This window comes from uncultured Microbacterium sp., from assembly GCF_964244775.1.
Taxonomy (GTDB): domain Bacteria; phylum Actinomycetota; class Actinomycetes; order Actinomycetales; family Microbacteriaceae; genus Microbacterium.
Map to the genome: position 1 here is coordinate 274,762 of NZ_CAXTJR010000003.1, position 54,429 is coordinate 329,190.

57 protein-coding genes and 1 riboswitch (2 of these 58 cut by a window edge) are annotated in these 54,429 nt (G+C 68.9%); of the genes, 26 read left to right on the top strand and 31 right to left on the bottom strand.

The features are described 5' to 3' along the window. A protein-coding gene (locus ACFE6Z_RS08325; RefSeq protein WP_375385255.1) for an ABC transporter substrate-binding protein crosses the window boundary here: on the bottom strand, positions 1 to 347 show its 5' portion. It extends 865 nt beyond the left edge of the window; only the first 347 of its 1,212 coding nucleotides appear in the window; it begins with the start codon at positions 345 to 347; its stop codon lies beyond the left edge, outside the window. A 273-nt stretch (positions 348 to 620) separates the two neighbouring features. Here ACFE6Z_RS08325 and ACFE6Z_RS08330 point away from each other — a divergent pair, with 273 nt between their 5' ends. From ACFE6Z_RS08330 to ACFE6Z_RS08340, 3 genes are all read left to right on the top strand, one after another. Further along, entirely contained in the window at positions 621 to 1,547 is a 927-nt protein-coding gene (locus ACFE6Z_RS08330; protein ID WP_375385256.1) for an alpha/beta hydrolase, read from the top strand. Continuing rightward, positions 1,544 to 3,181 (top strand): flavin-containing monooxygenase, encoded by a 1,638-nt coding sequence (locus ACFE6Z_RS08335; protein WP_375385257.1) that lies wholly within the window; start codon positions 1,544 to 1,546, stop codon positions 3,179 to 3,181. The genes ACFE6Z_RS08330 and ACFE6Z_RS08335 overlap by 4 nt, the downstream gene beginning before the upstream one ends. A 96-nt stretch (positions 3,182 to 3,277) precedes the next feature. Beyond that, on the top strand, positions 3,278 to 4,021 hold the full coding sequence (locus ACFE6Z_RS08340) for an SDR family NAD(P)-dependent oxidoreductase (protein WP_375385258.1): 744 nt from the start codon (positions 3,278 to 3,280) through the stop codon (positions 4,019 to 4,021). A gap of 16 nt (positions 4,022 to 4,037) precedes the next feature. Here ACFE6Z_RS08340 and ACFE6Z_RS08345 read toward each other — a convergent pair whose 3' ends face one another. After that, positions 4,038 to 4,736: a gamma carbonic anhydrase family protein gene (locus tag ACFE6Z_RS08345; RefSeq protein WP_375385259.1), complete on the bottom strand. Its 699-nt coding sequence runs from the start codon at positions 4,734 to 4,736 to the stop codon at positions 4,038 to 4,040. 71 nt (positions 4,737 to 4,807) lie between these two features. Between ACFE6Z_RS08345 and ACFE6Z_RS08350 the strand changes: the two genes are divergently transcribed. Further along, positions 4,808 to 5,680 (top strand): CoA transferase subunit A, encoded by an 873-nt coding sequence (locus ACFE6Z_RS08350; protein ID WP_375385260.1) that lies wholly within the window; start codon positions 4,808 to 4,810, stop codon positions 5,678 to 5,680. Further along, the gene (locus ACFE6Z_RS08355) at positions 5,670 to 6,419 is read left to right on the top strand and encodes a CoA-transferase subunit beta (RefSeq protein ID WP_375385261.1); all 750 of its coding nucleotides are present in this window, start codon (positions 5,670 to 5,672) and stop codon (positions 6,417 to 6,419) included. Before ACFE6Z_RS08350 ends, ACFE6Z_RS08355 begins: the two co-directional genes overlap by 11 nt. A gap of 5 nt (positions 6,420 to 6,424) precedes the next feature. Here ACFE6Z_RS08355 and ACFE6Z_RS08360 read toward each other — a convergent pair whose 3' ends face one another. Continuing rightward, positions 6,425 to 7,036 carry a TetR/AcrR family transcriptional regulator gene (locus ACFE6Z_RS08360; protein WP_375385262.1) on the bottom strand — a complete coding sequence of 204 codons (612 nt, stop codon included), beginning with the start codon at positions 7,034 to 7,036 and terminating at the stop codon, positions 6,425 to 6,427. A gap of 119 nt (positions 7,037 to 7,155) precedes the next feature. Here ACFE6Z_RS08360 and ACFE6Z_RS08365 point away from each other — a divergent pair, with 119 nt between their 5' ends. Continuing rightward, entirely contained in the window at positions 7,156 to 8,775 is a 1,620-nt protein-coding gene (locus ACFE6Z_RS08365; RefSeq protein ID WP_375385263.1) for an AMP-binding protein, read from the top strand. An 8-nt stretch (positions 8,776 to 8,783) separates the two neighbouring features. On the opposite strand, the gene ACFE6Z_RS08370 is transcribed toward ACFE6Z_RS08365, so the two are convergent. Further along, positions 8,784 to 9,758, bottom strand: coding sequence for an NADPH:quinone oxidoreductase family protein (locus tag ACFE6Z_RS08370; RefSeq protein ID WP_375385264.1), 975 nt, complete (start codon positions 9,756 to 9,758; stop codon positions 8,784 to 8,786). A 164-nt stretch (positions 9,759 to 9,922) separates the two neighbouring features. On the opposite strand from ACFE6Z_RS08370, the gene ACFE6Z_RS08375 reads away from it, so the two are divergent. The 5 genes from ACFE6Z_RS08375 to ACFE6Z_RS08395 are packed head-to-tail and all read left to right on the top strand — an operon-like array spanning position 9,923 to position 14,758. Then, on the top strand, positions 9,923 to 10,984 hold the full coding sequence (locus ACFE6Z_RS08375; RefSeq protein ID WP_375385265.1) for a phosphotransferase family protein: 1,062 nt from the start codon (positions 9,923 to 9,925) through the stop codon (positions 10,982 to 10,984). Positions 10,985 to 11,018: 34 nt separating this feature from the next. Continuing rightward, complete coding sequence (locus ACFE6Z_RS08380) at positions 11,019 to 11,519, top strand: MaoC family dehydratase (RefSeq protein ID WP_375385266.1); 501 nt, start codon at positions 11,019 to 11,021, stop codon at positions 11,517 to 11,519. A gap of 1 nt (position 11,520) precedes the next feature. Next, entirely contained in the window at positions 11,521 to 12,810 is a 1,290-nt protein-coding gene (locus ACFE6Z_RS08385; RefSeq protein ID WP_375385267.1) for an acyl-CoA dehydrogenase family protein, read from the top strand. Positions 12,811 to 12,812: 2 nt separating this feature from the next. Continuing rightward, the gene (locus ACFE6Z_RS08390; RefSeq protein ID WP_375385268.1) at positions 12,813 to 13,727 is read left to right on the top strand and encodes an SDR family oxidoreductase; all 915 of its coding nucleotides are present in this window, start codon (positions 12,813 to 12,815) and stop codon (positions 13,725 to 13,727) included. An 11-nt stretch (positions 13,728 to 13,738) separates the two neighbouring features. Continuing rightward, positions 13,739 to 14,758 (top strand): MBL fold metallo-hydrolase, encoded by a 1,020-nt coding sequence (locus tag ACFE6Z_RS08395; RefSeq protein WP_375385269.1) that lies wholly within the window; start codon positions 13,739 to 13,741, stop codon positions 14,756 to 14,758. An 11-nt stretch (positions 14,759 to 14,769) separates the two neighbouring features. Here ACFE6Z_RS08395 and ACFE6Z_RS08400 read toward each other — a convergent pair whose 3' ends face one another. Beyond that, positions 14,770 to 15,546: an SDR family NAD(P)-dependent oxidoreductase gene (locus tag ACFE6Z_RS08400; protein ID WP_375385270.1), complete on the bottom strand. Its 777-nt coding sequence runs from the start codon at positions 15,544 to 15,546 to the stop codon at positions 14,770 to 14,772. 157 nt (positions 15,547 to 15,703) lie between these two features. On the opposite strand from ACFE6Z_RS08400, the gene ACFE6Z_RS08405 reads away from it, so the two are divergent. After that, positions 15,704 to 16,759 carry an NAD(P)H-dependent flavin oxidoreductase gene (locus ACFE6Z_RS08405; protein ID WP_375385271.1) on the top strand — a complete coding sequence of 352 codons (1,056 nt, stop codon included), beginning with the start codon at positions 15,704 to 15,706 and terminating at the stop codon, positions 16,757 to 16,759. Here the strand turns inward: ACFE6Z_RS08405 and ACFE6Z_RS08410 are convergent. Then, a complete protein-coding gene (locus ACFE6Z_RS08410) occupies positions 16,756 to 17,193 on the bottom strand; it encodes a nuclear transport factor 2 family protein (RefSeq protein WP_375385272.1) in 438 nt (145 codons plus the stop codon). The genes ACFE6Z_RS08405 and ACFE6Z_RS08410 overlap by 4 nt on opposite strands. Before the next feature lie 106 nt (positions 17,194 to 17,299). Here ACFE6Z_RS08410 and ACFE6Z_RS08415 point away from each other — a divergent pair, with 106 nt between their 5' ends. Continuing rightward, on the top strand, positions 17,300 to 18,484 hold the full coding sequence (locus ACFE6Z_RS08415) for an NADH:flavin oxidoreductase/NADH oxidase (RefSeq protein WP_375385273.1): 1,185 nt from the start codon (positions 17,300 to 17,302) through the stop codon (positions 18,482 to 18,484). Here the strand turns inward: ACFE6Z_RS08415 and ACFE6Z_RS08420 are convergent, their stop codons facing one another. Together ACFE6Z_RS08420 and ACFE6Z_RS08425 are read right to left on the bottom strand one after the other, a co-directional pair. Next, the gene (locus ACFE6Z_RS08420; protein WP_375385274.1) at positions 18,485 to 18,958 is read right to left on the bottom strand and encodes a nuclear transport factor 2 family protein; all 474 of its coding nucleotides are present in this window, start codon (positions 18,956 to 18,958) and stop codon (positions 18,485 to 18,487) included. Further along, entirely contained in the window at positions 18,943 to 19,701 is a 759-nt protein-coding gene (locus ACFE6Z_RS08425) for a hypothetical protein (RefSeq protein ID WP_375385275.1), read from the bottom strand. The genes ACFE6Z_RS08420 and ACFE6Z_RS08425 overlap by 16 nt, the downstream gene beginning before the upstream one ends. A gap of 98 nt (positions 19,702 to 19,799) precedes the next feature. Between ACFE6Z_RS08425 and ACFE6Z_RS08430 the strand changes: the two genes are divergently transcribed. Continuing rightward, positions 19,800 to 20,612 carry a TIM barrel protein gene (locus ACFE6Z_RS08430; protein WP_375385276.1) on the top strand — a complete coding sequence of 271 codons (813 nt, stop codon included), beginning with the start codon at positions 19,800 to 19,802 and terminating at the stop codon, positions 20,610 to 20,612. Positions 20,613 to 20,628: 16 nt separating this feature from the next. Here the strand turns inward: ACFE6Z_RS08430 and ACFE6Z_RS08435 are convergent, their stop codons facing one another. The 3 genes from ACFE6Z_RS08435 to ACFE6Z_RS08445 form a co-directional block, all read right to left on the bottom strand. Then, positions 20,629 to 21,717 (bottom strand): cytochrome b/b6 domain-containing protein, encoded by a 1,089-nt coding sequence (locus ACFE6Z_RS08435; RefSeq protein WP_375385277.1) that lies wholly within the window; start codon positions 21,715 to 21,717, stop codon positions 20,629 to 20,631. Between the two features lie 446 nt (positions 21,718 to 22,163). Then, positions 22,164 to 23,129 (bottom strand): electron transfer flavoprotein subunit alpha/FixB family protein, encoded by a 966-nt coding sequence (locus ACFE6Z_RS08440; protein WP_375385278.1) that lies wholly within the window; start codon positions 23,127 to 23,129, stop codon positions 22,164 to 22,166. A gap of 10 nt (positions 23,130 to 23,139) precedes the next feature. Beyond that, positions 23,140 to 23,916: an electron transfer flavoprotein subunit beta/FixA family protein gene (locus ACFE6Z_RS08445; protein WP_375385279.1), complete on the bottom strand. Its 777-nt coding sequence runs from the start codon at positions 23,914 to 23,916 to the stop codon at positions 23,140 to 23,142. A gap of 181 nt (positions 23,917 to 24,097) precedes the next feature. Here ACFE6Z_RS08445 and ACFE6Z_RS08450 point away from each other — a divergent pair, with 181 nt between their 5' ends. Continuing rightward, positions 24,098 to 24,634: a MarR family winged helix-turn-helix transcriptional regulator gene (locus ACFE6Z_RS08450; protein WP_375385280.1), complete on the top strand. Its 537-nt coding sequence runs from the start codon at positions 24,098 to 24,100 to the stop codon at positions 24,632 to 24,634. A gap of 5 nt (positions 24,635 to 24,639) precedes the next feature. Here ACFE6Z_RS08450 and ACFE6Z_RS08455 read toward each other — a convergent pair whose 3' ends face one another. Genes ACFE6Z_RS08455 through ACFE6Z_RS08465 form a run of 3 tightly spaced genes read right to left on the bottom strand, consistent with a single transcriptional unit; the run spans position 24,640 to position 27,516 of the window. Next, positions 24,640 to 25,416, bottom strand: coding sequence for an enoyl-CoA hydratase (locus tag ACFE6Z_RS08455; RefSeq protein WP_375385281.1), 777 nt, complete (start codon positions 25,414 to 25,416; stop codon positions 24,640 to 24,642). A 34-nt stretch (positions 25,417 to 25,450) separates the two neighbouring features. After that, a complete protein-coding gene (gene mmsB / locus ACFE6Z_RS08460) occupies positions 25,451 to 26,350 on the bottom strand; it encodes a 3-hydroxyisobutyrate dehydrogenase (RefSeq protein ID WP_375385282.1) in 900 nt (299 codons plus the stop codon). After that, positions 26,347 to 27,516, bottom strand: coding sequence for an acyl-CoA dehydrogenase family protein (locus ACFE6Z_RS08465; RefSeq protein ID WP_375385283.1), 1,170 nt, complete (start codon positions 27,514 to 27,516; stop codon positions 26,347 to 26,349). The genes mmsB and ACFE6Z_RS08465 overlap by 4 nt, the downstream gene beginning before the upstream one ends. Before the next feature lie 199 nt (positions 27,517 to 27,715). On the opposite strand from ACFE6Z_RS08465, the gene ACFE6Z_RS08470 reads away from it, so the two are divergent. From ACFE6Z_RS08470 to ACFE6Z_RS08485, 4 genes are all read left to right on the top strand, one after another. Next, positions 27,716 to 28,789, top strand: a complete 1,074-nt coding sequence (locus ACFE6Z_RS08470; RefSeq protein WP_375385284.1) for a FecCD family ABC transporter permease — start codon at positions 27,716 to 27,718, stop codon at positions 28,787 to 28,789. 87 nt (positions 28,790 to 28,876) lie between these two features. After that, positions 28,877 to 29,887 (top strand): ABC transporter substrate-binding protein, encoded by a 1,011-nt coding sequence (locus ACFE6Z_RS08475; RefSeq protein ID WP_375385285.1) that lies wholly within the window; start codon positions 28,877 to 28,879, stop codon positions 29,885 to 29,887. Continuing rightward, a complete protein-coding gene (locus ACFE6Z_RS08480) occupies positions 29,884 to 30,660 on the top strand; it encodes an ABC transporter ATP-binding protein (protein WP_375385286.1) in 777 nt (258 codons plus the stop codon). The genes ACFE6Z_RS08475 and ACFE6Z_RS08480 overlap by 4 nt, the downstream gene beginning before the upstream one ends. Further along, a complete protein-coding gene (locus ACFE6Z_RS08485; RefSeq protein ID WP_375385287.1) occupies positions 30,657 to 31,490 on the top strand; it encodes a class I SAM-dependent methyltransferase in 834 nt (277 codons plus the stop codon). The genes ACFE6Z_RS08480 and ACFE6Z_RS08485 overlap by 4 nt, the downstream gene beginning before the upstream one ends. On the opposite strand, the gene ACFE6Z_RS08490 is transcribed toward ACFE6Z_RS08485, so the two are convergent. Continuing rightward, entirely contained in the window at positions 31,483 to 31,815 is a 333-nt protein-coding gene (locus ACFE6Z_RS08490; protein WP_375385288.1) for a YciI family protein, read from the bottom strand. The genes ACFE6Z_RS08485 and ACFE6Z_RS08490 overlap by 8 nt on opposite strands. 164 nt (positions 31,816 to 31,979) lie before the next feature. On the opposite strand from ACFE6Z_RS08490, the gene ACFE6Z_RS08495 reads away from it, so the two are divergent. After that, positions 31,980 to 32,231 carry an antitoxin gene (locus ACFE6Z_RS08495; protein ID WP_375385289.1) on the top strand — a complete coding sequence of 84 codons (252 nt, stop codon included), beginning with the start codon at positions 31,980 to 31,982 and terminating at the stop codon, positions 32,229 to 32,231. After that, on the top strand, positions 32,228 to 32,653 hold the full coding sequence (locus ACFE6Z_RS08500; RefSeq protein ID WP_375385290.1) for a TA system VapC family ribonuclease toxin: 426 nt from the start codon (positions 32,228 to 32,230) through the stop codon (positions 32,651 to 32,653). The genes ACFE6Z_RS08495 and ACFE6Z_RS08500 overlap by 4 nt, the downstream gene beginning before the upstream one ends. Before the next feature lie 39 nt (positions 32,654 to 32,692). On the opposite strand, the gene ACFE6Z_RS08505 is transcribed toward ACFE6Z_RS08500, so the two are convergent. Genes ACFE6Z_RS08505 through ACFE6Z_RS08520 form a run of 4 tightly spaced genes read right to left on the bottom strand, consistent with a single transcriptional unit; the run spans position 32,693 to position 37,065 of the window. Then, positions 32,693 to 33,880 (bottom strand): bifunctional 2-methylcitrate synthase/citrate synthase, encoded by a 1,188-nt coding sequence (locus tag ACFE6Z_RS08505; protein WP_375385291.1) that lies wholly within the window; start codon positions 33,878 to 33,880, stop codon positions 32,693 to 32,695. 10 nt (positions 33,881 to 33,890) lie between these two features. Next, entirely contained in the window at positions 33,891 to 34,790 is a 900-nt protein-coding gene (gene prpB / locus ACFE6Z_RS08510; protein ID WP_375385292.1) for a methylisocitrate lyase, read from the bottom strand. Further along, complete coding sequence (locus ACFE6Z_RS08515) at positions 34,790 to 36,331, bottom strand: MmgE/PrpD family protein (protein ID WP_375385293.1); 1,542 nt, start codon at positions 36,329 to 36,331, stop codon at positions 34,790 to 34,792. Before ACFE6Z_RS08515 ends, prpB begins: the two co-directional genes overlap by 1 nt. Beyond that, a complete protein-coding gene (locus tag ACFE6Z_RS08520) occupies positions 36,328 to 37,065 on the bottom strand; it encodes a GntR family transcriptional regulator (RefSeq protein ID WP_375385294.1) in 738 nt (245 codons plus the stop codon). Before ACFE6Z_RS08520 ends, ACFE6Z_RS08515 begins: the two co-directional genes overlap by 4 nt. A 284-nt stretch (positions 37,066 to 37,349) precedes the next feature. Between ACFE6Z_RS08520 and ACFE6Z_RS08525 the strand changes: the two genes are divergently transcribed. Genes ACFE6Z_RS08525 through ACFE6Z_RS08535 form a run of 3 tightly spaced genes read left to right on the top strand, consistent with a single transcriptional unit; the run spans position 37,350 to position 40,353 of the window. Beyond that, positions 37,350 to 38,255 carry an ATP-binding cassette domain-containing protein gene (locus ACFE6Z_RS08525; protein ID WP_375385295.1) on the top strand — a complete coding sequence of 302 codons (906 nt, stop codon included), beginning with the start codon at positions 37,350 to 37,352 and terminating at the stop codon, positions 38,253 to 38,255. Then, complete coding sequence (locus tag ACFE6Z_RS08530; protein WP_375385296.1) at positions 38,252 to 39,871, top strand: ABC transporter permease; 1,620 nt, start codon at positions 38,252 to 38,254, stop codon at positions 39,869 to 39,871. Before ACFE6Z_RS08525 ends, ACFE6Z_RS08530 begins: the two co-directional genes overlap by 4 nt. 5 nt (positions 39,872 to 39,876) lie before the next feature. Then, positions 39,877 to 40,353: a GbsR/MarR family transcriptional regulator gene (locus ACFE6Z_RS08535; RefSeq protein WP_375385297.1), complete on the top strand. Its 477-nt coding sequence runs from the start codon at positions 39,877 to 39,879 to the stop codon at positions 40,351 to 40,353. Positions 40,354 to 40,386: 33 nt separating this feature from the next. Here the strand turns inward: ACFE6Z_RS08535 and ACFE6Z_RS08540 are convergent, their stop codons facing one another. The 6 genes from ACFE6Z_RS08540 to ACFE6Z_RS08565 form a co-directional block, all read right to left on the bottom strand. Beyond that, a complete protein-coding gene (locus tag ACFE6Z_RS08540) occupies positions 40,387 to 41,742 on the bottom strand; it encodes a DUF222 domain-containing protein (RefSeq protein WP_375385298.1) in 1,356 nt (451 codons plus the stop codon). Positions 41,743 to 41,894: 152 nt separating this feature from the next. Beyond that, the gene (locus ACFE6Z_RS08545; RefSeq protein ID WP_375385299.1) at positions 41,895 to 42,371 is read right to left on the bottom strand and encodes an NUDIX domain-containing protein; all 477 of its coding nucleotides are present in this window, start codon (positions 42,369 to 42,371) and stop codon (positions 41,895 to 41,897) included. Positions 42,372 to 42,377: 6 nt separating this feature from the next. Beyond that, positions 42,378 to 43,391, bottom strand: a complete 1,014-nt coding sequence (locus tag ACFE6Z_RS08550) for an aldo/keto reductase family protein (protein WP_375385300.1) — start codon at positions 43,389 to 43,391, stop codon at positions 42,378 to 42,380. Between the two features lie 47 nt (positions 43,392 to 43,438). Then, positions 43,439 to 44,371 carry an aldo/keto reductase family oxidoreductase gene (locus tag ACFE6Z_RS08555; RefSeq protein WP_375385301.1) on the bottom strand — a complete coding sequence of 311 codons (933 nt, stop codon included), beginning with the start codon at positions 44,369 to 44,371 and terminating at the stop codon, positions 43,439 to 43,441. A gap of 30 nt (positions 44,372 to 44,401) precedes the next feature. After that, positions 44,402 to 45,658 (bottom strand): 23S rRNA (adenine(2503)-C(2))-methyltransferase RlmN, encoded by a 1,257-nt coding sequence (gene rlmN / locus ACFE6Z_RS08560; protein WP_375385302.1) that lies wholly within the window; start codon positions 45,656 to 45,658, stop codon positions 44,402 to 44,404. Positions 45,659 to 45,732: 74 nt separating this feature from the next. Beyond that, positions 45,733 to 47,172 (bottom strand): DUF4407 domain-containing protein, encoded by a 1,440-nt coding sequence (locus ACFE6Z_RS08565; protein WP_375385303.1) that lies wholly within the window; start codon positions 47,170 to 47,172, stop codon positions 45,733 to 45,735. 92 nt (positions 47,173 to 47,264) lie between these two features. On the opposite strand from ACFE6Z_RS08565, the gene ACFE6Z_RS08570 reads away from it, so the two are divergent. Both ACFE6Z_RS08570 and ACFE6Z_RS08575 read left to right on the top strand, forming a co-directional pair. Beyond that, positions 47,265 to 48,110, top strand: coding sequence for a hypothetical protein (locus ACFE6Z_RS08570; protein WP_375385304.1), 846 nt, complete (start codon positions 47,265 to 47,267; stop codon positions 48,108 to 48,110). A 76-nt stretch (positions 48,111 to 48,186) separates the two neighbouring features. Next, positions 48,187 to 48,984, top strand: a complete 798-nt coding sequence (locus ACFE6Z_RS08575; protein WP_375385305.1) for a hypothetical protein — start codon at positions 48,187 to 48,189, stop codon at positions 48,982 to 48,984. An 11-nt stretch (positions 48,985 to 48,995) separates the two neighbouring features. Here ACFE6Z_RS08575 and ACFE6Z_RS08580 read toward each other — a convergent pair whose 3' ends face one another. From ACFE6Z_RS08580 to ACFE6Z_RS08605, 6 genes are all read right to left on the bottom strand, one after another. Beyond that, the gene (locus tag ACFE6Z_RS08580; RefSeq protein WP_375385306.1) at positions 48,996 to 49,832 is read right to left on the bottom strand and encodes an SDR family oxidoreductase; all 837 of its coding nucleotides are present in this window, start codon (positions 49,830 to 49,832) and stop codon (positions 48,996 to 48,998) included. Beyond that, the gene (locus ACFE6Z_RS08585) at positions 49,829 to 50,608 is read right to left on the bottom strand and encodes an enoyl-CoA hydratase/isomerase family protein (RefSeq protein WP_375385307.1); all 780 of its coding nucleotides are present in this window, start codon (positions 50,606 to 50,608) and stop codon (positions 49,829 to 49,831) included. Before ACFE6Z_RS08585 ends, ACFE6Z_RS08580 begins: the two co-directional genes overlap by 4 nt. A 9-nt stretch (positions 50,609 to 50,617) precedes the next feature. Next, positions 50,618 to 51,382, bottom strand: coding sequence for an SDR family NAD(P)-dependent oxidoreductase (locus ACFE6Z_RS08590; RefSeq protein ID WP_375385308.1), 765 nt, complete (start codon positions 51,380 to 51,382; stop codon positions 50,618 to 50,620). Between the two features lie 51 nt (positions 51,383 to 51,433). Beyond that, a complete protein-coding gene (locus tag ACFE6Z_RS08595; protein WP_375385309.1) occupies positions 51,434 to 52,222 on the bottom strand; it encodes an energy-coupling factor transporter transmembrane component T family protein in 789 nt (262 codons plus the stop codon). Then, complete coding sequence (locus ACFE6Z_RS08600; protein WP_375385310.1) at positions 52,219 to 53,745, bottom strand: ABC transporter ATP-binding protein; 1,527 nt, start codon at positions 53,743 to 53,745, stop codon at positions 52,219 to 52,221. Before ACFE6Z_RS08600 ends, ACFE6Z_RS08595 begins: the two co-directional genes overlap by 4 nt. Positions 53,746 to 53,747: 2 nt before the next feature. Further along, the gene (locus tag ACFE6Z_RS08605; protein WP_375385311.1) at positions 53,748 to 54,395 is read right to left on the bottom strand and encodes an ECF transporter S component; all 648 of its coding nucleotides are present in this window, start codon (positions 54,393 to 54,395) and stop codon (positions 53,748 to 53,750) included. Further along, positions 54,388 to 54,429, bottom strand: a riboswitch (TPP riboswitch); it runs 68 nt beyond the window's last position. Its footprint overlaps the gene before it by 8 nt.

Below are 54,429 nucleotides of genomic sequence, written 5' to 3' on the forward strand. Positions count from 1 at the left end.
TTCATGACCACCGAAGGCGCGTTGTCTCCGGCGAGAAGCTCTTGGAGCTTGGTGACGGCGACGGTGGGATCGCCCGTGTCGTCGATGACGTCGATCTCGACCTGGCGCCCCAGGATGCCGCCGGCAGCGTTGACCGCTGCGACCGATGCCTTGGCCGAGGTCACCGAGGTGGTGGAGTTGTTCGCCAGGATGCCTTCGGCGCCGATGCCGCCGAACACGGCGACCTTGATGGGATCGCCACCTCCCGATGCGCTGCCTTCGGGGGTGGCGCCGCCGGCGCACCCTGCAAGGGCTAAGCCTGATATCGCGAAAAGCGCGATGGCTGCTGTGACCGTGGTGCGACGCATGATGCGTACCTTCCTCGTCATTGAGTGGAACTGCGGGTCCGAAGCGTGCCCCGCTGGTGGGGGTATCAAACGCTTGGTTTCATCAGCATAAGACGAATCTGCGAATCCACCAAGCGCTCGTTTGCTTGGTGGATTCGGAAAGGGGTTCTCCGCATCGAAATCCTGTGGCCGAACCGCGGGAAATCGCCTGCGCGCAGCCGCTCATGTCATATTGCTCTCAGGCGTGTGCCGATTGGACACGCTGGTGTGTAGACGGGTTGATCAAGGAAGATCATGAACGAAAGCCAGCGGATGCTCGCGCTCCTCAACGAGCAGTTTCCCGACATCGCGAGCCTGCCGCCGGCCCGAGCGCGGGCAGTCGTCGACGCCAGGGTCACGCCGCCGCGGAACCTGGACGATGTCGCACGCACCGAGGATCACTCCGTGCGCAGCGGCGCGCGAACCGTGACGGTCCGCGTGTATTTCCCGCACGCCCCTCGCACCTCCGTCCCCGCGACGGTGTACGCGCACGGCGGGGGATTCCTGCACGGATCGATCGCGAGCCACGACGGGTTCTGCCGACGCTGGAGCCGGGCGACGGCGTCGGTCGTGGTCTCGGTCGAGTACGCCCTCGCACCCGAGCATTCGGCTCCCGACCCCACCGACGACATGATCGCGGCCGTCGGTTGGACGCGCGCACATGACTGGGGGCGCCGCATCGTCGTGGCGGGAGACAGCGCCGGCGGCAATGTCGCGGCATCCGCCGCTGTCGCCCTCGCGGAACGCGGTGACTCTCCGCTCGTCGGACAGGTGCTGATCTATCCGATGCTCGACCCCGGCATGTCGTCGGCGAGCTACCGTACCCGCGGCGAGGGGTACTTCATCACCGCTCGCACGATGGAGTTCTACTGGAGGACGTATCTGGGTGGGGCGCCCGCCGACCGAGCCGCAGACCCGCTCGTCGATCCGACGGCAGCAGCAGCGGCGGCGGCCGTCTCGCTCCCGCCGGCAATAGTGGTGACCGGCGGGCTCGATCCCCTCCACGACGAGGGGCGGGACCACGCGGGCCTCCTGCGGGATCGCGCCGTGCCCTGCATCTACCGGACCTACCCCGATCAGTTCCACGGGTTCCTCACGATCCCCGAGTACGGGCCGGGGATCGCGGCATCGGCACTCCTCTGGGCCGACTTCGCGCACATGTTCACCGAGGAGGACGCATGACCCATCCGATCCCCCACGCCGATGTGATCGTCGTGGGTGCGGGCTTCGCCGGGCTGTACACGGTCATCCACGCCGCGCGCCGCGGACTCACTGTCATCGGAATCGAAGCGGGTGCGGATGTCGGGGGCACCTGGTATTGGAACCGGTACCCTGGCGCGCGCTGCGATGTCGAGAGCATCGACTACTCGTACTCGTTCGACGACGAGCTGCAGCAGGAGTGGCGGTGGAGCGAGCGCTACGCGACGCAACCCGAGATCCTGCGCTACCTCTCCCACGTCGCCGACCGATTCGACGCCCGGCGCCGGTTCCGGTTCGCCACGCGCGTGGTCGCAGCCGAATGGGACGACGGCGACGCCCAGCGCTGGACCGTCGCCACCGACGCCGGTGACCGGATCTCGGCGAGCTGGCTGGTGATGGCGACCGGAAGCCTCTCGACCCCGTTGCTCCCGGACATCCCCGGTCGCGAGTCGTTCGGCGGTGAGGTGCTGATGACCGCGGCGTGGCCGCACGAACCCGTCGATCTGCACGGCAAGAGGGTGGGCGTGATAGGGACAGGGTCATCGGGCATCCAGTCGATACCCCTCATCGCCGACCAGGCAGCGGAGCTGGTGGTGTACCAGCGGACGGCGAATTTCAGCGTGCCGGCGCTGAACCGAGAGCTCGACGACGATGAGTGGACGCACGCGCTCGAGGAGTACCCGCACCGTCGGCAAGTGTCGTGGGACTCCCTCGCCGGCTCGCCGTGGACGGCTCACGACGTTCCCTACGAGGAGGCCGACGAGCAGGAGCGAGCGCGTGTGTTCGAGGACCGCTGGACGCGGGGCGGCGTACTGTTCGGCAAGGCCTTCCCGCGCCAGACGGTCGACATCGAGGTGAACGATGCCGCCCGGCGGTTCTTCGAGGGAAAGCTGGCCGAGATCGTCCGCGACCCGCAGACCCTCGACGATCTCACTCCGCGCGATCATGCGATCGGGACGAAGCGGATCTGCACCGACTCCGGGTACTTCGACACGTTCAACCGCCCGCACGTGACCCTGGTCAACCTGCGGCGCGATCCGATCATCGAGATCACGGCGGAGGGCGTCCGCACCGAATCCGGCTTCCGGCCGCTGGAGGTCATCGTCTTCGCCACCGGGTTCGATGCGCTCACCGGCGCGCTGACCTCGATCGACATCCGTGGGCGCTCCGGACGGCTGCTCCGCGACGAATGGAAGGGGGGCGTCGTCACGAATCTCGGGATGGCCGTGCCCGGCTTCCCCAACCTGATCATGCTCAACGGGCCCGGAAGCCCCACCGTCCTCACGAACATGGCGATCGGTTCCGAGCAGCAGGGAGATTTCGCACTGAGACTCGTAGACCACACGATCGCGCACGGCTACACGTCCGTCGAGACGCGCGAGGACGCGGCCCGCGCATGGACCGACGACATCGCCGTCCGTGCCTCACGCACGCTGTTCGCCGGCGCGCGCTCGTGGTACACGGGAGCCAACGTCCCGGGTAAAGCCGCCGGATTCCTGCCGTTCATCGGTGGATTCCGCCCGTACATCCATGCCTGCGACAGGGTCGCGGATGCCGGCTACGAGGGGTTCGTCTTCAGCGTCGTGGCGACCGAACCCGCCCCGGCCTCCGCCTGACCCGCAGCCGGACCGCGAACGTGACTATCATCGAAGTACCAATCAAGCGATTGGTGGGTGGAGAGTGAGCCACCTGACCCGTCACGAAGGAGTGTCATGGGAAGCATCGACTTCGGCTTCGCCCGCGGCGAATCGATCCTAATCACCGGAGCCGGGAGCGGCATCGGCAGAGCGACCGCTCTTCACGCCGCCGCCATGGGCCTGTCCGTCAGCGCATGGGACCTCAACCCCGTCGGCCTGGACGAGACCATCACGCTGCTCGAACCATCGGGCATACAGGTGCACCGGTGGGTCGCCGATGTCAGCGACGACGATGCCGTCGAGGCCGGCATCGCGGACGCCGGTGCCGCACTCGGGCCGATCCGGCTGCTGCACAATAACGCCGGCCCCGCCTCCAGCGCCGACCTGCCGTTCGATCGCGCGGTCGAGATCTGCGTCGGGAGCGTGCGGCGCGTGACGGATGCCTGGGCTCGGACCACTCCCGGAGACGGAGCCGCGATGGTGGCCACGACCTCGGTGGCGGGAAACCTCATCGGCACGGGGAGCGCGTGGTACTCGGCATCCAAGGCGGCCATCATGGGGTACGTCCGTCATCTGGCGGCCTACCGTGCCGGCGAATTCCGCAGCAACGGTGTCGCACCTGGAATGACCGACACCCCGCGGCTCGCGGGGTTCCGCGAGAGCGACACGGGTCAGCAGGTGCTCGCCCGCATCCCCCTCCAGCGCATGGCGTCTGCCGACGACATCGCCTACGCGACGCTCTTCCTCCTCTCGCCGGCAGCGAGCTACATCAACGGCGTCTTCCTCCCGGTCGACGGCGGCTGGATGGTCACGCAGTGAGATGACGCCGCCGCGATCACCGTGCCTGGCCGCCCTCTGCGCGTTGCTCGTGCAGCGGCCGCGCGGTCTCGGATCCGGCGCTCACGCGCCTGCGGTCCGGTTCGACCGTCGTCAGCGGCTGCACGGGTCGCAGGGTCTCGCGGCTCCGCTCGGCGAGCTGCCGATACACCGCGACACCGTTGCGCTTCCATTCGACGGCGACGGCATCGAGCTCCTTCACGATGCGCGCAGGGCTCCCCAGCGCAAGACTCGCGGGCGGAACGATCATGCCCGCGGTCACGAGCGCTCCCGCACCGACGAGGGAGTCCGCCCCGACCTCGGCGCCGTCCAGGACGATCGCGCCGATCCCGACCATGGCGTACGAGTGGACCGTGCAGCCATGGAGCACGGCGCCGTGACCGATGTGAGTGTGCGGATCCAGCACAGCGTCTGCGCCGGGGTAGGCGTGGATCGTGCAGGAGTCCTGCACGTTCGATCCTTCGCCCACGACGATTCGGCCGAAGTCACCGCGCAGGCTCGCGTGCGGGCCGATGTAGCACCCCGGACCGATGATGACGTCTCCGATCACGCTCGCGCTCTCGTGCACGAATGCGGTCGGATCCACCACCGGCGTGATGCCGTCGATCTCGTAGCAGGTCATGCCGAACCACCGTCCCTCTCGCGCGCCGAGCATCCGATGCGATCCGTGGTCGTGCGGCTCGACGCCGTGTGCCATCATGCTAACGTAGGAACCCAAACAAGCGCTAGGTTCAGCCGCGGCGGCGCTGCCCGGTCGAAGGAGCAAGGATGCCCGATAAGTTGACCACCATCGGCGACGCCGTCGCCTCGATCGAGAGCGGGATGACGATCGGCATCGGCGGGTGGGGATCGCGTCGCAAGCCGATGGCGCTCGTCCGCGCGCTGCTCCGCTCGGACGTCACCGACCTCACCGTCGTGGCATTCGGCGGCCCTGACGTCGGCCTGCTCGCCGACGCGGGCAAGATCAAGAAGCTCGTCTACGGCTTCGTGTCGCTCGACAGCATCCCGCTGGATCCGCTCTTCACCGCAGCGCGGGGACGCGGCGAATTCGAGACCGAGGAGTTCGACGAGGGCATGTTCGTCGCCGGGCTCCGCGCAGCGGCGCAGAGACTGGATTTCCTCCCCCTGCGGGCAGGACTCGGCTCGGACGTGCCGGTCGCGAACCCGCGACTGCAGACGGTGGCGTCGCCGTACAGCGACGACGTGTACATGGCGGTGCCTGCGCTCCCGCTGGACGTCGCGCTCGTGCATGTGAACCGCGCGGACGCACGCGGGAACGCCCAGTACCTCGGCCCCGACCCGTATTTCGACGACCTGTTCGCGATGGCGGCCCAGCGCACGATCGTCTCGACCGAGAAGGTCATCGCCACGGAGGACCTGCTCACGGAGGGGACCTTCCACACCCTGCTGTTCAGCCGGATGTATGCGCACGCCGTGGTCGAGACTCCTCACGGAGCCCATTTCACGACGTGCGAGCCCGACTACGACCGCGATGAGGTGTTCCAACGTCACTACGTCGCAAGCGCCAAGGATCCCGCGGCGTGGCGAGACTTCCACGCGCGATTCCTCGCATCGGATGAAGCCGCCTACCAGGACGCGATCGCCGCCTTCCACGCCGAAAGGGAGAGTCATGACAACTGAAGTCACTCGCGCCGAGGTGTGCATCGCCGCCTGCGCCGACACCTACCGGGATTCGGGCGAGCTGCTGGCCCACGCCGTGGGCGTGGTGCCGACGTTCGGAGCGCGCCTGGCAAAGCTGTCGTTCGCCCCCGACCTGATGCTCAGCAGCGATGCCTTCCTGGTGAAGGCCCCCCCGACGGCCGACTCCGCGGCAGCGCCCGTCATCGAGGCCTGGATGCCGTTCCGCCGCGTCTTCGACGTCGTCGCCTCAGGCCGCAGGCAGAGCATCATGGGCGCGAGCCAGATCGATCGCTACGGCAATCAGAACATCGCGCTGATCGGCGACTGGCAGCGCCCGACCCGACAGCTCATCGGCGTGCGCGGGGCTCCGGGGAACACCGTCAACCACCGCGTCGACTACTGGATCGCGCGCCACTCGGCCCGCGTGTTCGTGGAAGCGGTCGACCTCGTCTCCGGCGTGGGCAACGACCGCGCCCGCGCGGGCGCGCCCGCGCACCGCTTCCACCACCTCGGGGTCATCGTGACGAACCTCGCGGTGCTCGGCTACGACGCCGATGGCCGCGTCGCCGTGAAGTCCATCCACCCCGGCGTCGATCCCGCCACCGTCCGGGAGAACACCGGCTTCGCGCTCGATGTCGACGCTGCGCCCCTGACGCGCATCCCCGATGACGAGGAGCTTCGTCTCATCCGCGAGGTGCTCGACCCGCGCGACACCCGGTCGAAGGAAGTCCCGGACTGAGCGAGTCAGTCGACGAGGAGTCCGTTGTGCAGGAAGTCCAGGAAATGCAGGCTGACGCTGGCCGCCGTGTGGTGCCCACCGGGGCGGAACCAGCGGATGGTCGACCACAGCGCGTCGCGGACGAAACGGTAGACGATGGCGGGATCCATCGAACTGCGGAACACCCCGCTGGCCTGGCCGGCCGTGATCTGCTCGACCCAGATCTCCTCGACGCGGTGGCCCCGCTCGGCGACGAACTCGAAGCCCGGCTGCGTGGACAGGAAGGCCGCCTCGTTCTGGTACAGACCGACCGCGTCGGGTTGCCGCTCGATCGCGGAGAATGCATGCTCGATGAGGCGGTCCAACACGACCCGTGGTCCGCCGCCGGTGGCGGCGATCTCCTCGAAGCGACTGACCAGCTCATCCAGGAACTCGCGCAAGACCTCCTGCAGGATCGCTTCCTTCGAGGAGAAGTGATGATAGAGACTTCCGGACAGGATGCCGGCCTCATCCGCGATGTCGCGCACCGTCGTCGCGGAATAGCCTCGCGAAGCGATGAGTTTCGCCGCGATCGCGAGGATCTGCGTGCGTCGCTCGGACACCTGGTCTGGACGGGTCACCCTCGGGGTCACTGCCATGGGGGTTCCTCCAGCCGATTGGGACAAGCGCTTGCTCTATCCTGCCCCATCCGCCCGCCGAGCGGGAGTGGACACGGACACCACGCACCGACGACCGGCGCCGAACCGAGGGGATGACGGTGAACAGACCTTCCGATGCACAGACGGTACCCGCGCTGCTGGCGGATATGAGGCGACTCGGCGGACATCCCGCGATCGTCGACGCCGGCGACATCGTGACGTACGGAGAGCTGGAGGAGCGGGTGCACGAGGTGTCGCGCGCCTACCTCGCCAACGGAGTGCGCCGCGGCGATCGGGTCGGGCTGTGGGCGCCGAACACGATCGGCTATATCCTCGCGATGTTGGGAGCCCAGTCCATCGGCGCGGCGATCGTTCCCATCAACACGCGATTCACCGGGCCCGAGGGGGCTGCCGTCCTGGGCCGGTCGCGCGCCGGCGTCCTCGTGGTGAGCGACGGATTCCTGGGGAAGAGCTTCTCGGCGATCCTGACGCGCGCGGTGGAGGAATCGCTCGTGGCCGATCCGGTGTCGGGCGGGCTGCCGGACCTGACGCGGATCGTCGGACTCGGTTCCCGACCCCACGGCCCGCTCGGGATGGACTGGAGCGAGTTCCTGGACAGCGGACGGGCCATCGATGACGCGACGCTGCAACGGGCGCTCGCGGAGGTGGAGCCCGACGATGTGATGGACATCCTGTTCACCTCGGGAACGACCGGGCTGCCCAAGGGCGCCATGACGGCGCATCGTCAGACGATCGGCGTGGCGCGTGCGTGGGCGAACGGTGCCGACCTCGTTCCAGAGGACCGGTACGCGGTCGTCAACCCGTTCTTCCACGGCTTCGGCTACAAGGCGGGCATCGTGGCGAGCCTGGTGACCGGCGCGACGATCTATCCGGTGGCCACCTTCGATCCCGACGCACTGCTCGAGCTCGTGCAGTCGGAGCGGATCTCCGTCCTGCCCGGAGTCCCGACGATCTTCACGACCCTGATCGATCACCCTCGGCGCAGCGAATACGACCTGTCGTCGCTGCGGTTCGCGATCGCGGGGGCGACCGCAGCCCCCGAGACGCTCTTCCGTGACATGGTCGAGATCCTGGGCTTCCAGCGCGTTGCGCAGGCGTACGGACTCACCGAGTGCATCGTCGCGACGATCTCGCGCCCGGGCGACTCGCTGGAGCACATCCGTCAGACGACTGGGCCCGCAGTGGAGGGAACCGAGATCCGCATCGTGGACGAACGCGGCGACGACCTCCCGGTCGGCGCCGACGGTGAGATCCTGCTGCGCGGCGACAACGTGATGCTCGGCTACTTCGAGGACGACGCGGCGACGCGGGCGGCCATCGACGACGACCGATGGTTCCACACCGGAGACGTGGGGCGCCTCGACGAGCACGGCTGCCTGAAGATCACCGATCGGCTGAAGGACATGTTCATCGTCGGCGGGTTCAACGTGTACCCCGCCGAGGTCGAGAACGTGCTCCGACAGCATCCCGCGGTCAACGAGTCCGCGGTCATCGGAGTCGACGACGAGCGGCTGGGCGCGGTCGGGCGCGCATTCGTCCTCCTCCGCCAGGATGCGCTCGAGCGCCCCGATGCGGCCGCTCTGACCGCGTTCTGCCGTGACCGCCTTGCGAACTTCAAGGTTCCGCGCGAGTTCGTGTTCGTCGAAGACTTTCCGCGCAACGCCACCGGCAAGATCATGAAGGCCCAGCTGCCGAAGGGCGCAGAAGGACGCGCCTGACGCGGCGGTCACCGCACGTCCAGGACGACCTTCCCGAGGGCGAGACGGCCCATCACGACCTCGAGCGCGGCCACAGCATCCTCCAGCGGGAAGGTGGCACTCGTGTGCGGGCGCAGCGCACCCTGCTCGTACCATTCGAACAGCCTCGCGAAGTTGCGGGCGTTCGCCGCGGGGTTCTTCCGCGCCCAGGCCCCCCAGAGAACGCCGTGGAGCGTGGCGCTCACGATGAGGAATCGATTCATTCCGACCTCGGGAATGTCGCCCGACGCGTATCCGACGCTGAGATAGCGGCCCCCCCACGCCAGGCTGCGGGCGGCGGTCAGAGCCGCGGCGCCCCCCACCGGGTCGTAGACGACATCGATGCCGCCGGGAGCAACCCGCTTGAGCGTGTCGCGCAGATCGCCTTGCGAGTAGTCGATCGCGAGCGAGGCGCCGTGCGCCAGGCACAGCTCCCGCTTTTCGGGAGTGGATGCTGCCGCGATCACGTTCGCGCCGAGCGCGGCGCCGATCTCGACCGCCGCGAGGCCTACTCCGCCGGACGCACCGAGGACCAGCAGCGTCTCGCCGTTGGCTAGCTGGGCCCGATCTACGAGCGCGTGGCATGACGTGCCGTACGTCACGACGAACCCGGCGGCATCCGAGAACGGCATCGACGCTGCTATCGGGAAGACCATGTTGGCCGCGACGACCGCGTGGGTCGCGTAGCCGCCGAGCGTCGAGAACGCCGCCACCCGGTCGCCGGGGGCCACATTCGACACGCCGTCGCCGACTGCTTCGACCACGCCGGCCACCTCCGAGCCGGGGATGAAGGGGAGGGCGGGCTTGGTCTGATACGTGCCCGCCAGTACGAGGCCGTCAGGGAAATTCACTCCGGCGGCGTGCGACTGGATGAGGACTTCGCGTGCGCCGGGGCGAAGGTCGTCGATCTCCTCGAAGTGCAACACCGGCGGATCGCTCAACTCACGGCAGATCTGCGCTTTCATGGAGAGCTCCTTCGGTAACCAAGCATGTGCTTGGTTACCGTACCACGCTCCTTCCCGAGTGCGTCGACGTTCCCGCAGGCGCGGCCCGCCGGGTATACCCAGCCACCAAGCAAGTGATAGGTTGTTCCCATTGCCCCGACGGCGGCGGCGAGAGGAGCGCGATGATGACCCGCGAGTCGATCCCGTCATCGCACGCGCTCCTGCCTCCGGCTGCCACGCTCGCGTCGTTCGAGCAGTGGCTTCCGGATGCGCTCGACGGGTGGACGGCTCCGACCGCGTTCACTCTCATCGCCGGCGGGCGGTCGAATGTGACACTGCTCGCGACCGATGCGCGCGAGCAGCGCGTCGTGCTGCGGATGCCCCCGCCGGGGACGCTGCTGGCCACCGCACACGATGTCGTGCGCGAGGCGCGCATCATCGATTCGCTCCGCGACGCCGTGCCGGTACCGCGCGTGCTCGCCACGGATGCGGACGGTGGGGTGGCCGGGGCGCCGTTCGCCGCTTTCGAATTCGTCGAGGGCGCGGTGCTGCGCGGCTCCGCCGCGGCAGGCGAGGCGACGCCCGCTGCGCGCGCGGCCGCCGGATACTCACTCGTGGATGCCCTGGCCGCACTGCACGCGCTGTCGCCGCAGGAACTCGGGCTGAGTGATCTCGTCCGCGAAGGCGACTACGTCGGCCGACAGCTGCGCCGGTGGACGCGGCAGATGACCTCGGGCGGCGGCCGGCACCGCGACGTCCTCGTCGCGCTCGGCGAGCGCGTCGGCCGGGCGGTTCCGCCGCAGCACCACGTCGCACTCGTGCACGGCGATCCGAAACTCGACAACTGCATCTTGAGCCAGGACGGCACTCTCCGCGCGATCGTGGACTGGGAGCTGTCTGCGGTGGGAGACCCGCTGGCCGACGTCGCGCTGATGATCGCGTACTGGGCCGAACCCGGCGACCGGCATACCGCCCTCCAGGACCCGCCGACGCGCGTGCCGGGCTTCGCGACCCGGCAGGAGCTCCTCGACAGGTACGCCGCGGCGTCTGGCCGGGATCTCGCCGCGATCGGGTCGTACCTCGCCTTCTCCTACTGGAAGCTCGCCTGCATCGTCGCCGGTGTGGTCGACAGGTCGGAGCGGGACGGCTCGATGGACTCCGTGGCATCCGAGCGGTTCCACCGCCAAGTGCAGCGGCTGGCGGACCTGACCGAACAGGCACTCGATTCGGCCGCGGGGCTCCCGTAACGCTCACCCCACGAACACAGAAGGCAGGAATGAGATGACCACTCCGTACATCGACGGCGCCCCCGAGACGGCAGCGACCGGGCCTCTGATCGTCAGCGGGCTGGACGGGCTGCGGCGGGCCGTGGGCGCGCAGCTCGGCCCCACCGAATGGCTGCAGATCGACCAGGCGCGGATCGACGGCTTCGCCGCCGTGACCGGCGATCACCAGTGGATCCACGTCGACCCCGTGCGGGCAGCATCCTCGCCGTTCGGGTCCACGATCGCGCACGGCTACCTCACGCTGTCGCTGTGCAACTACTTCCTCCCCCAGCTGATCACCGTCGAAGAGATCAGCATGGGGATCAACTACGGGTCCGACCGGGTGCGCTTTCCGGCGCCGGTGACCGTGGGGTCGCGCGTCCGCGGGCGCGGCGAGATCCTGGAATGCACCGATGTCCCGGGCGGCGTGCAGGCCAAGATCCGGATCACCGCCGAGATCGAGGGCTCCGCCAAACCCGGATGCGTCGTGGAGACGCTCAACAGATGGATGGCGTGAGATGAGCTGGGATTTCCAGACCGATCCCGAGTTCGCGGGCAAGCTGGCCTGGGCGACCGAATTCGTCAAGGCGAGGATCGAGCCCCTCGAGACGCTGGATCTCGAACACGACGACCTTCTGCGGATCATCGCGCCGCTCCAGGACGAAGTGAAGGCGAACGGGCTCTGGGCCGCGCACCTGACTCCCGAGCTCGGAGGCCAGGGGATGGGGCAGGTCGCGCTGGCCCTCCTGCACGAGGTCTTGGGCCGCACGCTCTATGCGCCCCTCGTCTTCGGCAACAACGCGCCGGATTCCGGCAATGCAGAGCTGATCGCGCTCGGCGGCGACCAACACCAGAAGGAGCGCTGGCTGTACCCGCTGCTGGCGGGCACGATCCGCTCCGGATTCTCGATGACCGAGCCGGATTCCGCCGGTTCCGACCCGACACTGCTGACCACCCGCGCGGTGCGCGACGGAGGCGATTGGGTGATCACCGGCCGCAAGTGGTTCACCTCGAACGGCTCGATCGCCGACATCCTCATCGTGATGGCGGTCACAGATCCCGACGCGGCTCCGCATCGACGCGCCTCCATGTTCGTGGTGCCGCGGGAAACGCCCGGAGTGAAGGTCGTGCGAGACGTGCCGACGATGGATCACCCGCACGCCGCGTTCGGGCGATACGGCAACCACGCCGAGATCCTCTACGAGGAAGTGCGCGTTCCGCACGGCAATCTCCTCGGGCAGGTCGGCGACGGCTTCCTCCTCGCCCAGAAACGACTCGGCCCCGGCCGCATCCATCACGCGATGCGCTGGATCGGCCAGGCCACGCGCGCCTTCGACATGATGTGCGAGCGCGCCGTCTCGCGCTTCTCGCACGGGTCGACGCTCGCCGACAAGCAGATGGTGCAGACCTGGATCGCCGACTCATACGCCGACCTGACGCAGATCCGCCTCCTCACCCTGTACGCCGCCTGGCGCATGGACCAGGTCGGTGCCGAAGAGGCCCGCACCGAGATAGCCATGGTGAAGTACTCCGGCGCGAAAGTACTGCACGAGATCATCGATCGTGCGATCCAGGTGCACGGCGCCCTCGGCTTCTCGACCGACATGCCGCTGGAGTTCATGTACCGCAAGGCCCGGCAGGCGCGCCTCGTCGACGGCGCCGACGAGGTCCACAAAGTCGCCGTCGCGCGACGCGTGCTGCGGGGTTACACCCCGCGCGACGTGCCGAGCGAGCACATCCCCACCCGCCGCGCGGCCGCCGCCGAGCAGTTCGCCGAAGCGCTCGAAGCGCTCGAATCTGGAGAATGAGAATGAACCTGCTGCAAGATCGAGTCATCGTCATCACCGGTGCGGGCGGAGGCCTCGGACGCGCGCACGCCCTGGCCCTCGCCGGCGAGGGAGCGAAGGTCGTGGTCAACGACCTGGGATGCGCGGTGGACGGCACGGGCGCCGACGCCGCCGTCGCGCAAGCGGTCGCGGACGACATCACTCGCGCGGGCGGAACGGCCATCGCCTCGGCCGCGGATGTGGCGACGATGGACGGGGCCCGATCGGCCATCGACCTCGCGCTCGAGAATTTCGGGCGGCTCGACGGTCTCGTCAACAGCGCCGGCGTCTTGCGCGACCGCATGTTCGTCAACATGACCGAGGACGACTGGGACAACGCGATCCGCAACCACCTGAAGTCCTTCTTCTGCCCCACCCAGATCGCGGCCGCCTACTGGCGCGACGAGAGTAAAGCGGGCAGGCCGGTCAGAGCATCCGTCGTCTCCATGTCGTCGACCTCGGGCCTGATCGGCCAGGTCGGTCAGTCCAACTACGGTGCGGCGAAGTCGGCCATCGCCGGCGCGACGGTGATCCTCGCGCAGGAGCTCGGCCGCTACGGCGTCCGGGTGAACGCGCTCACGCCGGTGGCCCGCACCCGGATGACGCAGAACGCGCCGGGTGTCGCCGAACTCGTGAAGGCGCCGGCGGATCCCGACGAGTTCGACATCTTCGACCCCGCGAACGTCTCGCCGACCGTCGCCTGGCTCCTGTCGGACCGGAGCGAGGTCACCGGTCAGATCTTCTACGTGAAGGGCGGCGAGATCCGGCTGTTCGACGGCTGGTCTTACGCGGGAACCGATGTCGTGGCACAGCGACGGCGCCCGACGGACGCGGGCGAGGCCATCACTGCCCTGATGGGCGCAAGGGCGGAAGTCGTCTCAGGCGGCGTCCACTCGTGACGATCCGCTCGTTGAGCAGCGCCCAGGCGGCGGCCTGGAGCGCGGGGCGACGCCCCACGCCGGAGGAAGTCGCCCCGGATGTCTGGGCCGTGGCTGTTCCGATCCCCGAGGGGACGATCCCGCACACGCTGAGCTACGTCCTGCTTTCGCCCGATGGCGGTGTGCACGTCATCGATCCCGGATGGGATCATCCCGACGTCATCCATGCCCTGACCGACGCTCTGTCCGGACTCGACAGACGCCTCGAAGATGTGCGCACCGTCATCGCGACGCACTTCCACCCCGACCACCTCGGCGCCGCCGGTCGGCTGCGTGAGATCAGCGGCGCGGAGGTCATGCTGTCCGCGACCGAGCGAGAGGTCCTGGCGCAGGAGACCGCGCCCGCTCGGCTCGATCTCGACGCATACGCGTCGGTCCTGGACGCGTGGGAGGTCCCCGGTGAACGGCGCGAAGAACTGTCCGCGTCGTTCGGGCGGCCGTCGCTGGTCGACGACCTCGAGCCGAGCAGGATGCTGGGCGACGGCGACACGGTGGTCCTCGCCGGTCATGTGCTCGGCGTCGTGCAGACCCCCGGCCACACGAGCGGGCACATCTGCCTGATCGATGACGGCCGACGCGTCCTGTACTCGGGCGATCACGTCCTGCCGGGGATCTACTCGGGGATCGGCATCGGCACCCTGCCGGGGAGCGACCCGCTCGGCGACTACCTCGACTCACTGGATCGGCTCGCACCGTTCGACGAGTTCACCGTGCTGCCGGGCCACGAGTTCCGCTTCTCCGGCCTCGGGGAACGACGCCGCCAGATCGCGGAGCATCACCTCACCCGAACCCGAGAGGTCGCCGCTCTGGTCGACGAACTGGGCGACGCCTCGGTGTGGGACTACGCCCGCCGCGTCACGTGGACGTCGGGATGGAACGGTCTGACCGGCTTCTGGCTGCACTCCGCGCTCCGCCAGACGGAATTGCACCGCGACTTCGTGCGCAGCGGTCGCTCTGGCAGGCGACTTACGGGCGACGCGACCGACGACTGATTGCAGCGCTCCTAGACGCCGAAGCCGCCGTCAACATCGAGCTTCTGCCCGGAAATGAAGCCGGCGCGGGGCGACGCGAGGAAGGCCACCGCCTCGGCGATGTCGACCGCCGAGCCGAACCGGCGCAGCGGGATGTTCGACATCGCGACGGCGAGGGCCCGCTCGTCGAGGTCGCCCGACGAGATCAGCCGCTCGGCCATGCCGTCCGTCAGCATGCCGGGTCCGACGCAGTTGACCCGCACGCCGTAACGGCCCTCCTCTGCCGCGAGCGCCATCGCGAGCGACTCGATCGCGCCTTTCGGTGTCGACGACAGGCCGTCACGGACGGGGTAGCGCCGGGTCGCGGCCGTCGTGACGACCACGATCGACCCGCCGGACGCCCGCAACGCCGGGAGCGCCGCGTGCACGACGGTGAAGAAGCCGACGACGTCGTCCGCCAGGTGTCGCGCGAAGTGCGCCGGATCGACCGTGGACAGGTGCATCATCGGCACATGGGGGCCTGCGGCGTGCACGAGGGTGTGCACCGAGCCGTGACGCTCGGTGACGTCCTTCAGGAGTTCTTCGGCGGCCGGGAAAACACCGAGGTCGAGCCGGAGAGCCTCGACGGCGTCGCCCAGTTCGGCCAGGAGTGCGGTCGGCTCGCTGCTGCGGTAGGTGAGTACGACGTGTGAACCGTCGCGAACCAGGGCACGCACGACCGCCTGGCCGATGCCACCGGCGCCCCCCGTGACCAGCGCGGTGCCCTCGCGTGCGGAGAAGGACCCGGGGATATCAGCGTCGACAGCCATAGACTCACGATATCAGGAAACTACCTAGCATTTGGTTGGTAAGGTGGTCGCACAGCTACGACAACAAGGAAGTGATCATGGTGCGAGCACTACCCCGTTCCTCCGCGCGGCAGGCGTCGTCTCACGCCGCCGAGCCCCGCACGGTCGGAGCCGTCTCATGACCGCCCTGCAGACGCGGCTGACGGAGCTCACCGGCGTGCGGTACCCGATCGTCCAGACCGGAATGGGCTGGGTGTCGGGGCCCGAGCTGACCTCGGCCACCGCGAATGCCGGCGGTCTCGGCATCCTCGCCAGCGGCACGCTCTCGCACGAGCAGATGCGGGCCGGCATCGCGGCGATCAAGGATCGGACGGAACTGCCTTTCGGCGTGAACCTGGTGGGCTCCGCCCCCGATGTCGAGGAGCGCGCGAAGACGCTCATAGCCGAGCGCGTCGCGGTCGCATCGTTCGCGCTCGCGCCGCAGGAGCGGGTCTTCCGGCTGCTGAAGGATGCCGGCATCGTCGTCATCCCCTCGATCGGCGCACGTCGACATGCCGAGAAGGTCGCGGCGTGGGGAGCCGACGCCGTCCTCGTCCAGGGTGCGGAAGGCGGCGGCCACACCGGGGCCGTCCCGACCAGCCTCCTCCTGCCGCAGGTGGTCGACGCCGTCGACATCCCCGTTATCGCGGCCGGCGGCTACTTCGACGGTCGAGGTCTCGTCGCAGCGATGGCGTACGGCGCTGAAGGCATCGCGATGGGCACCCGATTCCTGCTGACCTCCGACAGCACCGTGCCCGAGCACGTCAAGCAGCGCTATCTGCAGGCCGGCGTCGACGGGACGGTCGTCACCGACCAGATCGACGGGGTCCCGCAGCGGGTGCTCCGCACGCCCGTCGTGCAGCAGCTCGTCTCTGAGGGGCGCGGCCCGCGCGCGCTCGTGCGCTCACTGCGCAGCGCGGTCGCGTTGCAGCGCGAAGTGGGCTCGAGCTGGCCTTCGGTCATCCGGCAGGGCCTGGAGATGCGCCGTCAGCGCTCGTTGACATGGGGGCAGCTGATGATGGCGGCCAACACTCCGATGATGATCCGGACCGGGATGGTCGAGGGCAACATCGAGCTCGGCAGCCTGGCGAGCGGTCAGGTCACCGGCTTGATCGAAGACCTGCCGTCGTGCCGTGAGCTGATCGAGCGCATCATGGCCGAAGCGGAGCTCACGCTCGGCCGACTCGCGGGCTAGAGCACCCGCGACGCGCGGCGCGCCAGACGCCAGACGCCGTCTTCGCGCCGCACGACGTTCTCGTACTGCCCGATCGAGAGGCACGCCGGGCCGGCGTCGTTCACTCCCCAGAACTGCCAGACCGCGTAGACGCGGGCCGAGTCGTCGTCATCGAGGTCGATCGTGATGTCGGACACGATGTGCACCGTGCGTGTTCCCGGGCCCTGGATGCCGTCGGCTCTGCGCTGCTCCACGCCGGCGCGGATCTCGTCGCGCCCGCGATAGGTCGCGCCCGCCCACCCGATCGCAGCGACGGGCTCGTAGCTGAACACGGCGTCCTCCGTGACCATATCGAGGTACGGTCCGATGTCTTCGGCGATGTCGGTGAGGGCGGCGAATCGCTGGATCAGGAGCTGGATGGCCACGAGATCGTCGGCGCGGACATGACTGGTCATTGCGGTTCCTTTCGAGCCTCCGCGGCGTCACGGAGGTGTGTCGAACGATGCCGCGCCGGCCGTTCTTTGTCAAGCGTTTGCTTGGTTATGCAGGTAGCCTGGACGCGTGCGCGACGATGCCCCGGCCGATCCTCCACTATTCACGCCACTGCGACTCCGCGGTATCACCCTCCCGAATCGCATCGGCGTCTCGCCGCTGTGCATGTACGCCGCGCACGATGGCTTCGCGACCGACTTCCATCTCGCGCATCTCGGCCGCTTCGCCCTGGGCGGCGCGGGCCTGGTGATCATGGAGGCGACGGCGATCACGCCGCATGGGCGAATCTCGCACCACGACACCGGTATCTGGAGCGACGCGCACGTCGAGGGTCTGAGCCGAATCGCCGCGTTCCTGTCCGCACACGGGGCGGTCCCCGGCATCCAACTCGCGCATGCCGGCAGACGCGCGGCCGTGCGCCAGCCGTGGTTCGGCGGCGTGCCACTCACCCCGGCCGACACCTCCGAGGGCCTGCCACCCTGGCCGATCGTTGGACCGTCGGCGATCTCGGCCGGAACAGGATTCGCGGTGCCGCACAAGCTCACCACGGTTGAGATCGCCGCATCCATCGGGCAATGGCGGGATGCTGCGATCCGCGCGGTCGCGGCGGGCTTCCAGGTGATCGATCTGCACGGTGCGCACGGCTACCTGCTGCACTCATTCTTCTCGCCCCTGTCGAATCATCGCGACGACGCCTACGGCGGTTCGCTGGAGGCGCGGATGAGATATCCCCTCGAGGTCGTGACAGCGATCCGCGGAGCCATCCCCGACGACATCGCCCTCGCCTACCGGCTCTCTGCGGTCGACGGCATCGAGGGCGGCCTCACCCTCGACGACACCCTCCGCTTCGCGGCGCGGCTGGGCGAGTCCGGCGTCGATCTCATCGACACGTCGTCGGGAGGAATCTCCACCGACCGCGCGAGCGACACCCGTGTGCGCCGCGGCTTCGCTTTCCACGCCGACTTCTCCCGGTCTCTCCGGCAGGCAACCGATGCCCGCGTGGCGACCGTCGGGCTCGTGATCGACCCTCACCAGGCGAACCTGCTCGTCACTCAAGGTGATGCGGATCTCGTCTTGGTCGGCCGGCAGATGCTCGACGATCCGAACTGGGCGCACCACGCTCGTGTGGCGCTCGGTGACGAAGAGTACCGCGAGTGGAATGTGCGGTTCGGCAGCGCGCTGAGGCCTCGTGCGGCGACGATCGGCCGGCTGCGAGCCGCCGGCGAGACTCCGCTCACCCGATTCGGAATCTGATCAGAACGGATCGGCCGATCCGAGCAGGGCTCGGGCTTCTGCGTCGCCGTCGAGGAGCCGGTTGACCCGATCCCGGATCCGCCAGCCGGCCGGAGTCCGCACGAAGTCCCAGCGGTTCGCGCTCGCCCGCTCGGCGATCCACTGATCGCCGCGATGGATGAGGACGACGGAGTGCGTCACGGCAACCGCGGTGTCACCCTGGATCTCGACGGCTGGTGCCGATATCACGTGCGCACAGCCGGCGGTCAGATACCCGCGATGCGTGTCGTTGTCCACGATCCAGGCCATTTCCGCCTGGGGGATGGTCGTGCCGTCCACGCGGAACGTTCCGCCCTCGACCCACAAGCCCGCCACGGCCACGGCGTCGCCGCGGTCCACGGCCGGTCCGTATGCCGCGATCAGGTCGGCGATCGCCAGTCGATCCTCCACGCGGCGCAGGCGCCGCTCGATGTCGTCCGTCACCAGTCCTGCCACGGGATGATGGTCTTCAGCGGCGTCGACAGGAGGACTTCTGCGCCGGGAGCGGCCGGGCCCTCGCGTTCTTCCACCGCAGCGATCTCGGGCGTCACCGCGAGCGGGTCCTCATCGAGGTAGAGCAGTCGGATCCGCATGCTGCCCTGCGGGGCGTCGGGCGTCTCGTCGAAAGGCAGTGTCGCGTGCCGCTGCGGATGGCTGAAGGCGAAAGTCCACGCACCAGCGACGCCGTGCACCCGCAGGAGAGCCGGGATCAGCTCGCGATCCTCGTGCCCGAACGCCCGGTGGGTGTCCGCGCCGTGCGGACTCTGGTATCGGGTGAGAGTCACGTGCAGGCCACGATTGGGGCGGAAGGGCAGGGCCTCCTGATCCACGAGCACATGCGGCGACGCGTAACCCTTCACGGGTCGGAAGAATGCCAGCAGCGATCGCTCGACATCGGGAATGAGCGGGCCACGGCCCCACTGGAAGGAATCCTCTCCGAGTGCGGTCCACGCGGCGACCGACTCTGCGACAGGGGGGCGGAACCAGTACATCGCCAGGTAATCCGCGAGCGCGTACTGCCCGGTCCCCCGCGAGAGTGCCGCATACGACTCGGGCCGCGCCCATCGGTCGCCCCACGCGATGCCGGGAAGCGCGAGGTTGATGGGGCGATGATCCAGCTGATGCCACTCGTTGTACGCGCGGTGACCGGCTGGATCAGTGATCCTCAGCAGCGAGAAGAATGCGAGGTCGGCGAACATGCGTGACCTTCCCGATCGGAGTCTGCGGCGACGTCGATCAAACGAATGCTAACAAGCGCTTGGTTGTCAAATCTACCCGTCTGCGCCAGGATCGAGCTGTGCACCCCGCCATCTCGATCAACGCGCTCTGCTTCCCCGAGGCTACCGACCTCGCATCCCTGGCCGACGAGTTGCGGGCCGTGAACGCGCATCGCGCGACGGTGCCGGCCGCGATGCTCCCCGACGCCGATCGCGTGCGGGGCTGGCTGACCGAAGCGGGCTGCGAGCTGGAGGCCGTTCTCCACGTCATGTTCGGCTTCGGGGCGATCGTGCGCGACGCCGCAGTGTGGGAATCGGAGCGTACGAAGTTGCGCCGCTCGATCGACATCGCCTACGCGGCGGACTGCCATTCGGTCTACGGCACGACGGGCGGGCGCGGCGCGATGACGTGGGCGGACGCCGCCCGGTGCTACCTGGAGGTGGTCGCGCCCTGCGTCGCGTACGCGGCCGAGCGCAGCATCCGGCTCGTCCTCGAACCCACCCCCGCGGCCTACGCGGATGCCCACCTACTGCATACGCTCCGCGACACGATCGATCTCGCCGAGCGGGCGCACGCGGGCGTGTGCATCGACATCTTCGGCTCGTGGACCGATCCCGACCTGGACGACCAGATCCGCCGCATCGCCGCCGACGGCGCACTCGCGCAGGTGGCCGACTACGTGTACGGCGATCGCAACATTCCCTGCAGGGCCGTCCCCGGAGACGGCGCCATCCCCCTGCGGCACATCATCGACGTGACTCTCTCAGCCGGTTACGCCGGGGTCTTCGACCTCGAGCTGATCGGCCCGCGCATCGACGCGGAGGGTCATCGCGCGGCGGTCATCCGCGCCGCGGACGTGCTCGGCGGGATTCTGCTCGACGCCGGGGTCTGACGCGGACGGCTCGCGTTCAGCGCCCGCTGACCTTGCCCGACAGGCGGGCGATCGGAGCGAGCACGAGCGGTCGCGCCGCGATCCACGCCGCGACGATCAGCACCATGGAGCCTGCGAAGATCCAGAATCCGACCCAGTTGATCGCGTCCTGCCCGCCGTACATGTGGTTGAGGTTCCGGAGGGCGCCCGTCGCGAAGACGAGGGTGACGTGCACGATGATGAAGATCACGAAGTAGAGCATCACCGGGAAGTGGATCGCGCGGGCCCATTCGATCGGGTACGCCTTGTTCAGGCGCTCGGCGTTCTTGGGCCAGAGTCCCGACATCCGCACCCCGGTGATCACGGCGAGCGGCGCGGCGATGAAGATCGTGACGAAGTAGGCGAGCACCTGCAGGCTGTTGTAGTTGACCCACCCGTTCTCGGTCGGCCAGTCCAACGACACGTACTGCAGTGCAGCCGAGATCGCGTTCGGAATGACATCCCAGGATGTCGGGACCACCCGCATCCACTGCCCCGTCGCGAACAGCAGCACGATGAAGATCAGGCCGTTGAGGAGCCAGAGCACGTCGAGCGACTGGTGGAACCACAGCGACAGGCTGATCTTGCCCCGGCCGTTCTTCGACCAGCGCGGCGTCCAGAACGCACCCGGCCGCTTGTCGCGCCGTACCTGAAGGCCGGTGCGAATGATCAGCACCAGGAAGAACGTATTGAAGAAGTGCTGCCAGGCCAGCCAGCCCGGGATGCCGACGGGAGCCCCTTCGGGAAGCTTCGACTCACCCGGATAGGTGATCATGAAGTCGCGCATGAAGTCCAGGCTCAGAAACCACCGCACGAACAGCACGGCCGACGCGGCGAGGATCAGCAGCGCGAGGGCGGCGAAGATCCCCGAGACTGCAAGCGGCCAGGGGGGAGGCTTCACCAGGGAGCGGATGCCGGTGGCCTCGGGTTCTGCGAGAGTCTCGGGCCGCGAACGCGCCGCCGACCCCGGCCACACGGTCTGCGGAAAGGGGAGGGGCGGGCGGGGGCCGCGGGGGCGGACATGCTCGACCGCGGTAGGCGCCGCAGGCGACGGCTCGACGACCGGAGCGATCGAAGCGCTCTCCACGATTGGAGTGATCTCGGCAACGACGGCTTTGGGCGCGAACCCGGCTGGCGGCCAAGGGTCGCCGCCTTCGACTCGAGGGAGGCCCCGGCGCACAGACCGCATCTCGGTCTCTGAGCTTGCCGAAGGGTCGACCGTCTGGGTCGTGACGGTCGGGGACGACGCTTCGACAGGCTCAGCGACAGCGGCCGCTGCAGGTGCGATCGCGGATGCCGGCGGCCAAGGCTCGCCGCCGGGGGTACGCGGGAGGCCCCGGCGCACAGACCGCATCTCGGTCCCTGAGCTTCTCGAAGGGTCGGCCGTCTGAGTCGTGACAGCCGGCGACGACGCTTCGACAAGCTCAGCGACCGGGATCAACTCCACGACTGACGCTTCGCCGGCCAGAGGCCAGGGCTCGCCGCCAGGCCGCCGCGGCAGCCCGCGTCGCACCGTCGTCCCGAACGTCGCCACTACGCCTTCTTCGCCTCGAGGGCTGCGATCAGCTGCGGCACCACGGTGAACACATCGCCGACGACACCGAAGTCGGCGATATCGAAGATCGGAGCATCCGCGTCCTTGTTGATCGCGATGATCGTCTTCGCGGTCTGCATGCCGGCCTTGTGCTGGATCGCGCCCGATATGCCGAGAGCGACATACAGCTGCGGCGACACCGAGACACCGGTCTGCCCGACCTGCGCAGAGTACGGCACGTAGCCGGCATCGACGGCTGCGCGCGATGCGCCGACCGCGGCGCCGAGGGCGTCGGCGAGCTGCTCGACGAGTACGAACTGTTCCTTCGAGCCCAGTCCACGCCCGCCCGAGACGACCTTGCCCGACCCGCGCAACTCGGGACGCGACGACGCCACGACCGCTTCCTCGACCGCGTCGATCGACGCCGCCTTCTTGCCTGATGGCGTGACTTCGAGCGTCTCGACCACCGGGGTGACCGCCTCGGCGCGCGCATCGATCGCACCCTGCCGCACGGTGATGACGGGCGCCCCGAACGTCGAGCCGGCGGTCACGTTGTACGAGCCGCCGTACACGGAATGCTGGGCGAGAATGCCCTGGTCATCCCTCGCGATGCCCACCGCGTCCACGCACAGCGCCGAGCGGGTGCGTGCCGCGAAGCGGCCGGCGACATCGCGGCCCTCGATCGAGTTGGAGATCAGCACCGCATCGGGCCGCACCAGCGCGGCTGCCGCGACCAGCGCGTCCACCACGGGCACCGTCAGCCCCTCGCCGGGCTGGGCGACCAGCACGGTCACCGCGCCGAGTGCCCCGGCATCCGCTCCGAGCTTGTCGTCGCCCACGACCAGCGCGACCGGCGTGCCCACCAGCGACGCCGCGCCCAGCAGCCCGGCTGCAGACTTCGCGAGTGCCCCCGACGGGGTCACCTCGACGAGGACGAGGATCGAGTCTTCTGCGAAATCAGTCATCGGATGCCTCTCACACCAGCCTGTTCGCGATGAGGAACTCGGCGACCTTGTCGCCGGCATCCCCCTCGTCGGTGATCTTCACTCCACCCGCACGCGGCGGCTTCTCAGTGATCGCCGTCATGATCGACCGGGCCGCGGCCGGATCGTCGGCCTCGATGCCGAGATCGGCGAGCGACACGATCTCGAACGGCTTCTTCTTCGCCGCCATGATGCCTTTGAAGTTGGGGAACCGCGCATCCGGCAGCGCCTCGGTCACCGAGATCACCGCGGGGAGCGGGGCAGACACGGTCAGGGTCGCCGCATCCGCGATCCGCGTTCCCGAGACGGCATCGGAGGAGATCTCCACCGACGACAGCGCGGTGAGCTGAGGCACATCCAGCAGCTCCGCGATCATCGCGGGCATCACCCCGCCAGAACCGTCCGTCGACAGGTTGCCCGTGATCACCAGGTCGAACCCGGTGCGCTTCACCGCGGCTGCCAGCACCTCGGCCGTGAGACCCAGATCGGCGCCGTGCAAGGCGTCGTCCACAACCTGCACCGCAGAGCCGGCGCCCATCGCCAGGCCCTTGCGCACCGTCGCGGCGGCAGACTCCGGCGTCATCGAGAGGACCACCACCTCGGTGCCGGCATTCTTGTCGGCGTAGCTCAGCGCGACTTCGAGCGACCGCTCGCCGATCTCGTCGAGCACCGTGTCGCCGGCGCCCCGATCCGCGAGCCCTGTCTCGAGGTTCAGCTTGCGATCCCCGTACGTATCGGGGACCTCCTTGACCAGCACGATGATCTTCATCGACATCTCCTCACGCCTCCGGCGAGTCTACCCAACCGTGTCGCAATGTACCCATTCGAGCACCGCGTTGGTGCCTTCCGCCCGCACGGAGCGGTTTTGTGTATACATTCCCGAGTTTCGGGGGGTCGTCCGGCCGTCGGGATCACCGCTCGGTAGCGTGGGGGCAAAGAGGGGTGGAGCAATGGCACGTCGTGAACCGCTCCCCGTCGACCCGATCGCGGAGGCGAAGCGCCAGTGGCTGGCGCACGGGTGGACGGATGCCGCCACCGGCATGACCGCGGTGACCTCGATCATCCGCGCGCAGCAGCTGCTTCTCGGTCGCATCGATGCGACCCTGAAGCCCTTCTCGCTCTCGTTCGCACGGTACGAGATGCTGCGGCTGCTCGCCTTCACCCGCGAGGGACGGATGCCGATGGCCAGCGCCATCGCGCGCCTCCAGGTGCACCCGACGAGCGTCACGAACACCGTCGACCGACTCGTGCGCGACGGCCTGATCGCGCGCGAACCGCACCCGGACGACGGGCGGGCCGCGATGCTCGTGCTCACCGATGCCGGCCGGGAGCTGGTGGAGCGGGCGACCGACTCGCTCAACGCCGAGGTGTTCGTCGAGCCGGGCCTGGATCCCACCGATACCGACGAGCTCGTACGCATCATCGCGCGCCTGCGCAAGGCGGCCGGCGACTTCGCGGATCCGAAGCCGCTGCCCGAGCCCCTCTGAGGGGGTCAGCTGTTCGTGAAGTCGGGGCTGCGCTTCTCACGGAACGCCGCCATCCCTTCCTTCTGGTCATGCGTGGAGAACAGCTCGGCGAACGCCCCCCGCTCGAACCGAAGGCCCTCGGCGAGCGTCGTCTCCATGGCGGCGTCCAGCGCCGCCTTGGCGGCGAACACCGACGGCAGCGACTTCGAGGCGATCGTGTCGGCGATCTTCGCCGTCTCGTCCAGGAGCTCGCCGGCCGGCACGACGCGTGAGACCAGGCCGGAACGCTCGGCCTCGTCGGCTCCCATCATCCGTCCCGTCAGCACCATATCGGCGGCTTTGTAGTAGCCGACGGCGCGGGTCAGGCGCTGCGTGCCACCGAGGCCGGGGATCACGCCGAGGTTGATCTCGGGCTGCCCGAATTTCGCCGACTCGGCCGCGATGATGATGTCACACATCATCGCCAGCTCGCAGCCCCCGCCCAGCGCGTAGCCGGCCACGGCCGCGATCACCGGCGTGCGGATCGCGGCGAACTGCGACCACCCGCCGAAGTGATCCTCCTCCACCATCTCGGGCCCGGACTTGGACTCCATCTCCTTGATGTCGGCGCCGGCGGCGAACGCGCGCTCTGATCCGGTGAGCACGATCGCACCGATCGCCGGGTCGGTATCGAACGCCGTCGCGGCCGCGACCACATCGTGCATGAGCTGCGTGTTGAGGGCGTTGAGCGCCTCAGGCCGGTTGAGAGTGATCCACCCCACGCGTCCACGCGTCTCGACCAGAATCGTCTCGTACTCGGTCATTTCTCTCCTCGGCGGTTCGTCTGCATTCGCTCGCTCAACGACCGGATGCGCGGACGGTGTGGATGATCCCGGAGAAATCCTGCCCTGCGCCGGGCCCCTCCGCGAACTCCTGGTAGATCTCGCGTGCAAGCCGACCCATCCGAGCGTCGACGCCTGTGGCATCCAGCGCATGCGCGGCGAGCCCCAGGTCTTTGTTCATGAGTGCGCCCGCGAAGCCGGGCTGGTAGTCGCGATTGGCCGGACTCGTGGGAACGGGCCCGGGAACGGGGCAATTCGTCGTGAGCGCCCAGCACTGCCCCGACGCGTGGGACGCGACGTCGAAGAGCGCCTGATGGGTGAGCCCCAGTCGCTCGCCCAGCACGAACGCCTCGGCGACCGCGATCTGCGAAACCGCGAGGATCATGTTGTTGCACACCTTCGCCGCTTGCCCGAGGCCCGCGCCGCCGCAGTGCACGATACGGGCGCCGATCGCCTCGAGGATCGGGCGCGCGATCTCGAAGTCGGCATCGGAGCCCCCGGCCATGAACGCGAGCGTCGCGTTCTCGGCGCCGACGACCCCGCCCGAGACAGGGGCGTCGAGGCTGCGGAACCCCGCGCCCTGCGCCAGCTCGTGGGCGGTTCGCGCGTCGTCGACCGAGATGGTCGAGCAGTCGATGAAGAGTGCATCGGATGCGGCGACCTCGAGCAGGCCCGCAACCTGATCGCTCCCCCGATAGGCGTCGAGCACCTGGACGCCGGTCTGGAACATCGTGATGACGACATCAGCGCCGGTCGCAGCATCCGTCCCGCTCGGTGCGACGTCGAGGCCGGCCGCACGGGCCGCGTCGATCGCAGCGGGGAAGACGTCGAAGCCGACCACGTCGAAGCCCGCTCCGGCGAGGTTGCGGGCCATCGGCAGTCCCATGTGGCCGAGGCCGAGGAAAGCGATTCTCATCGCACGCCCCCCATCAGCTCGCGCCCGATGATGACGCGCATGATCTCGTTCGTGCCCTCGAGGATCTGGTGCACCCGCAGGTCGCGCACGACCTTCTCGATGCCGTAGTCGTGCAGATAGCCGTAGCCGCCGTGCAGCTGCAACGCGTCGTTCGCGACCCGGAACCCCGTGTCGGTGGCGAAGCGCTTTGCCATCGCGCACTGCATCGCAACGTCTTCGTGAAGTTCGTCGATCGCGATCGCGGCGTCGCGCACCAGTGCACGCGCCGCCTGCAGCTCGGTCGCCATGTCGGCGAGGGTGAACACGACGGACTGCTTCTCGGCGAGCGGCTCGCCGAACGTGAAGCGCTCGTGCACGTACTGGACGGCGCAATCGAGCGCCCACTGCGCTCCACCGAGCGAGCAGGCCGCGATGTTGACACGACCGCCGTTGAGGGCCGACATCGCGATCTTGAAGCCTTGCCCGAGGTTTCCGAGCATGGCGGATGCCGGCACCCGCACCTCGTCGAGGATCACCTGCCGGGTGGGCTGCGCGTTCCAGCCCATCTTCTTCTCGTTCGTTCCGAACGACAGGCCCGGTGTGCCGGCCGGCACGAGGAACGCGGTGATCCCGCGCGCCGCCGATCCCGGGCTCGGGTCTGTGCGCGCCATCACGATGTAGATCGCTGACGCCCCCGCACCAGAAATGAACTGCTTGACTCCGGTCAGTACGTAATCGCCGCCATCGGCGATCGCCGTCGTGGTGATCGCCGCGGCATCCGATCCCGCCCCCGGCTCGGTCAGACAGTAGCTGCCCAGATCGGTCATCGCCGTGAGCGCGGGCAGGAGGTCGTGGCGCTGGGAGTCGGTGCCGTAGGTGTCGATCATCCACGCCACCATGTTGTGGATCGTGACGTAGGCGGCGATCGACGGATCGCCCTTCGCGAGCTCTTCGACGATCGCGACCGCGTCACGTCGGGCGAGACCGCAGCCGCCGACATCCTCACGCACGTAGAGTCCGCCCAATCCCAATTCACCCGCTCGAGCGAGGACGTCGAGAGGGAAGTGCTTCTCGGCATCCCACTCGAGCGCATGTGGCGCGAGGTGGGTCGCGGCGAACTCCCGCGCGGCATCGAGCATCGCCGCACGCTCGTCGTCGGAGACCAGATTCGGCAATACCGCGGTCATCGAACTCCCCCTTATTTCTCTTTTTCGCTCTCGGCCCGCTGGTCATGCCGATCACAGTGGCACATTTGCGTCCATCACTGTACGCATCATGGTCAGTTTAGCTTGCATACCGAGTACTTGCTATGACTTCCATGTACATTCCGCCTCCCACCATGCCTTAACGTGTATTGAGAATGATTCTCAATAGGAGGGATGGGGGATGTTCGCGGGCACCGATACCACCGACGACGTCGTCGACGCCATCCGACGACAACGCCGGTCAGGCGCGCTGACCGTCGTGGCGCTCGGAGTGACTCTCCTGCTCGTGGGAGTCATCGCGCTGGCCATCGGACCGGTGCGGATCGATCCGCGCACTGTCGCGGCCGTGCTCGGTGACCGGCTGTTCTCGCTGGGACGCGGCGACTGGTCGGACTCGGTCGACCAGATCGTGTGGAACACCCGCGCTCCGCGGGTGGCGATGGCACTCGTGGCCGGAGCGGTGCTCGCGACGGCCGGCGCCATGCTGCAGGCGCTCGCGCGCAACAGCCTGGCCGACCCGTACCTGCTCGGGTTGAACTCCGGAGCCTCCACCGGGGTCGCCCTCGTGGTGCTGGTGATGGGCGGAGGCAGCGCGCTGCTGTTCACCGGTGCGGCTCTCGCCGGCGCGATCGGCGCGGTGCTGCTGGTCCTGCTGCTGGCGGGTGCGTCGAACCGGCGGGGTCCGCTTCGCCTCATCCTCGCCGGTCTCGCCGTCGGCTACACGCTGAATGCGGCGACGAGCTTTCTGGTGTTCTCGAGCGATTCGCCCGAAGCGGCCCGCTCGGTGCTGTTCTGGCTACTCGGATCGCTCGCCGCGGTGCAGCCGATTTCGCTTCTCGCCGCGGCGCTCACCGGCGTCGCGGGCATCGGCGCCCTGATCGCCTTCGCACCGGTGACGGACGCGCTCTCGTCTGGAGACGACTCCGCCAGATCCGCGGGCATCGACCCCGAGCGCACCCGCGTCGGCGTGATGATCGGGGTCTCCGCCATGGTCGGCGTGACCGTCGCGGCGGTCGGCGGCGTCGGGTTCATCGGTCTGGTCGTGCCCCACCTCGCCCGGCGCCTGGTCGGCGGCCGCCATCGACTCGTGCTTCCGGTGGCGGCGCTCCTCGGCGCCATCCTGCTCATCGTCGCCGACACGATCGCCCGCACGGCGTTCGCTCCCCAGGAGATTCCGGTCGGTGTCATCACCGGCATCGTCGGCGCACCGTTCCTGCTCGTCCTGCTGCGCCGCACCGCTCCTGACGCGGGCTGACCCTCCGCCCACCCGACCAGTCCCCCGCCCCCGCCCCCGCCCCCGCCCCCGAGCCAACACCCGCTCCGACTACTCAGAGAGACATCGATGACCACCCGACGCCCCTTCCGCATCTCGCTGGCGGTGACGGCCGCCGCCGTTACCGTCTTCTACCTGAGCGCCTGCTCAGCCACCCCGACCGCTGCGAGCGCAGGCGCCGCCGGCGCCTCGTCCGCAGCATCCCCGATCACCGTCACGAACTGCGCAACCGAGGTCACGCTCGACAAACCGGCGCAGCGAATCGTGATGGTGAACAACGACGCCCTGGCGAACGTCGAGGTGCTCGGCGCCGTCGACCGCGTGGTCGCCCTGACCGTGACCCCCCAGCCGGGGCTGTACGACGACGCGACCTATGACACCCTCGACTCGCTCGGGCTGCTCTCCACCGAGACCAACTCGACCGGCGGGTCGATCGTGTCGCGGGAGAGCATCCTCGCAGCCGATCCCGACCTTGTGATCGCGCCGGAGAACGCCGTCGACAGGGCGGCGCTGGCGGCGAGCGGGATCGCCGTGTACAGCCCCAGCGCCTACTGCACCGACCCCGGACCGGAGTTGCGCGAGAAAGCCACCTTCGACCGGGTGTGGGACGAAGTGCGCACGCTCGGCGCTCTGCTCGGTGAGAGCCAGCGGGCCGACGACGAGATCGCTTCGGCGACGAACAGCGTCAGCGACCCCGCACCGGATGCCGGCACCGCCGCGGCCCTGTACGTCTCTTCGGGCGGCAGCGTGCTCTCGCCCTACGGTGCCCCGAGCATGGTGACGCCTGTCTTCGCCGCCGCCGGCCTGACGAACGTGTACGCCGACTCGGACGAGCGGGTCTTCGACGCCAACATCGAAGACATCATCTCCCGCGATCCACACACCATCGTGCTGCTGTACGGCAGCGGCGACCCGCAGGACACCATCGACGCCTTCCTCAGCGCACCGGGCGTCTCGGCGCTCAGCGCGGTGAAGGATCATCGTGTCGTTGCGCTCAAGTTCGCGTACACCGACCCGCCCAGCATGCTCTCGATCCAGGGGCCGGCTCAGTTGAGCGCCCTGTTGGCGGCGCTGGCGTGATCCGAGCGGAGGGCGTCACGGTCGTCGCCGGCGGGCGCGTGCTGCTCGACGACGTGTCGATGGTGGCGCCCACCGGCTCGGTCACCGGCATCGTCGGGCCGAACGGCAGCGGCAAGACCACGCTGCTGCGCGCGCTCGTGCGGGCGATTCCGATCGCGTCGGGCCGGATCACGATCGATGATCACGACATCCGCACACGGTCGCGCCGGTGGATCGCCCGGCGAGTCGCCGAAGTCGGCCAGCGCGCGAACCCCGACCCCACTCTGCGGGTCGCTGACGAAGTCGCCTTGGGCGGTCTCGCCGATCTCGGCGTGCTGCGGTCGGGCGGTGCGGCGTTCGATGCCACGGTGGCGGTGTCTCTGGGTGCCGTGGGCTTGACCGCCCGCGCAGGTGATCGGATGGCGACGCTGTCGGGTGGCGAACTGCAGCGCGTCGCCCTCGCCCGCGCGTTGGCGCAGGGCGCTGATCACGTGCTGCTGGACGAACCCACGAACCACCTCGACATCCGGCATCGGCTCGAGGTCATCGGGCTGCTCGGGCTGCTCGCCCCGACGGTCGTCATCGTGCTGCACGACCTCGCCCTCGCCGCGCGCGTCTGCGATCAGGTCGTCGTGCTCGGCGCCGGCAAGGTGGTCGGCGCCGGATCACCCGAGCGGCTGCTGCGCCCCGAACTGCTCGATCCCCTGTACGACGTATCGACCCACGTGCTCTCCGACCCCGATGGTTACGCGCACTTCTCGTTCTCCCTCCCCTCTGAAAGGAATCACCGATGACCGACACCACCACCATCCACACCTCTGCCATCCACGCCTCTACCCACGAGGATGCTCGCTCACTCGCCACCCGGTGGGACGCACAGCAGACCGGCTACATCCGCCACCGTGCCGACCGCTTCGACACGATCGCCCGAGTGGTGACCACGATCGCGGCCGGCACCCCCGAGCCCCGCATCCTCGACCTCGCCGGCGGCACCGGATCGCTTGCCATCGAGGTTCTGTCGCACCTTCCGCACGCCCGGGCGGTGGTGGCCGACAAGGATCCCGCGCTGCTCGCGATCGCCGCTGACCTGGGGTCGGCCGATGCTCGATTGCAGACCGCCGAGGTCGACCTCGCCCACAACGACTGGGCCCGCCATCCGCTGATCGCCGGCGTGCCGTTCGATGCCGTCGTCTCGTCGACGGCGTTGCACTGGCTGCAGCCCGCGACGCTGGTCGATGTGTACCGCGTCCTGCCGGATGTGCTCCGCCCGGGCGGCATCCTGCTCAACGGCGACCACCTCGCCTATAGCGAGCGCCAGGAGAGCGTGTTGGCGCGGATCGCGCGCGAGGACGATGACGCCATGCAGCGAGAGACGTTCGCCGGTGGCGTCGACACGTGGGACGAGTGGTGGCAGGCCGTCGCCGACTCCGGTCGCTACGCGGATGCTCTCGCCCGCCGCGACGCCGTGTGGGGGGCCGACCTGCACCAGGCGCCGCCGAAGGTGACGCTCGGCTTTCACCTCGAAGCGCTGCGCAGTGCCGGGTTCGTCGAAACGGGCACGGTCTGGCAGTACCTCGACGATTACGTCCTGTACGGCATCACCGGCTCGCCGGCGCTCACGTAGCCCAGACCATGAAGGGGCGCAGCTCCAGTTGCCCGTTGCGGGCCATCGGATGCCGCGACGCGATCGCGATCGCCTCGTAGAGGTTCTCGACCTCGAGGATGTCGAAGCCCACGATCACCTCGCTCGTCTCGGCGAACGGCCCGCGGGTGGTGAGCACCTTTCCTCCGCGCACCTTGACGACGGTGGAGGCGGAGGCCGGCTCCAGCGCCTCGCCGATGACGCGCTTGCCGGACGCATCGAGCGGATCGACCCACAGGTCGACATCGGACTCGTCGAGCTCGGCATCCGGCTCGAGCGAGGTGACGACGAACATCATGTACTTCATGGCGTGATCCTTTCAGGTCCGGGCGCGAATCGCTCGGCTCACTGAGGGCGTCGCACGGGCGCGACGCGGATCGACACTTCTCCCGAGAAGTGTCGAAACCGTCGTCGCCCTCGCGCTCCGTCTGCGCATCAACGCATCACAATAGGTGATGCTACGATGCAGGAATGCGTACGACCATCACTCTGGCGCCGGAGGCCGACGCCCTGGTTCGCCGCGTCATGCGCGAGCGGGGGCTGTCGTTCAAAGATGCCGTCAACGCTGCGATCATCAGTGGACTCTCTCCCGAAGTGTCCGCGCCTTTTCAGACTCCCGTCCGCCATCTCGGGCGTGCGCGAGTCCCGCTCGACAAGGCACTCGCAGCGGCAGCCGATCTCGAGGATGAAGCCCTCGTGCACAAACGTGAGCTCGGCAAGTGAGACTCGTCGACGCGAACGTACTGCTGTACGCGGTCGACGCGGACTCACGCCACCATGACGCAGCACGCAGATGGCTCGACAGCGCGCTGTCGGGTGCCGACACCGTACTGGTGCCATGGGTCTGCGCGCTCGCCTTCCTGCGCCTGACGACGAGCGCACGGGTCTACGAGAAGCCGCTCGACGTGAACGATGCGATCGACATCCTCGAAGGCTGGCTCGCTCAGCCCACCGTGGTCGTGCCCGAACCTGCCGCCGGTCATCTGGGAAGACTTCGCGAGATGCTCAGCGACACCGGCTCGGGCGGAAATCTTGTGAACGACGCGCATCTGGCCGCCCTGGCACTGCAACACCGCGCGACAGTGGTCACTTTCGACACCGACTTCGCGCGGTTTCCCGGCGTGGATTGGATACGGCCGGCGTAGCGCGGCGAATTCGCGAGAGCGGCGGTGCCGGTCTTTACCTCAGCCCTCCGACTCCGCGGGCCGCTCGGCTGCGGCCAGGGATGCGGCATCCGGTATGTATCCCTCGATGTGCCGTTCGTCGACGCCGTTGTAGGCCGACAGCGGCCGGATGAGGGCGTTGGATGCTGCCTGCTCGATGATGTGCGCCGTCCAGCCGGTCACGCGCGCGGCCACGAACAGCGGGGTGAACGTCGGGGTGTCGAAGCCCATGAGGTGGTACGCGGGGCCCGATGGATAGTCGAGGTTCGGGTAGATGCCCTTCCGGGCGACGAACTCCGACTCGAGCGCGTCGTACAGCGTCTCCAACTCGCCCGCATCGGGACCGTCGGCGGAGTAGTGCTCGACGAGCGTGTCGAGCGCCGCCTTCATCGTCGGCACGCGCGAGTCGCCCTTCTTGTAGACCCGGTGGCCGAAGCCCATGATCTTCTTCTTGTTCGCCAGCGCGTCATCGAGCCACGGCACGACGTTGTCGGCCGACCCGATCTCGTCGAAGATGTGCATCACGGCCTCGTTCGCACCGCCGTGCAGTGGTCCCTTGAGCGCACCGATCGCGCCGACGACGGCCGAGTACAAGTCGGACATCGTGCTGGTGATGACGCGCGCGGTGAAGGTCGAGGCGTTGAACGAGTGCTCGGCGTACAGGATCATCGACACGTTGAACGCTCGGCGCACGATCTCATCCGGCAGCTGGCCGAAGGTCATGTAGAGGAAGTTCGACGAGTAGTCCAGGTCGTCGCGGGGGTCGACGAGCTCGTGGCCGCGGCGACGGCGCTGGTCGTACGCGACGATCGCGGGGAGCTTCGCGAACAACCGCGCGCTCTTGCGCAGATCAGACTCACGGGAGTCGTCGTACGCCTCGGGGTCGGACGCGCCGATCACCGAGACCGCGGTGCGGACGACATCCATCGGGTGCGCATCCAGCGGCAGCAGGTCGATCGTGATCTTGACGTCTTCATCCAGCGCCCGCTGCGAGCGCTCGGATGCCTCGAATTCGGCCAGCTGCGCAGCATCCGGAAGCTCTCCGTGCCACAGCAGGTACGCGACGGCCTCGAACGGCTGCGTCGCCGCGAGCTCTTGGACGGGGTACCCGCGGTAGAGCAGCGAGTTCGTGTCGGGGTTGACCTTGCTGACGGCGGTGTAGTCCACCGTGACGCCCGCGAGGCCCTTCTTGATCTCTCCGTCGGTCATTGACGTACTCCTATCTCTGAATCTCGAAGTTGAAGACGCTCGTGTCGAAGTGGTTGTAGCCCTCGTAGTCGATGAGCTCGTAGAGGTCGGCGCGGTGCTGCATCTCGCCGAGCTTCGAGGTCAGGTGCCCCTCGTCGTTCAGCGTATCCAGCGCACGGCCCGCCGCTCCCATCGCGATCCGCAGCAGCGAGACCGGCCAGATGACGATGTTGACGCCCGCGTCGCGGAGCTGTGCGGACGAGAAGAGATCGCTCTTGCCGAACTCGGTCATGTTGGCCAGGATCGGCACGTCCAGCGCCGCGCGCATGGCCTCGAACTCGCTCAGATCGCGCATCGCCTCGGGGAAGATCGCGTCGGCTCCGGCATCCACGAGCGCCTTCGCGCGATCGATCGCGGCATCCAGCCCATCGACCGCCCGGATGTCGGTCCGCGCCATGATGAGGAAGTTGGGGTCGCGCCGCGCATCTACGGCGGCGCGGATGCGCTTGATCGCCGTGTTCTGGTCGACCACGGCCTTTCCGTCGAGGTGCCCGCAGCGCTTGGGGTTGATCTGGTCCTCGATGTGGGTGCCGGCCAGCCCCGCATCTTCGAGGGTCTGGATCGTGCGGGCGACGTTCATCGGCTCGCCGAAGCCGGTGTCGGCGTCGATGATCGCCGGCAGCTCGGTCATCCGGGCGATCTGCTGACCGCGGCCGGCGACCTCGGTGAGGGTGGTCAGGCCGATGTCGGGGAGGCCCAGGTCGGCGCTGAGCACGGCACCCGAGATGTAGACGCCGTCGAAGCCCTTCTGCGTGATGAGCCGTGCGCTCAGCGGGTTGAACGCGCCGGGGAAGCGCAGCAGCTCACCCGAGGCGAGCCGTTCGCGCAAGAGGCGCCGCTTGTCGGCCGCCGGGGTCTGGGCGTACAGCATCAGAACAGCCCCTTCGGGGCAGGGGCGGCGGCGAGGATGCCGGGCCCCGCCACGATCGTCAGCTGTGCGACCTCTTCGGCGGTGAGCTCGGGCAGGCGCTGGGCGAGCTCGAGGAATCGCTCGATCTCGTCCGGCGTGAGCACGGGCTCGGCGAGCGTCCGGAATTTGCGGATGTAGTCCTCGCGCGCGAACGGCCGCGCACCGAGCGGGTGCGCGTCGGCGACGACGATCTCGTCGATGATCTCGCTCCCGTCCGTGAACCGGATGACCACTCGGCCGCCGAAGGCCTTCTCGTGGGGGTCTTCGGAGTGGTACCGGCGCGTCCACTCCTCGTCTTCGGCGGTGGTCACCTTCTGCCACAGGGCGACGGTGTCTTCGCGCCCCGCACGCTCGGGCGCATACGAATCCACGTGGTGCCACGTGCCGTCCTGCAGCGCGACGGTGAAGATGTACGGAATCGAGTGGTCGAGCGTCTCGCGGGATGCTGTCGGGTCGTACTTCTGCGGATCCCCCGCGCCCGAGCCGATCACATAGTGCGTGTGGTGGCTCGTGTGCAGGACGATCGACTCGACCTGCTGGGCGTCGGCGCCGAGCCCCTCGCGCAGCTCGGGATTCTCGGAACCGAGTTTGCGGGCCAGGTCGATCCAGGCCTGGGCCTGGTACTCGGCCGAATGCTCTTTCGTGTACGAGTCGAGGATCGCGCGCTTGGCCTCGCCCGGTGCCGGCAGGGGCACGTCGTACGAGGCGTCCTTGCCGTCCAGCATCCAGGCGATCACGCCGTCTTCGCCCTCGTAGATCGGCGAGGGGCTCGTCTCGCCGCGCATCGCGCGGTCGACGGCCTCGACCGCCATCTTGCCCGCGAAGGCCGGGGCGTGCGCCTTCCACGACGAGATCTCGCCCTTGCGCGACTGCCGAGTGGCGGTCGTGGTGTGCAGGGCCTGGCCGACGGCCTGGTAGATCGTGTCGGCGTCGAGGCCCAGGAGCGTGCCGATGCCGGCGGCGGCCGACGGGCCGAGGTGGGCGACGTGGTCGATCTTGTGCGTGTGCAGGCTGATGGCGCGCACCAGATCGATCTGGATCTCGTACCCGGTCGCAAGGCCGCGCACGAGCGCCGCGCCGTCGGCGCCGACGTGCTGGGCGACCGCGACGATCGGCGGGATGTTGTCGCCCGGATGCGAGTACTCGGCCGCGAGGAAGGTGTCGTGGTAGTCGAGTTCACGCACGGCCACGCCGTTCGCCCACGCCGCCCACTCGGGGCTGGTGTGCCGCTCGATCGCGCAGCCGAAGACCGTCGCGCCCTTTCCGCTGATCGACACCGCGTGATCCAGCGCCTGCTGCCGTGCTGCACTCACGGGCGTGCGGGTGAGGGATGCTGCGGCCACCGCCGCATTGTCGATCACCCGGTTGACGATCATCTCCACGACGGCGTGCTCGACTTCGACCGGGTCTGCGGCGACCTGGGCGATCTTGTACGCGAGCTGATCTTCTCGGGCGAGGGGTTCGTCGCTGCGGTAGACGCGGACGTGGTGTGAGACGGTCATGATTCTCCTTCGATGATCGAGCGTGTCGAGATCTCGGTCGCTGAGCCTGTGTGGGTCGCTGAGCCTGTGTCCGTCGCTGAGCCTCTGTCGGTCGCTGAGCCTGTCGAAGCGTCGACGGAAGACAGGATGCTCGCCAGCGCGTTGTGCAGATGCACATGCGTGGCGTGCGCGGCCAGGTCAGCATCGCGCTGAGCGATCGCCCGGGCGATCAGCCCGTGCTCGGCGACGGAGGCCGCCAGCCGGTCGGGGTTGTGGCGCGCGAGCCTGCGCACCCGCACGAGGTGGGTGCGGATGCTGCGGAGCGCCGAGGTGAGGTAGTCGTTGGCGACGGCGGCGTCCAGCTCGGCGTCGAAGCGAGCGATGAGCGCGTAATAGGCGTCGAGTCCGGCTCGGCCATCGAGGCGGGCGTGCGCGAACGCTGTCGCGAGGGCGGCGAAGGTCGCGGCATCCCCTCGCTCTGCGGCGAGCCGTGCGGCCGTCTCTTCGAGCGCTCGGCGCACCTCGAACAGCTCGCGGATGTCGCCCGCGTCGACGTCCGTGACCACGGTGACCCGCGCCGACTGCTGCGCGACCAATCCGTCGGAGGCCAGACGCCCGAGCGCTTCGCGCAACGGCGTGCGGCTCACCCCGAGTCGCGAGGCCTGCTCCACCTCGCCGAGCACGGCTCCTGGGGCGAGGTCACCGGACTGGATCTCGTCGAGGAGGGTCGCGTAGGCACGGTCACTCGCTCGCATGTGGCCTCCTCGCTCCGCTCTAATGTATACACAAAAGCGAATTTGTGCGAGTCGGAGTGCCGATCAGTGCCTGAGCGTATACACGCTCTCGAGTCGGTGAAACCTGCCGCCGGCGCCGGGTGCAGCATCCTCGGCGATCTGCACACCTTCGGAGAAGATCGCGCGCGAGTCGGTCCGACGAACCGCAGATCCCCGAAAAACGAGCCACCCGCGGCGGACCCCCTGCCGTATGAATAGTGTGAGGAGTATTCAGTAATTCGTGAAATCGGCGTAGCGTCGCGCGCATGTCCTCCGTCATCCATACCCGCGGCCTGGTCAAACGCTACGGCCGCACTCGCGCACTCGACGGACTCGACCTCGAGGTCGAGTCCGGGCAGGTGCACGGCTTCCTCGGCCCGAACGGCGCAGGAAAGTCCACCACGATCCGCATCCTCCTGGGGCTTGCGCGGCCGAGCGCCGGCGAGGCATCCGTCTTCGATCTCGATCCATGGCACGACTCGGTCGCCGTGCACCGGCGCATCGCCTCGGTGCCGGGTGATGTCAGCACATGGCCGAACCTCAGCGGGGGCGAGGCGATCGATCTGATCGCGCGGCTTCGGGGGGCTAAGAGCCACGAGAGCGCCTACCGCGCCGAGAAGGAGCGGCTGCTGGAGGCGTTCCAGTTCGACCCCCGCAAGAAGGGCCGCGCGTACTCGAAGGGCAACCGCCAGAAGGTCGCCCTCATCGCCGCCTTCGCCGTGCCCGCCGAGCTCTACGTCCTCGACGAGCCCACGAGCGGGCTCGATCCGCTCATGGAGGTGATGTTCCGTCGCGAGATCGCCCGGGTGCGGGATGCCGGGGCCACCGTCCTGCTGTCCAGCCACATCCTCTCCGAGGTCGAGCAGCTGTGTGATCGGGTGTCGATCATCCGCGCGGGAAAGATCGTCGAGACGGGCACGCTGGCGGAGCTGCGGCACCTCACCCGCACCGAGGTCTCGTTCGTGGCGACGGATGCATCGGCGGCCGCCGGCATCCCCGACGCGCACGACCTCACCGTCGAGGAGGGGCGCGCCAAGTTCACGATCGACAGCGACAACGTGGCTTCCGTGCTCCCCGAGCTTTCCCGCCGGAACGTCGAGGGGCTGCGCATCGAGCCGCCTTCGCTCGAAGAGCTGTTCCTCCGGCACTATGGCGAAGAAGTCTCACGATGAGTGCAGTGCGTACGCTCCTCGGTCAGCGCGTCCGGCGCGACTGGCGGCAGCTGCTGTTGTGGACGATCGGCACGGCCCTGCTCGCCTACCTCGCCTACGTCGGGGTCGCGCAGTCGTACGGCACCGAGCAGGATCGCGCGGCGCTCTTGGCCACGGTCATCGCCAACCCGGTGATCCTGCTCTTCCGGGGCCTGCCCTCGGGCGCAGATCAGGGTGCATTCATGCTGTTCCTGATCTTCCCCTGGCTCGCCTTCCTCGCCGCGCTGATGAGCACTTTCCTCGCGGTGCGCCACACCCGCATGGATGAGGAGCTCGGCCGCACGGAGCTCGTGGCCGCGACACCGGCGGGCCGCATCACCCCCCTCGTCGCGACGATCGTGCACGGGCTCATCGCGAACGCCGTGCTCGCCGGCCTCACCATCCTCGCGCTGCTCGGCACCGGCGCGGGGTCGCAGGGGGCGGTCCTGTCGGGTCTCGCCGTCGGCGCGGTGGGCGTCACGTTCCTCGGAGTGGGCCTGGTGGCCGGGCAGCTCATGCGCACCTCGCGCGGGGCGAACTCGCTCGCGGTGTGGGTCGTTCTCGTGACGTTCCTGTTCAGCGGGATCGGCAACGCCGCCGGCACACCGAGCGCCGATCTGCAGCGCATGGAGAGCTCGTGGCTCACGTGGCTCTCGCCGTTCGGGTGGGGTGAGAACGTCCGGCCGTACGCCGACGACAACCCGTGGCCGATCGTGCTGTGCCTGGTGGCCGGTGCTGTGCTGGTCGCGGTGGCGCTGGCCCTCCAGTCGGTGCGCGACCTCGATCAGAGTTTCATCGCCGAACGGCGCGGCCGCGCCGACGCGACGCGATCCCTCCGCTCGCCGACCGCGCTGGTGTGGCGGCTGACCGCGGGCGCTCTGGTCGGATGGGCGATCGGGGGACTCCTCACGGGAATGCTCTCGACCTCGCTCGCGTCGGTCGTCGACTCGATCAGCGCCGATAATCCGGCCGTCGACCAGATCCTCACCGCGATGGGCGGCAGCACCGACCTGGCGCGAGCGACGGTGTCGATCTTCTTCGTCCTGCTCGGAGTGCTCGCCGCCTGCTGGGCGGTGCAGATCATCAGCCGCGCCCGTCAGGAGGAAGTGGCCGGCACGGCCGAGCCGCTGCTGTCCACACCGATCGGGCGGGTGCGCTGGCTCGGCGACTATCTCATCGTCGGGATCATCGGCATCGTCGTGGTGGTGGCCGCTGCGGCAGCGGGCGCAGCGCTCGGAATCGCGTCGCGGGGCGGCGATTGGGCGCTCATGCAGGACGTGGCTGTCGTCGGCGGCGGACAGGCGGTTGCCGCATCCGTCTTCCTCGTGCTCACGGCCCTCGTCTTCGTGCTCGCGCCGCGGGCGACGATCGCCGTGGGCTGGGGGCTGGTCGCGATCGCGACGATCGTCGGACTCTTCGGTCCGCTCTTCGGCTTCCCGACCTGGCTGGTCGACATCGCCCCGATCGCGGTCACCCCTCAGGTGGTCGCAGGCGGCATCGACCTGCGTGGTCTCGGCTGGCTCGTGGCGATCGCCGTCGCGGGGGCCGCGGCATCCCTCGCCCTCATGCGTCGCCGCGAACTGGCTCCGGCAGGGTAGCCCTTATGACCGACGCGCACCGAGGGATCGAGCCGGCCGAGCAGGCGGCCGCGATGATGACGACGGCCGGGATGCCGCGCATGCCGGCTCGCGCACTCATGGCGCTGATCGCCGCGCCGTCGGGCGGCTACACCGCCGCCGAGCTCGCCGATCGGCTCGGCGTGAGTGCCGCGGCCGTATCGGGCGCGGTGCGGTACCTGCTGACCCTCCAGATGGTGCACCGGATCTCACGGCCGGGCGATCGCCGCGACCGCTACGCGCTCGCGCACGACGTCTGGTACGGCGCGATGACCAGCAATGCTCCGCTGTATGGCCGACTGGCCGACTTCATCGAGCGCATCGGCGACGAGCAGGAGGGGGACGCGGATGCTCGGGCCCGCGCAGCCGATATGGCCGCGTTCTTCCGGTTCATGTCGGCGCGGATGCCGCAGCTCGTCGACGAGTGGGAGGCCCAGCGGGGTCGTTCCTCGACCACTGCCTGACCCGCGATGGCATAGACCTGCCCCGGCGGGGTGTCAGCTGGCGAGTCCGTAGGTGAAGCGCGCTCGTCCGCCGAGTCGCGGAGTTCGAGCGGGGTCCAGCCAAGCCGGCGGATGGAACCATACCCTCGCCTGGATACCCGTTCCTTCGATCCGAATCTCCCAGCCGTCGGAATGGATGCGATGGTGGCAACGGGTGCAGAGCAAGATTCCGTTGTCCAGATCGGTGGGGCCGGCATCTCGCTCCCACCATCTGATGTGATGACCTTCAGTGAATCCCGGCGGGAGCCCGCAGAACGCACACCCACCATCCCGTTCGACGAGCGCGAGCCGCTGTGCGGGCGTGAACAGACGCTTCGCTCGACCCCAGTCGAGTATTTCGCTGTCTCCTCCGAGCACGCAGGCGATGATGTTGCCGGAGGCCGCCATCCGCCGTACGGTACCGGCGCTGACGGGCTGAGCGATACCGTCGATCGTGCCGAAACCGCGCCCCGTCTCGAGATCTTCGAGGTCGATGCGCACGACGACGGTAGTCGTGGCCAGCGGCAGCGAAGTCTCGCCGCAGCCCAGGGCGTGGCGGCAGATGTCGGTGAGCGCGTCCGCCTGGAGCTGTGCAATGGTGCGGGAGTCGATGTCGGAGTCACCCGGGGCACGACGCCTGATCGCGCCGGTCACGAGGCTCTCGATCGCTGCCTTCACTGGAGCGCCACTCTCGGGATCGAACCGCCCCTCGATGACGAGCGCCCCGGTTCGGTCTTCGCGGAACATCAGCCCGCGATGTGTGCGCAGCTCATCCTCGCGTGGTTCGGCTCCGTCGGGGTCGAGATGCGCTTCGGCCCGTAGCAGAACCTTCGCGAGCTGATCGGTGGCGAGTCCTGCCGCCTGTTCGGTCAGCAGCTGCTCCGCGCGGTCGAGCTCCGCAGCGGCGACGCGAGGCCCGATGCGGTCGAGCAGAGACACGATCGCCGCTGCGGCGTGCACGCCGATGCGGCTGGCGGTCAGCGCCTCGGCCACGAAGGGATGGCGAGCCGGGGCGGTCTGACCGGTAAGAGTCATGCGAGGCGCCGTGGCCTCGCCGACGGCGACCAAACGTGCGGCGTCACCTGTGGATGTGCCGACTGTCGCAGCGATGAGGGTGGCGGGGGTGCGGAATCCAGCCCTCTTCGCCAGCCCGTCACCGCCCAATTCCGGCCTCGACTCGCGCGCGATCTCGGCCGCGACCCGCGCGTGGACCGCGTCGAGGTGACGACGGGCAGCACCGAGCGCTTCGTTGACGGCAAGCAGCTTCACGCGCCCCAGAACATCGGCACCCGGCATCTGCTCTGACCCACCCGCCCACGCGGAACGCACACACGCGACCGCTTCTTCGAGGGCGACGAGAGGATCGTTCATACGTCAACTCTATCTCATCACTGCCAAGCAAGTCTAGTATTTCTATTCGATTTTAAGCAGATTTACATTGTTTTTCCGGGACTACCGTTCCAAGGGGTCAATAGTCTCGCTCATCGAATGTCGTAGCTATCTGCTATGGAGGAGGTGCGGGATCACGCCCCAGCCTCACCCAGCTGCGTTTCGAGCGCGTCGATCACGGCACGCTGGCCCTTCACGAGGCGCTCGCGTGCAGCATCCAGTCCCACCCATTCCGCGCGGTCGACCTCGGGGAACGATGCGGTCCGCCCCGATCGCGGGGGCCATTCCAGCTCGAACTCTCCGAAGGTGAATCCGGATGCCTCGAATCCAGCCCCGTCCGCGACGAACACGACGATCCGCTTGCCCGACGCGTAGGTGAAGGTGCCGAGCTCGGCGTACGGCACGTCGGGGGCTCTGACCCCGAGCTCTTCCTGGAACTCGCGGTACGCAGCATCCCACGCCGCCTCTTCAGCCTCGACGTACTCGCCCTTGGGGATCGACCAGGCGCCGGCATCCTTGTTCGTCCAGTACGGGCCGCCCATGTGGGCGATCAGCACTTGGGGTTCGCTCTGGAGCCGGTACAGCAGAATGCCGGCGCTGGTCACGGGCATCCTGGCTCAGACCACGCGCTTCTTCGGCGACGTCTCGTACGTCGCGTCGGCATCGGTGACGGCGACCCCCGCCAGCGCGGTCTCGATCGCGGCCATGGTGCCCTCATCCAGCGTTACGCCCGACGCCTTGACCGAGTCTTCGAGCTGCTCGGGGCGGGATGCGCCGACGAGCGCCGCCGACACGTTCGGGTTCTGCAGAACCCAGGCGATCGCGAGCTGCGGCAGCGTGAGCCCCGCCTCCTGGGCGATCGGCTTGAGCTTCTGCACCGCCGTCAGGACATCGTCGTTGAGGAAGCGCTTGATGAATTCAGCGCCGCTCTTCTCGTCGGTCGCGCGGGATCCCTCTGGCAGCGGCTGACCCGGCAGGTACTTGCCGCTCAGCACACCCTGCGCCATCGGCGACCACACGATCTGAGAGATGCCGAGTTCCTCGCTCGCGGGCACGACCTTGCCCTCGATCACCCGCCACAGTGCGGAGTACTGCGGCTGGTTGGAGATGAGCTGGATGCCGAGCTTCGTGGCGAGCGCGTGACCCTCGCGCAGCTGCTCGGCCGTCCACTCCGAGACGCCGATGTAGAGCACCTTGCCCTGCCGCACGATGTCGGCGAAGGCGTGGAAGGTCTCCTCCAGCGGGGTCTCGTAGTCGAAGCGGTGCGCCTGGTAGAGGTCGACGTAGTCGGTGCCGAGTCTCTTGAGCGATCCGTTGATCGAGTCGAGGATGTGCTTGCGGCTGAGGCCGGTGTCGTTGGGACCCAGGGGCCCGGTCGGCCAGTAGACCTTCGTGAAGATCTCGAGCGATTCGCGGCGCTGACCCTTCAGCGCCTCGCCGAGCACCGACTCCGCGCCGGTGTTGGCGTACGCATCGGCCGTGTCGAATGTGGTGATGCCCAGATCGAGCGCCTTGTGCACCGTCTTGATCGCGGCGTCGTTCTCCACCTGCGAGGCGTGCGTGATCCAGTTGCCGTACGTGATCTCCGAGACCTTGAAACCACTGTTGCCGAGAAAGCGATAGTTGACCATGTACCAACGCTAGCCGTGCCTCGAAACCCGCGGCGCCCCTTGACGGATCAGGGCACGCGGTACCCGGCGGAGCGGAACAGTTCGTACCACTCGGCCCTCGTGAAGGGGATGTCGGAACCGAGCGCCGCGTCGGCTACACGCTGGGGGGTCGTCGTACCGAGCACGACCTGAATGCCGGCGGGATGGCGGGTGATCCATGCCGTGGCGATCGCGATCGCCGGCACGTCGTACTTCGCTGCCAGTCGGTCGATAACCGCGTTCAGCTCGGGGTAGTCATCCGAGCCGAGGAACGTCCCGGTGAAAAAGCCGCTCTGGAAGGGCGACCACGCCTGCACGGTGATGCCGTTCACTCGGCAGTAATCGAGGATGCCGCCGCCGTCGAGCGTCACCGACTGGTCGACACCCGCCATGTTGCCCGCCACGCCCTGCGCGATGATCGGGGCGTGCGTGATCGACAGCTGGAGCTGGTTGGCGATCAGCGCCTGAGATACCGAGGTCTTGAGCACGTCGATCTGCCGGGGCGTGTGGTTCGAGACGCCGAAAGCACGGACCTTGCCGGCCGCCTCGAGCTCGTCGAACGCGCGGGCCACCTCGTCGGGCTCGACGAGCGCGTCAGGCCGATGCAGGAGCAGGATGTCGATGTAGTCGGTCTGCAGGGCACGGAGCGACCCCTCGACCGATCCGATGAGGTGCTCGTACGAGAAGTCGAAGTACGGTCCGCCTTCGCCGACGATGCCGGCCTTGGTCTGGAGCGTGATCTCGTCGCGCTCGGACGCACTCAGCTGCATCGCCTCGGCGAAGCGCGCCTCGCACCCGTGCAGCCTGTCGCCATAGATCGCCGCGTGATCGAAGAAGTCGATGCCCGCGTCACGCGCCGTGCCGATGAGCGTGCGGATCTCATCGTCGGTCTTGTCCGCGATGCGCATCAGACCGAGGACGACGTTAGGAGCCTCGGCCTCGCCGAGCGAGATTCTCTTCATGCGTGCCAGCCTACGGACGATGTCCGATGCTCAGACGGGCATCGCCTCGGCGGCGCGCTCGTCGTCTTCCGTCGTCGCCAGCTGTCCGCACGCACCGTCGATCTCTTTGCCGCGAGTGTCGCGGAGAGTGGTCGGGACGCCGGCGGCGTTCAGGCGCCGGACGAACTCTTCGGTCACGTCGCGCTCGGATGCTGTCCAGATCGAGCCGGGCGTCGGGTTCAACGGGATCGGGTTGACGTGCACCCAGCCACGGCCGCGGGCGTTCAGCTTGTCGGCGAGCAGGTCGGCGCGCCAGCCGTGGTCGTTCATGTCCTTGATCAGGGCGTACTCTATCGAGACCCGGCGGCCGGTGGCGTCGAAGTACGCGCGCGCAGCATCCAGTGCCTCGTCGACCTTCCAGCGCGAGTTGACGGGGATCAGCTCGTCGCGCAGCAGGTCGTCAGGGGCATGCAGCGAGAGGGCGAAGGTCACCGGGATCTGCTCGGCGGCGAGCTTGTGGATCGCCGGCACGAGCCCCACCGTCGAGACGGTGATGCCGCGGGCGCTCATGCCGAGCCCGTGCTGCTTGTCGGTCATCACGCGCACGGCCTGCATCACGCGGGCGTAGTTGGCCAGGGGCTCGCCCATGCCCATGAAGACGATGTTGCTGACGCGTTCCGCGGAGTGATCGTCGCGCTTCTTGCCGCCGAGACCTCCGTCGGCGATAAGACGGTTGGCGCGGACGATCTGATCGACGATCTCGGCCGCCGACATGTTGCGGGTCAGGCCCGCCTGGCCGGTCGCGCAGAACGGGCAGTTCATGCCGCACCCGGCCTGCGACGAGACGCACAGTGTGATGCGACCCGGGTAGCGCATCAGCACGGACTCGACGAGCGCGCCGTCGTGCAGCTTCCAGAGGAACTTGATCGTGTCACCGCGATCGGTCTCGAGGCGGCGGACCTCGGTGAGCAACGGCGGGAGGAGCCCCGCGACCAGCTCTTCCCGCCCCGCGGCCGGTAGGTCTGTCATGTGCGCGGGGTCACTCGTGTAGTGCGTGAAGTAGTGGGTCTCGAGCTGCTTGGCGCGAAAGCCCGGCAGGCCGAGATCCTTGAGGCGCGCAGTGCGCTCGGCGGGGTTCAGATCGGCCAGATGCATCGGCGGCTTCCCCCGCTTGGGGCTCGCGAACTGCAGCAGCGGCCGGCCCTCGGCATCCTTCTTCTGGCTCCACCCCTCCGTCGCGGGGCGCACCTGACGCACCGCGCCGAGGCGCTCGGCGCGCGGCGAGGAAGAGTCAGGGGTCTGGGCCATGCCCTCAAGGGTAGAGGACGCGCCTGCGTGATGTCTGGCCGTGGCTTCCCTTGGGGTAGAGGTCTCGCTGGCTGTCAGACGGCGGTCTTCTCCGTCGCGATCGCCGCGCGCTCCCGCCACGTACGGGCCGAGACGCGGTCGAGGTCGACCTGGTGGTGCATCGCTTCGGCGCGCTCGTAGACGGTGGGATCGCCGTAGCTGGTCAGCACCTTCACCAGCACGGGGAGCAATTCGATCATGAAGAACAGCGCGGCGATCAGCCAGTGCGCCCACAACAGTGACGGCTCGCGCGCCGACAGGCGCTCGAGGGCGCCCATCTGACTGAGGAGTCCGACGGCTTCGGCGTTGCCGCCGGCGACTTCCGCGGCACGGTTGTTGTAGGCGGCCAGCGCGGCGTCGTACTGCTGGCGGGCTGCCGGCAGCTCGTCGTTCGCCTGCTGCGTGTTCTGCGCCGCCGAGGTGGCAGCGGCGTCGGTGCTCGCAGAGTTGGCGGCGGCCAGCGCCGTCTGCGCCTGCTGCAGCTGGACCGCGAGCGCGTCGTACGAACTCTGCGCCTGGGCGAGCTGGGCCTGTGCGGCATCCGAGCTCGCGCCGTCGCCGACGACACCGGTGCAGCCGGGCACGGTGCCCGCGCCCTGACCCGTCAGCTCGCACTGGTACAGCGCACGCGACTGGTCGATGACCTTCTGCTGGTCGGCGAGCTGCTGGGTGAGCTGGTCGACGGTCTGCTGCGCGGAGGCGGATTCCGCCGACGTCGGCGAGGTGCCGGCCACGATTCCGGTCGCCGCCTGGTTCTCGAGCGCCGCGACACGGGCGCTCGCGGCATCCAGCGCCTGCTTCTCGGGCCCGGTGGTGACAGCATCCTGATCGGTCTGCGCCTGCACGACGTTGCTCGAGGTGACTTCGCGCGCGATGTCGTTGTGGAACGCCTGCAGCACGAGCGGTTCGGCGACGACGATGCCGATCAGCGCGGCCATGATGACACGCGGGATCGCGAGCCCGATGAGCTTCCAGACGTTTCGGGTCGAGTGCATCGTCGAGGTGAGGAAGCGGTCGAGGTTGAAGATGATGAGCGCCCACACGAGCGCGATCGGCACGGCGGCCCATGGGGTGATGCGCACGCCGGTCAGCAGCGCGAAGAACATCGACAGTGCCGAGACGACCGCGGTTCCGGCGAGCACGAAGAACATCTGCACGAACCGCGAGGTCTCGGACGGCACGTCGTCGAGGACTGCGCCCCGAGCACCGCCGAGGATGGCGAGCAGGCGGGATGCCGGCATCCGGCGCCTCCGCGGAGACTCGCTGCGGCGAGTGGGCTCGGTGTCCGGGACGGGTGCCCGCTCAGGCTCTGGCTCGACGGCGTGCTCAGGTACGATCGGCGCCTCAGGCACGACCTCGACGGGGTTGGTGATATCCCTCAAGTCGCTCAGGTAGAGCTCCTCCTCGTCGTCACCGGTGAGCTCGATGGCTCCATCGGAGCCGAAGCGACCGGGGCGGTGGGCGGAATACGACATCGGGCCAGGGTAGGAGACGGCACCTGTGCATCAGATGCAGAGACCTTGTGAACCCGGTGCATGTCAGCCGGGCCGCCGCTAGCGTGGGCGGCGTGGAGGACGCAGCTGAGCTCGCCGGACTGCGGCGGCGGGCGTACGCGCCGGACGCCGACATCACCGATGACCCCGTCGCCCTCGCTCGGCTGATCGAGCTGGAAGACGCGCTGCGCGCGGGTGCCGCGGCATCCCTCGCCCGTGCCGTCCACGACCGCGGCCCCGATTCCGCACAGCCCGCGGCCGCATCGCCTGCCGCAGGGACGCCGGCGCCTGCGGCCGCTGCATCCGCCGTCGAGGTGGCCTACCCCTCGTGGCACGTCGCACTCGTGGCGGCGGTGGCCGCCGTGGCGATCGTGCTCGCCGCGCTCGCGGCAACCGCGACGCCGCCGTCGGCGCCGACGCTCGCGGAGGGGCCGTCGCTCGCGGAGGTGGTGCCGCCACCCTCGCCCAGCGCCTCCCGTTTCGACGACGTGGGCCCGTTCGCCGACGATCCCGCGGCACGACTGCTGATCGCGGTGCCGATCGGCGGATCAGCGGGCGACTACTTCGACGTGCCCGTCGCGGGCGGCACCCCGCCGTTCCCCGTCGCCGAGGGGCTCCGCTGGTCGGCACCCCTCGGCACCTTCTACGGGTGGGAACTCTGGCTCGCGCGGAGCCAGAACGGACGGCCGTGCGTCGCCCTGGCGCGCGACCGCGACGTGCGAGCGAAATGCCAGCTCCCAGATGACTCGAGCCAGGGTTCGCTGATCGTGTCGGTGCCCTACGCCTCGGTCGTGCCCGCCGACCGCCCCGGCGGCATGGGGCCGGCGGAGAGCATCGGGTACCAGTGGTTCAGCGACCAGACGGTGATGATCGTGGTCGGGCGGGCCAGCAACGACAGCGCCATCATCGGGCGGCGGTAGACGAGGTGGCGTGGCCGCGCCGGCCCGCTCCGCGCGAGCGGCCCCGGCACCCGCACGGGCCGCTACCGTGAGGAGCGTGGACGATGACGCCACCGAACTCGCGGAGCTACGACGTCGCGCCTATGGCCCGGACGCCGATATCGCCTCCGATCCGTCCGCACTGGCGCGCCTCGTCGTGCTGGAAGATGCGGCGCGCGCACCAGCGTCGAACGTCCATGCCGCGCCCGGCCCACCCGATGGTGACATCGAAACCGCGCCTACCCCGCGCGATTCGGCCGTTTCGGCGCCGACGGACGCGACGCGAGTCTCCGGTCGACGGCAACGACCCCCGTGGCACAGCGGTCTGGTGCTCGGGGTCGCTGCCGTCGCGATCGTGCTGGCGAGCATCGGGGCGGAGGCGCCGGCGTTGCCGACGACAACGGCCGCGGCATCCACTCCCCCTGCCCCCGACCCGTTCGGCTCGGCGAGCCCGTTCCACGGCGATCTGACGGCGCATGTGCTGACGCAGGTGCCGACCGACGGCACGCTCGATGCCCTCGGCCCGCCCGATCCGCCCACCTTCCCGATCGCAGAAGACCTGCGGTGGAGCTCTTCGCTCGGCAATCACTACGGCTGGGACTTGTGGCTGGCACGCAGCCGCAGCGGGTTCCCGTGCCTTGCGCTCGCGCGCGATGGCGAGAAAGTGCGAGCGGACTGCATCCTGCCGTCGCGCTTCGATGAGGGGGCGCTCGTCGTGACGCTTCCGTACGAGGCGATCCCGTCGACGGAAAGACCGGAGGGGATGGCGCCGTTCCAGAGTGTCGGCTTCGCGTGGCTCACCGATGATGAGGTGTCGATCATCCTCGGCTGGGCCACCGACCCGCCGGCGCCATAGGCGAAGACGGACTACAGGAAGATGTCGGGGAACATCCGGTCTTCGGGCGTACCGGGCACAGCGGCGTAGCCCGACAGGTCGGTGATGCCGGCCTCCGCGAGCACGTCCTCGACGATGAGCGTCTGCCCGGTGTACTCGCGCGCGGGGCGCAGCAGCACCTCGTACGCGGCATCCGCGTAGATCTCCGGGGTGCGGCTGGCCGCCATCACCCGGTCGCCGCCGAGCAGGTTCTGCACGGCCGCCGTGGCGATCGTCGTGCGCGGCCACAGCGTGTTGGCGGCGATCCCGTCGCTCTGGAACTCCGCCGCGAGCCCGAGGGTCACCATCGTCATGCCGAACTTCGCCAGGGTGTAGCCGGTGTGCGCGCCGAGCCACTTCGGCGTGATGTTCAGCGGCGGCGACAGCGACAGGATGTGCGGGTTCTCGCTCTCGCGCAGAATCGGCACCGCCGCGCGCGACAGCATGAACGTGCCGCGCACGTTGATGTCCTGCATGAGGTCGTACTTCTTGGGCTGCAAGTCGAGCGTTCGCGACAGGTCGATCACGCTCGCGTTGTTGACGATGATGTCGATGCCGCCGAACTCGCCCTCGGTCCCCCGCACCGCCTCGGTGATGTCATCGTCGTTGCGGACGTCGCCGACGATCGCGAGTGCTCTGCCCCCGGCATCCCGAATCCGGTCCGCGGCCGTGTGGATCGTGCCTTCGAGCTTCGGATGCGGGGTGTCGGTCTTGGCGAGTAGGGCGATGTTCGCGCCATCGGCGGCGGCGCGGAGGGCGATCGCCAGGCCGATGCCGCGGCTGCCGCCCGACATGAGGATGGTCTTGCCCGACAGAGACTTCGCGGTCACCGGGCTGCCTTTCGAGTGGATGCTGCGGCGAACGCCGCGACGCGGGCTTGCGCGTCGGGGGTCTCCAGGAATGCCCCGATCGAGGCCGCCTCGACGTCGAGCTGATCGATGAACGTCGTCTCGGCCGCTGAGCGGACGAGATGCTTCGCCTGGCCGTACGCCGCCGTGGCGTTCTCGAGCCAGAACTTCGCCACCTGCTCCGCGCGGCCCTCGACCTCGTCGGCCGCGACGACCTCGGCGACCAGGCCCCAGTCGAGTGCTTCGGCGGACGACAGCATCCGGTCTTGCAGCACGAGCTGCAGCGCACGGCGCTCACCCACCGCGCGCGTCAGCTGAGCGGAGACCGACAGGTCGGGGGTGAGCCCGATGTTCGCGTACAGGCTGCCGATCCGCGAGTTCTCGCCCACGATCGCGTAATCGCTGCACATCAGGATGCCGAGGCCTCCGCCGGCGGTCGTGCCCTGCGCGGCCGCGACGACGGGCTTGGACGACTCGGTGAGCGCCCGGATTCCCGTGTTGATCACCCCGGCGAGCCTCGTGATGTCGGCGCCGGATCCCATCGTGCTCGCCATCGCCAGCACATCTCCGCCCGCGCAGAAGTGCGCGCCGCTCGCGCCGATCAGGATGGCGCGCACATCCTCGCGTGCGACAGCGTCGGTCGTGGCTTCCGCCCACGCGTGGGCGAGCTCGCTCTCGAAGGCGTTCAGGCGGGCAGGGCGGTTCAGGATCAGCCGGGCCAGCCCGTCTTCGACGGTGTAGAGAAGTGCTTCGGACATGCTGTCTCCCTACTTCGGTGCCATGCGGATCGCGCCGTCGAGCCGGATCGTCTCGCCGTTGAGGTACCCGTTCTCGACGATCGCCATCACGAGCTGCGCGTACTCGTCGGGACGACCGAGTCGCTGGGGGTACGGCACCTGCTGACCGAGCGAATCCTGCGCAGCCTGCGGGAGGCCGGCGAGCATCGGTGTCTCCATGATTCCGGGGGCGATCGTGAGCACGCGGATGCCGTGGCGGGCGAGCTCGCGCGCCACCGGAAGGGTCATCGCGTGCACGCCGCCCTTGCTCGCCGAGTAGGCGGGCTGTCCGATCTGGCCGTCGAATGCCGCCACGCTCGCGGTGTTGACGATCACGCCGCGATCGCCGCTCTCGGAGTCGGGTTGGGTGCGCGCCATCGCGGCGGACGCCTGCCCGATCACGTTGAAGGTGCCGATGAGGTTGACCCGGATCACGCGCTCGAAGTCGGCGAGCGGACTCGGGTTGCCGTCTCGATCGAGCACCTTCGCCGGCGGGGCGATGCCGGCGCAGTTGACGACGACTCGGAGCGCGCCCGCTTCCGCGGCGAGCTCGACCGCCGCGGCGACCTGCTCGGGGCTCGTGACGTCGGCGGACGCGAACGTGCCGCCAAGTTCGGCCGCGATATCGGCGCCGGCCGATGACGGCAAGTCGACGATCGTGACTGCGGCTCCCGCCGCGGCGAGGCGCCGCGCGGTGGCCAGGCCCAAGCCGCTGGCGCCGCCCGTGACGAGGGCGGAGGCTCCCGTGAGGTCCATGTGCTCTCCTTCGAACTCGGGTGCCAGCCTAGTTGACACTCGGTGTCAGGTTCAGCGGCCGAGGATGAACGTCCACGAGCCGGTGGCGACCGAGACCGTGACCGCGATGGCCGAGATCGCGGCACCGACGGCCAACAGCATCCATTCCCGCCCCCCGAAACGCGACTCCCGCGCCCACGTGCGAGTGCCCGAGCCACCGAAGCCGCGCGCCTCCATGGCCGTCGCGAGCTTCGACCCGCGCCGGATCGAGAGCACGAGGAGCGCGAACGCCATGCCGAACAGGCGGCGGATGCGCCCCTGATCGGCCACTCCGCGGGCACGGCGGGCGAGCGCGAGCGCGCGCCAGTCGTCGGTGAGCAACCCGATCAGGCGCATGCCGGCGAGCGCGCCGAGCACGAACCTGCTCGGCAGCCGGAGGATCTGCGCGAGGCCGTCGGCAAGATCGGTCGGGTCGACGGTGACGAAGAGCACGACCGCGGGGAGGCCGATCGCCAGCACGCGGAAGAACGTGGCGAGCGCTAGATCGAGCGAGCCTTCGCTGACCCGCACGAGGAACCACTCGAAGAAGATCTGTCCGTCCACCGCGCCGTAGAGCGCAATCGTGACGGCCGTCAGCGGGGCGGCGATCCAGACCGGTGAGGTGCGCACCCAGAACTCGCGCCAGGTGAGGCCCGCGAAGACGAACAGCACCGATTCGAGCGCGAGGGCGGTGGCCGCTGAGACCCAGTCGATCGTGAGGATGAGTGGGGCGCCGATCAGGAGCGCGGCACCGAGCTTGGCGACCGGATTGATTCCGGCGATCGGGCCGCGTCGATCGCGGCGCTGGTCGAGAGCGCTCACCGCGGCGCGTCCAGCGGCAGCCGACGGGCGTGCAGGGCGGTCAGGACCTCTTCGTCATGGCTGATCGCGACGATCGCGGCCGGCGCGTCACCGCCGACGCCTCCGGCACCCCCGGCACCGTCACCGTCTCGCAGGGCGGCGATGATCGCGACGAGCTCGGCCCAGGTCGCGGCATCCTGTCCGAATGTCGGCTCGTCGAGCACGATCACGCGCGGGCGGGTCGCGAGCGTCGCCGCGACGGTGAGCCGGCGCTTCTCGCCGCCCGAGAGCGTGTACGGGTTCGCGCCCGCGAGTGCGGTGAGGCGCAGCCGCTCGAGCAGTTCGTCGACGCGTGCGGCGATGAGCTCTTCGGGCAGCCCCAGTGCGCGCGGCCCCACCGCGAGTTCGGCGCGCACGGTGGTGGCGAGCAGTTGATGCTCGGGGTCTTGGAACACCGTGCCGATGCGTGTCAGCAGCTGGCGGGAACTCCACGAGATCGGGGCGCCGCGCGCGCCGTCACTGAGCAGAGCGGATGCCTCGACCCGGCCGCTCTCGGGCGGGATGAGTCCTGCGAGGGTGGGGCCGAGGGTCGACTTGCCCGAGCCGTTGGCGCCGGTGATGCCGAGCACTTCGCCCGCACGCACCGAGATCTGCAGCGGCCCCGCGACCGGCACTCCGCGGCGGCGCGCGACGACCAGTTCGTGCCCGCGCAGCAGCTCGTCACCGGCGGGGCGCGCCGGGGGCGGGGGCACGACAGGACGGATGCCGGGCACCCACACTCCCGCCGAGGCGAGCTCTGCGCCGCGTGCGTGCAGCACGTCGTCGGGTGTGCCGTCGGCGAGGACGCCGCCGGCGCCGGCCCCGCCCAGCACGATCACGCGATCTACGACCGGAAGCCACACGTCCAGGCGATGTTCCACGACCACGAGGGTCGCCCCGGTCTTCGCGAGTGCGCGGGTCACGGCATCCCGCACCTCGATGACTCCTGCCGGATCGAGATTCGCGGTCGGCTCGTCGAGCAGGATCGCGCCCGGCGCCATCGCGAGCACTCCGGCGAGGGCGAGGCGCTGCTTCTGACCTCCGCTCAGCGCAGAGGTCGACCGATCGAGGTCGACCTCGAGGCCGACGTCGTCGAGCGCGGCGCGCACGCGCTGCCAGATCTCGGCGCGCGGCACGCCCAGGTTCTCGCAGCCGAAGGCGACGTCGTCGCCCACCCGGGCGAGGATCGCCTGGCTGTCGGGATCCTGCAGGACGAGCCCGACGCGCCCGCGAACGGATGCTGCGACCTCGCCGTCCACGAGCAGGGCGCCGCGCGCTTCGCCCTCGTCGTCACCGCCGAGCACGCCGGCAAGGCCCTGCAGGAGCGTCGACTTGCCGGAGCCGGAGGCGCCGAGCAGCAGCACGCGCTCCCCCGGCTCGATGCGGAAGGCGACGTCTTCCAGCGCCCAGCGCCGGCGGGTGGCGTGCCGCCACGCCCACCCGCGTGCCTCCAGCGCCGCGGGCGTGGAAGGCGTGGCGCTGCCACCGACGGCAGGCGCGCCCACTCCTAGACGCGCGCGGTGTTCTCGCGGCCCGACGCGAACCGGCTGAGGGCGCCCGTCCGCGCGAGCCCGCGCGCGATCAGCCACGACCCGATGCCGGCGATGACGGCACCCGAGATCGTCGTGCTGATGATGTAGATGACGACGAAGGCGGTGTCGGCGCCGGCGTACCAGATGATGCTGTCGTTGATGCCGCAGGCCACGCCTGCCGCCGCGCCGGCGAGGATCGCGACCGGCAGCCGGAACGACGCGTAGAGGAACGCGAGGAACACCAGTTCCGCGCCGAGGCCCTGCACCAGGCCCGACACGATCGTCCACGGACCCCACTGCGCGCCGATCAGCGCCGAGATGATCGCCGCGACGGTCTCGGTGAAGAGGGCCGCGCCGGGCTTGCGGATGATGAGTCCGCCCAGCACGCCGGCGAACAGCCACGGACCGGCCATCAGCCCCTGCAGGCCCGGGAGTATCGCCGAGAGCGCGGCGCCCGGCACCTGGTAGCCGATGTTCCAGAGCAGGAACACCAGGGACGAGGCGACCGCGATGACGCTGGCCACGACGATGTCGACGACGCGCCACCGCCAGATGATCGGGGTGCGACCCGGGCGTGCGCTCCTGCCGGTTCTTCCGGCTGTCGAAGGCGTGGAAACACTCATTCTGGCTCCTCCCTGCGCTGGCATGATCCAGATC

Coding starts and splice junctions, on each gene's coding strand:
- ACFE6Z_RS08340 (WP_375385258.1), top strand. CDS start 3,278: ATGGGAAGCATCGACTTCGGCTTCGCCCGCGGCGAATCGATCCTAATC.
- ACFE6Z_RS08465 (WP_375385283.1), bottom strand. CDS start 27,516: ATGACCGCGGTATTGCCGAATCTGGTCTCCGACGACGAGCGTGCGGCG.
- ACFE6Z_RS08590 (WP_375385308.1), bottom strand. CDS start 51,382: ATGGACCTCACGGGAGCCTCCGCCCTCGTCACGGGCGGCGCCAGCGGC.
- ACFE6Z_RS08330 (WP_375385256.1), top strand. CDS start 621: ATGAACGAAAGCCAGCGGATGCTCGCGCTCCTCAACGAGCAGTTTCCC.
- ACFE6Z_RS08525 (WP_375385295.1), top strand. CDS start 37,350: ATGTCCTCCGTCATCCATACCCGCGGCCTGGTCAAACGCTACGGCCGC.
- ACFE6Z_RS08445 (WP_375385279.1), bottom strand. CDS start 23,916: ATGAAGATCATCGTGCTGGTCAAGGAGGTCCCCGATACGTACGGGGAT.
- ACFE6Z_RS08440 (WP_375385278.1), bottom strand. CDS start 23,129: ATGACTGATTTCGCAGAAGACTCGATCCTCGTCCTCGTCGAGGTGACC.
- ACFE6Z_RS08475 (WP_375385285.1), top strand. CDS start 28,877: ATGACCACCCGACGCCCCTTCCGCATCTCGCTGGCGGTGACGGCCGCC.
- ACFE6Z_RS08535 (WP_375385297.1), top strand. CDS start 39,877: ATGACCGACGCGCACCGAGGGATCGAGCCGGCCGAGCAGGCGGCCGCG.
- ACFE6Z_RS08565 (WP_375385303.1), bottom strand. CDS start 47,172: ATGTCGTATTCCGCCCACCGCCCCGGTCGCTTCGGCTCCGATGGAGCC.
- ACFE6Z_RS08370 (WP_375385264.1), bottom strand. CDS start 9,758: ATGAAAGCGCAGATCTGCCGTGAGTTGAGCGATCCGCCGGTGTTGCAC.
- prpB (WP_375385292.1), bottom strand. CDS start 34,790: ATGCTGTACGCCCAGACCCCGGCGGCCGACAAGCGGCGCCTCTTGCGC.
- ACFE6Z_RS08605 (WP_375385311.1), bottom strand. CDS start 54,395: ATGAGTGTTTCCACGCCTTCGACAGCCGGAAGAACCGGCAGGAGCGCA.
- ACFE6Z_RS08530 (WP_375385296.1), top strand. CDS start 38,252: ATGAGTGCAGTGCGTACGCTCCTCGGTCAGCGCGTCCGGCGCGACTGG.
- ACFE6Z_RS08485 (WP_375385287.1), top strand. CDS start 30,657: ATGACCGACACCACCACCATCCACACCTCTGCCATCCACGCCTCTACC.
- ACFE6Z_RS08405 (WP_375385271.1), top strand. CDS start 15,704: ATGACCGCCCTGCAGACGCGGCTGACGGAGCTCACCGGCGTGCGGTAC.
- ACFE6Z_RS08490 (WP_375385288.1), bottom strand. CDS start 31,815: ATGAAGTACATGATGTTCGTCGTCACCTCGCTCGAGCCGGATGCCGAG.
- ACFE6Z_RS08450 (WP_375385280.1), top strand. CDS start 24,098: ATGGCACGTCGTGAACCGCTCCCCGTCGACCCGATCGCGGAGGCGAAG.
- ACFE6Z_RS08400 (WP_375385270.1), bottom strand. CDS start 15,546: ATGGCTGTCGACGCTGATATCCCCGGGTCCTTCTCCGCACGCGAGGGC.
- ACFE6Z_RS08425 (WP_375385275.1), bottom strand. CDS start 19,701: ATGTTCGCCGACCTCGCATTCTTCTCGCTGCTGAGGATCACTGATCCA.
- ACFE6Z_RS08375 (WP_375385265.1), top strand. CDS start 9,923: ATGACCCGCGAGTCGATCCCGTCATCGCACGCGCTCCTGCCTCCGGCT.
- ACFE6Z_RS08550 (WP_375385300.1), bottom strand. CDS start 43,391: ATGGTCAACTATCGCTTTCTCGGCAACAGTGGTTTCAAGGTCTCGGAG.
- ACFE6Z_RS08555 (WP_375385301.1), bottom strand. CDS start 44,371: ATGAAGAGAATCTCGCTCGGCGAGGCCGAGGCTCCTAACGTCGTCCTC.
- ACFE6Z_RS08345 (WP_375385259.1), bottom strand. CDS start 4,736: ATGGCACACGGCGTCGAGCCGCACGACCACGGATCGCATCGGATGCTC.
- ACFE6Z_RS08585 (WP_375385307.1), bottom strand. CDS start 50,608: ATGTCCGAAGCACTTCTCTACACCGTCGAAGACGGGCTGGCCCGGCTG.
- ACFE6Z_RS08380 (WP_375385266.1), top strand. CDS start 11,019: ATGACCACTCCGTACATCGACGGCGCCCCCGAGACGGCAGCGACCGGG.
- ACFE6Z_RS08495 (WP_375385289.1), top strand. CDS start 31,980: ATGCGTACGACCATCACTCTGGCGCCGGAGGCCGACGCCCTGGTTCGC.
- ACFE6Z_RS08545 (WP_375385299.1), bottom strand. CDS start 42,371: ATGCCCGTGACCAGCGCCGGCATTCTGCTGTACCGGCTCCAGAGCGAA.
- ACFE6Z_RS08360 (WP_375385262.1), bottom strand. CDS start 7,036: ATGGCAGTGACCCCGAGGGTGACCCGTCCAGACCAGGTGTCCGAGCGA.
- ACFE6Z_RS08515 (WP_375385293.1), bottom strand. CDS start 36,331: ATGACCGTCTCACACCACGTCCGCGTCTACCGCAGCGACGAACCCCTC.
- ACFE6Z_RS08505 (WP_375385291.1), bottom strand. CDS start 33,880: ATGACCGACGGAGAGATCAAGAAGGGCCTCGCGGGCGTCACGGTGGAC.
- ACFE6Z_RS08385 (WP_375385267.1), top strand. CDS start 11,521: ATGAGCTGGGATTTCCAGACCGATCCCGAGTTCGCGGGCAAGCTGGCC.
- rlmN (WP_375385302.1), bottom strand. CDS start 45,658: ATGGCCCAGACCCCTGACTCTTCCTCGCCGCGCGCCGAGCGCCTCGGC.
- ACFE6Z_RS08520 (WP_375385294.1), bottom strand. CDS start 37,065: ATGCGAGCGAGTGACCGTGCCTACGCGACCCTCCTCGACGAGATCCAG.
- ACFE6Z_RS08410 (WP_375385272.1), bottom strand. CDS start 17,193: ATGACCAGTCATGTCCGCGCCGACGATCTCGTGGCCATCCAGCTCCTG.
- ACFE6Z_RS08540 (WP_375385298.1), bottom strand. CDS start 41,742: ATGAACGATCCTCTCGTCGCCCTCGAAGAAGCGGTCGCGTGTGTGCGT.
- ACFE6Z_RS08470 (WP_375385284.1), top strand. CDS start 27,716: ATGTTCGCGGGCACCGATACCACCGACGACGTCGTCGACGCCATCCGA.
- mmsB (WP_375385282.1), bottom strand. CDS start 26,350: ATGAGAATCGCTTTCCTCGGCCTCGGCCACATGGGACTGCCGATGGCC.
- ACFE6Z_RS08355 (WP_375385261.1), top strand. CDS start 5,670: ATGACAACTGAAGTCACTCGCGCCGAGGTGTGCATCGCCGCCTGCGCC.
- ACFE6Z_RS08350 (WP_375385260.1), top strand. CDS start 4,808: ATGCCCGATAAGTTGACCACCATCGGCGACGCCGTCGCCTCGATCGAG.
- ACFE6Z_RS08455 (WP_375385281.1), bottom strand. CDS start 25,416: ATGACCGAGTACGAGACGATTCTGGTCGAGACGCGTGGACGCGTGGGG.
- ACFE6Z_RS08335 (WP_375385257.1), top strand. CDS start 1,544: ATGACCCATCCGATCCCCCACGCCGATGTGATCGTCGTGGGTGCGGGC.
- ACFE6Z_RS08390 (WP_375385268.1), top strand. CDS start 12,813: ATGAACCTGCTGCAAGATCGAGTCATCGTCATCACCGGTGCGGGCGGA.